Source organism: Saccharomonospora glauca K62 (assembly GCF_000243395.2).
GTDB lineage: Bacteria > Actinomycetota > Actinomycetes > Mycobacteriales > Pseudonocardiaceae > Saccharomonospora > Saccharomonospora glauca.
On sequence record NZ_CM001484.1, the window covers coordinates 1108898 to 1162015 of the forward strand.

General features: G+C 67.1%; 50 protein-coding genes, 1 tRNA gene and 3 pseudogenes (1 of these 54 running past the window's edge). 29 read left to right on the forward strand and 25 right to left on the reverse strand.

The window, feature by feature from the left end:
- On the reverse strand, positions 1-2072 hold the 5' portion of the coding sequence (gene aceE, locus SACGLDRAFT_RS05320; protein ID WP_005462431.1) for a pyruvate dehydrogenase (acetyl-transferring), homodimeric type. Its footprint begins 745 nt before the window's first position; only the first 2072 of its 2817 coding nucleotides appear in the window; it begins with the start codon at positions 2070-2072; the stop codon falls past the left edge of the window.
- 405 nt (positions 2073-2477) lie between these two features.
- Here aceE and SACGLDRAFT_RS05325 point away from each other — a divergent pair, with 405 nt between their 5' ends.
- From SACGLDRAFT_RS05325 to SACGLDRAFT_RS05340, 4 genes are all read left to right on the forward strand, one after another.
- Positions 2478-2903: a DUF3052 domain-containing protein gene (locus tag SACGLDRAFT_RS05325; RefSeq protein ID WP_005462433.1), complete on the forward strand. Its 426-nt coding sequence runs from the start codon at positions 2478-2480 to the stop codon at positions 2901-2903.
- Between the two features lie 141 nt (positions 2904-3044).
- Positions 3045-3500, forward strand: a complete 456-nt coding sequence (locus tag SACGLDRAFT_RS05330; protein ID WP_005462435.1) for a peroxiredoxin — start codon at positions 3045-3047, stop codon at positions 3498-3500.
- Positions 3501-3557: 57 nt separating this feature from the next.
- A tRNA-Val gene (locus tag SACGLDRAFT_RS05335) sits at positions 3558-3629 on the forward strand.
- Positions 3630-3808: 179 nt separating this feature from the next.
- Positions 3809-4774, forward strand: a complete 966-nt coding sequence (locus tag SACGLDRAFT_RS05340) for a neutral zinc metallopeptidase (protein WP_005462437.1) — start codon at positions 3809-3811, stop codon at positions 4772-4774.
- A 4-nt stretch (positions 4775-4778) separates the two neighbouring features.
- Here the strand turns inward: SACGLDRAFT_RS05340 and SACGLDRAFT_RS05345 are convergent, their stop codons facing one another.
- The gene (locus SACGLDRAFT_RS05345; protein WP_005462439.1) at positions 4779-5303 is read right to left on the reverse strand and encodes a 2'-5' RNA ligase family protein; all 525 of its coding nucleotides are present in this window, start codon (positions 5301-5303) and stop codon (positions 4779-4781) included.
- A gap of 104 nt (positions 5304-5407) precedes the next feature.
- Here SACGLDRAFT_RS05345 and SACGLDRAFT_RS05350 point away from each other — a divergent pair, with 104 nt between their 5' ends.
- A complete protein-coding gene (locus SACGLDRAFT_RS05350) occupies positions 5408-5989 on the forward strand; it encodes a DUF4383 domain-containing protein (RefSeq protein WP_005462441.1) in 582 nt (193 codons plus the stop codon).
- 37 nt (positions 5990-6026) lie between these two features.
- Here SACGLDRAFT_RS05350 and SACGLDRAFT_RS05355 read toward each other — a convergent pair whose 3' ends face one another.
- The gene (locus SACGLDRAFT_RS05355) at positions 6027-6791 is read right to left on the reverse strand and encodes a PP2C family protein-serine/threonine phosphatase (RefSeq protein ID WP_040918600.1); all 765 of its coding nucleotides are present in this window, start codon (positions 6789-6791) and stop codon (positions 6027-6029) included.
- 214 nt (positions 6792-7005) lie between these two features.
- Here SACGLDRAFT_RS05355 and dnaE point away from each other — a divergent pair, with 214 nt between their 5' ends.
- Positions 7006-10575 carry a DNA polymerase III subunit alpha gene (gene dnaE, locus SACGLDRAFT_RS05360; protein WP_005462445.1) on the forward strand — a complete coding sequence of 1190 codons (3570 nt, stop codon included), beginning with the start codon at positions 7006-7008 and terminating at the stop codon, positions 10573-10575.
- A gap of 25 nt (positions 10576-10600) precedes the next feature.
- Positions 10601-12058 (forward strand): MFS transporter, encoded by a 1458-nt coding sequence (locus SACGLDRAFT_RS05365; protein WP_005462447.1) that lies wholly within the window; start codon positions 10601-10603, stop codon positions 12056-12058.
- Between the two features lie 215 nt (positions 12059-12273).
- Here SACGLDRAFT_RS05365 and SACGLDRAFT_RS05370 read toward each other — a convergent pair whose 3' ends face one another.
- The 3 genes from SACGLDRAFT_RS05370 to SACGLDRAFT_RS05380 all read right to left on the reverse strand — a co-directional run bounded on the left by SACGLDRAFT_RS05370 (position 12274) and on the right by SACGLDRAFT_RS05380 (position 14726).
- Positions 12274-12927: a DedA family protein gene (locus SACGLDRAFT_RS05370; RefSeq protein WP_005462448.1), complete on the reverse strand. Its 654-nt coding sequence runs from the start codon at positions 12925-12927 to the stop codon at positions 12274-12276.
- 145 nt (positions 12928-13072) lie between these two features.
- Complete coding sequence (lipA, locus tag SACGLDRAFT_RS05375) at positions 13073-14080, reverse strand: lipoyl synthase (protein WP_005462449.1); 1008 nt, start codon at positions 14078-14080, stop codon at positions 13073-13075.
- A 97-nt stretch (positions 14081-14177) separates the two neighbouring features.
- On the reverse strand, positions 14178-14726 hold the full coding sequence (locus SACGLDRAFT_RS05380) for a hypothetical protein (RefSeq protein ID WP_005462450.1): 549 nt from the start codon (positions 14724-14726) through the stop codon (positions 14178-14180).
- A gap of 139 nt (positions 14727-14865) precedes the next feature.
- Here SACGLDRAFT_RS05380 and SACGLDRAFT_RS05385 point away from each other — a divergent pair, with 139 nt between their 5' ends.
- Both SACGLDRAFT_RS05385 and SACGLDRAFT_RS05390 read left to right on the forward strand, forming a co-directional pair.
- Entirely contained in the window at positions 14866-15495 is a 630-nt protein-coding gene (locus SACGLDRAFT_RS05385; protein WP_005462451.1) for a TetR/AcrR family transcriptional regulator, read from the forward strand.
- Positions 15496-15515: 20 nt separating this feature from the next.
- Entirely contained in the window at positions 15516-16451 is a 936-nt protein-coding gene (locus tag SACGLDRAFT_RS05390; RefSeq protein WP_005462452.1) for an LLM class F420-dependent oxidoreductase, read from the forward strand.
- A gap of 9 nt (positions 16452-16460) precedes the next feature.
- Here SACGLDRAFT_RS05390 and lipB read toward each other — a convergent pair whose 3' ends face one another.
- The 5 genes from lipB to lpdA form a co-directional block, all read right to left on the reverse strand.
- Positions 16461-17210 (reverse strand): lipoyl(octanoyl) transferase LipB, encoded by a 750-nt coding sequence (lipB, locus tag SACGLDRAFT_RS05395; RefSeq protein WP_005462453.1) that lies wholly within the window; start codon positions 17208-17210, stop codon positions 16461-16463.
- Between the two features lie 16 nt (positions 17211-17226).
- Positions 17227-17925, reverse strand: a complete 699-nt coding sequence (locus SACGLDRAFT_RS05400) for a phosphatase PAP2 family protein (RefSeq protein WP_005462454.1) — start codon at positions 17923-17925, stop codon at positions 17227-17229.
- Positions 17922-18803 (reverse strand): TIGR01777 family oxidoreductase, encoded by an 882-nt coding sequence (locus SACGLDRAFT_RS05405; protein WP_005462455.1) that lies wholly within the window; start codon positions 18801-18803, stop codon positions 17922-17924. The genes SACGLDRAFT_RS05400 and SACGLDRAFT_RS05405 overlap by 4 nt, the downstream gene beginning before the upstream one ends.
- 77 nt (positions 18804-18880) lie before the next feature.
- On the reverse strand, positions 18881-20275 hold the full coding sequence (gene sucB, locus SACGLDRAFT_RS05410) for a 2-oxoglutarate dehydrogenase, E2 component, dihydrolipoamide succinyltransferase (RefSeq protein ID WP_005462457.1): 1395 nt from the start codon (positions 20273-20275) through the stop codon (positions 18881-18883).
- An 88-nt stretch (positions 20276-20363) separates the two neighbouring features.
- Complete coding sequence (gene lpdA, locus SACGLDRAFT_RS05415) at positions 20364-21737, reverse strand: dihydrolipoyl dehydrogenase (protein ID WP_005462459.1); 1374 nt, start codon at positions 21735-21737, stop codon at positions 20364-20366.
- A 210-nt stretch (positions 21738-21947) separates the two neighbouring features.
- Between lpdA and SACGLDRAFT_RS05420 the strand changes: the two genes are divergently transcribed.
- Positions 21948-22328 (forward strand): hypothetical protein, encoded by a 381-nt coding sequence (locus SACGLDRAFT_RS05420; RefSeq protein ID WP_005462460.1) that lies wholly within the window; start codon positions 21948-21950, stop codon positions 22326-22328.
- A 25-nt stretch (positions 22329-22353) separates the two neighbouring features.
- Here SACGLDRAFT_RS05420 and SACGLDRAFT_RS05425 read toward each other — a convergent pair whose 3' ends face one another.
- Positions 22354-23349 carry an SMI1/KNR4 family protein gene (locus tag SACGLDRAFT_RS05425; RefSeq protein ID WP_005462461.1) on the reverse strand — a complete coding sequence of 332 codons (996 nt, stop codon included), beginning with the start codon at positions 23347-23349 and terminating at the stop codon, positions 22354-22356.
- Between the two features lie 22 nt (positions 23350-23371).
- The gene (locus SACGLDRAFT_RS05430; RefSeq protein WP_005462462.1) at positions 23372-24868 is read right to left on the reverse strand and encodes a leucyl aminopeptidase; all 1497 of its coding nucleotides are present in this window, start codon (positions 24866-24868) and stop codon (positions 23372-23374) included.
- 124 nt (positions 24869-24992) lie between these two features.
- On the opposite strand from SACGLDRAFT_RS05430, the gene SACGLDRAFT_RS05435 reads away from it, so the two are divergent.
- Positions 24993-25916, forward strand: coding sequence for a hypothetical protein (locus SACGLDRAFT_RS05435; protein ID WP_005462463.1), 924 nt, complete (start codon positions 24993-24995; stop codon positions 25914-25916).
- On the opposite strand, the gene SACGLDRAFT_RS05440 is transcribed toward SACGLDRAFT_RS05435, so the two are convergent.
- Complete coding sequence (locus SACGLDRAFT_RS05440) at positions 25875-26192, reverse strand: hypothetical protein (RefSeq protein ID WP_040918602.1); 318 nt, start codon at positions 26190-26192, stop codon at positions 25875-25877. The two genes, SACGLDRAFT_RS05435 and SACGLDRAFT_RS05440, sit on opposite strands and share 42 nt — an antisense overlap.
- Positions 26193-26254: 62 nt before the next feature.
- Between SACGLDRAFT_RS05440 and SACGLDRAFT_RS05445 the strand changes: the two genes are divergently transcribed.
- Entirely contained in the window at positions 26255-27358 is a 1104-nt protein-coding gene (locus tag SACGLDRAFT_RS05445; protein WP_040919616.1) for a branched-chain amino acid aminotransferase, read from the forward strand.
- A 96-nt stretch (positions 27359-27454) separates the two neighbouring features.
- Here the strand turns inward: SACGLDRAFT_RS05445 and SACGLDRAFT_RS05450 are convergent, their stop codons facing one another.
- A complete protein-coding gene (locus SACGLDRAFT_RS05450) occupies positions 27455-28447 on the reverse strand; it encodes a nicotinate-nucleotide--dimethylbenzimidazole phosphoribosyltransferase (RefSeq protein ID WP_005462469.1) in 993 nt (330 codons plus the stop codon).
- 97 nt (positions 28448-28544) lie between these two features.
- Between SACGLDRAFT_RS05450 and SACGLDRAFT_RS05455 the strand changes: the two genes are divergently transcribed.
- A complete protein-coding gene (locus SACGLDRAFT_RS05455; protein ID WP_005462472.1) occupies positions 28545-29264 on the forward strand; it encodes an IspD/TarI family cytidylyltransferase in 720 nt (239 codons plus the stop codon).
- A 46-nt stretch (positions 29265-29310) separates the two neighbouring features.
- On the opposite strand, the pseudogene SACGLDRAFT_RS05460 reads toward SACGLDRAFT_RS05455, so the two are convergent.
- Positions 29311-30162, reverse strand: a pseudogene (locus SACGLDRAFT_RS05460) (aldo/keto reductase family protein); the annotation flags it as partial.
- 62 nt (positions 30163-30224) lie between these two features.
- Between SACGLDRAFT_RS05460 and SACGLDRAFT_RS05465 the strand changes: the two are divergent.
- The 7 genes from SACGLDRAFT_RS05465 to SACGLDRAFT_RS05490 all read left to right on the forward strand — a co-directional run bounded on the left by SACGLDRAFT_RS05465 (position 30225) and on the right by SACGLDRAFT_RS05490 (position 36898).
- The gene (locus tag SACGLDRAFT_RS05465) at positions 30225-30626 is read left to right on the forward strand and encodes a hypothetical protein (RefSeq protein ID WP_005462492.1); all 402 of its coding nucleotides are present in this window, start codon (positions 30225-30227) and stop codon (positions 30624-30626) included.
- Positions 30623-30904, forward strand: a complete 282-nt coding sequence (locus tag SACGLDRAFT_RS05470) for a hypothetical protein (RefSeq protein ID WP_005462496.1) — start codon at positions 30623-30625, stop codon at positions 30902-30904. The genes SACGLDRAFT_RS05465 and SACGLDRAFT_RS05470 overlap by 4 nt, the downstream gene beginning before the upstream one ends.
- A 1292-nt stretch (positions 30905-32196) precedes the next feature.
- Positions 32197-32775, forward strand: a complete 579-nt coding sequence (locus SACGLDRAFT_RS22250) for a hypothetical protein (RefSeq protein WP_157608765.1) — start codon at positions 32197-32199, stop codon at positions 32773-32775.
- A 138-nt stretch (positions 32776-32913) separates the two neighbouring features.
- The gene (locus tag SACGLDRAFT_RS23045; RefSeq protein WP_198283528.1) at positions 32914-33669 is read left to right on the forward strand and encodes a BRO family protein; all 756 of its coding nucleotides are present in this window, start codon (positions 32914-32916) and stop codon (positions 33667-33669) included.
- A 563-nt stretch (positions 33670-34232) separates the two neighbouring features.
- Positions 34233-34400, forward strand: a complete 168-nt coding sequence (locus tag SACGLDRAFT_RS23050; RefSeq protein WP_005462501.1) for a ribbon-helix-helix protein, CopG family — start codon at positions 34233-34235, stop codon at positions 34398-34400.
- Positions 34401-35177: 777 nt separating this feature from the next.
- On the forward strand, positions 35178-35885 hold the full coding sequence (locus SACGLDRAFT_RS05485; RefSeq protein WP_005462502.1) for a hypothetical protein: 708 nt from the start codon (positions 35178-35180) through the stop codon (positions 35883-35885).
- A 656-nt stretch (positions 35886-36541) separates the two neighbouring features.
- Entirely contained in the window at positions 36542-36898 is a 357-nt protein-coding gene (locus SACGLDRAFT_RS05490) for a hypothetical protein (protein WP_051036175.1), read from the forward strand.
- A 268-nt stretch (positions 36899-37166) separates the two neighbouring features.
- Here SACGLDRAFT_RS05490 and SACGLDRAFT_RS05500 read toward each other — a convergent pair whose 3' ends face one another.
- The 6 genes and pseudogenes from SACGLDRAFT_RS05500 to SACGLDRAFT_RS05510 form a co-directional block, all read right to left on the reverse strand.
- The gene (locus SACGLDRAFT_RS05500; RefSeq protein WP_005462506.1) at positions 37167-37478 is read right to left on the reverse strand and encodes a hypothetical protein; all 312 of its coding nucleotides are present in this window, start codon (positions 37476-37478) and stop codon (positions 37167-37169) included.
- Between the two features lie 29 nt (positions 37479-37507).
- Positions 37508-38143 (reverse strand): DUF3558 domain-containing protein, encoded by a 636-nt coding sequence (locus SACGLDRAFT_RS21785; protein WP_083852935.1) that lies wholly within the window; start codon positions 38141-38143, stop codon positions 37508-37510.
- Positions 38143-38601, reverse strand: coding sequence for a type VII secretion target (locus tag SACGLDRAFT_RS05505; protein ID WP_005462507.1), 459 nt, complete (start codon positions 38599-38601; stop codon positions 38143-38145). Before SACGLDRAFT_RS05505 ends, SACGLDRAFT_RS21785 begins: the two co-directional genes overlap by 1 nt.
- A 170-nt stretch (positions 38602-38771) precedes the next feature.
- Positions 38772-40322 carry a recombinase family protein gene (locus SACGLDRAFT_RS21790; protein ID WP_005462508.1) on the reverse strand — a complete coding sequence of 517 codons (1551 nt, stop codon included), beginning with the start codon at positions 40320-40322 and terminating at the stop codon, positions 38772-38774.
- Positions 40323-40345: 23 nt separating this feature from the next.
- Positions 40346-40504 (reverse strand): annotated as a pseudogene (locus SACGLDRAFT_RS22260) (aldo/keto reductase); the annotation flags it as partial.
- Between the two features lie 236 nt (positions 40505-40740).
- Entirely contained in the window at positions 40741-41418 is a 678-nt protein-coding gene (locus tag SACGLDRAFT_RS05510; RefSeq protein WP_005462510.1) for a DUF3043 domain-containing protein, read from the reverse strand.
- Between the two features lie 136 nt (positions 41419-41554).
- Here SACGLDRAFT_RS05510 and SACGLDRAFT_RS05515 point away from each other — a divergent pair, with 136 nt between their 5' ends.
- The 3 genes from SACGLDRAFT_RS05515 (at position 41555) to SACGLDRAFT_RS05525 (ending at position 44510) form a co-directional block, all read left to right on the forward strand.
- Positions 41555-41932 (forward strand): HesB/IscA family protein, encoded by a 378-nt coding sequence (locus SACGLDRAFT_RS05515; protein WP_005462512.1) that lies wholly within the window; start codon positions 41555-41557, stop codon positions 41930-41932.
- A 165-nt stretch (positions 41933-42097) separates the two neighbouring features.
- The gene (locus tag SACGLDRAFT_RS05520; RefSeq protein ID WP_040919627.1) at positions 42098-43042 is read left to right on the forward strand and encodes a carbohydrate kinase family protein; all 945 of its coding nucleotides are present in this window, start codon (positions 42098-42100) and stop codon (positions 43040-43042) included.
- A gap of 49 nt (positions 43043-43091) precedes the next feature.
- Positions 43092-44510, forward strand: a complete 1419-nt coding sequence (locus tag SACGLDRAFT_RS05525) for an FAD-binding oxidoreductase (protein ID WP_005462514.1) — start codon at positions 43092-43094, stop codon at positions 44508-44510.
- Between the two features lie 19 nt (positions 44511-44529).
- Here the strand turns inward: SACGLDRAFT_RS05525 and asnB are convergent, their stop codons facing one another.
- Complete coding sequence (gene asnB, locus SACGLDRAFT_RS05530; RefSeq protein WP_005462515.1) at positions 44530-46458, reverse strand: asparagine synthase (glutamine-hydrolyzing); 1929 nt, start codon at positions 46456-46458, stop codon at positions 44530-44532.
- Positions 46459-46595: 137 nt separating this feature from the next.
- On the opposite strand from asnB, the gene ctaC reads away from it, so the two are divergent.
- Together ctaC and SACGLDRAFT_RS05540 are read left to right on the forward strand one after the other, a co-directional pair.
- The gene (gene ctaC, locus SACGLDRAFT_RS05535; RefSeq protein ID WP_005462516.1) at positions 46596-47543 is read left to right on the forward strand and encodes an aa3-type cytochrome oxidase subunit II; all 948 of its coding nucleotides are present in this window, start codon (positions 46596-46598) and stop codon (positions 47541-47543) included.
- Positions 47544-47594: 51 nt separating this feature from the next.
- The gene (locus SACGLDRAFT_RS05540; RefSeq protein WP_005462517.1) at positions 47595-48014 is read left to right on the forward strand and encodes a cytochrome c oxidase subunit 4; all 420 of its coding nucleotides are present in this window, start codon (positions 47595-47597) and stop codon (positions 48012-48014) included.
- A 153-nt stretch (positions 48015-48167) separates the two neighbouring features.
- Here SACGLDRAFT_RS05540 and trpD read toward each other — a convergent pair whose 3' ends face one another.
- The gene (trpD, locus tag SACGLDRAFT_RS05545; RefSeq protein ID WP_005462519.1) at positions 48168-49193 is read right to left on the reverse strand and encodes an anthranilate phosphoribosyltransferase; all 1026 of its coding nucleotides are present in this window, start codon (positions 49191-49193) and stop codon (positions 48168-48170) included.
- 171 nt (positions 49194-49364) lie between these two features.
- Positions 49365-49775, reverse strand: a complete 411-nt coding sequence (locus tag SACGLDRAFT_RS05550; protein ID WP_005462520.1) for a hypothetical protein — start codon at positions 49773-49775, stop codon at positions 49365-49367.
- A 160-nt stretch (positions 49776-49935) separates the two neighbouring features.
- Between SACGLDRAFT_RS05550 and ctaE the strand changes: the two genes are divergently transcribed.
- The 4 genes and pseudogenes from ctaE to SACGLDRAFT_RS05570 form a co-directional block, all read left to right on the forward strand.
- On the forward strand, positions 49936-50565 hold the full coding sequence (gene ctaE, locus SACGLDRAFT_RS05555; protein ID WP_005462521.1) for an aa3-type cytochrome oxidase subunit III: 630 nt from the start codon (positions 49936-49938) through the stop codon (positions 50563-50565).
- Positions 50566-50610: 45 nt separating this feature from the next.
- Positions 50611-51438: a cytochrome bc1 complex diheme cytochrome c subunit gene (gene qcrC, locus SACGLDRAFT_RS05560; protein WP_005462522.1), complete on the forward strand. Its 828-nt coding sequence runs from the start codon at positions 50611-50613 to the stop codon at positions 51436-51438.
- Positions 51439-51544: 106 nt separating this feature from the next.
- Positions 51545-52693 (forward strand): cytochrome bc1 complex Rieske iron-sulfur subunit, encoded by a 1149-nt coding sequence (gene qcrA / locus SACGLDRAFT_RS05565; RefSeq protein WP_005462523.1) that lies wholly within the window; start codon positions 51545-51547, stop codon positions 52691-52693.
- Positions 52690-53118 (forward strand): annotated as a pseudogene (locus SACGLDRAFT_RS05570) (cytochrome b); the annotation flags it as partial. The gene qcrA and the pseudogene SACGLDRAFT_RS05570, both read left to right, overlap by 4 nt.

A 53118-nucleotide genomic window follows, 5' to 3' on the forward strand; every position in this document is an offset into this window, starting at 1 on the left:
GGGTTGGTGGTCGCCAGCAGGTGCGAGTGCCCGTCCGCGTGCTGCAGGCCCTCACCGGTCAGCGTGGTCCGGCCCGCCGTCGCACCCAGCACGAAGCCGCGTGCCATCTGGTCGGCCGCCGCGTACAGCCCGTCACCGGTGCGCTGGAACCCGAACATCGAGTAGAAGATGTAGATCGGGATCATCGGCTCGCCGTGCGTGGCGTACGACGTGCCCGCGGCGGTGAACGACGCGGTGGAACCCGCCTCGTTGATGCCCTCGTGCAGGATCTGGCCCTGCTCGGACTCCTTGTAGGCCAGCATCAACTGCGCGTCCACCGACGTGTAGTTCTGGCCCTGCGGGTTGTAGATCTTCGCCGTCGGGAACATCGAGTCGAGGCCGAAGGTGCGGGCCTCGTCCGGGATGATCGGCACGATCCGATGTCCGATCTCCGGGTCCTTCGCCAGCTCGCGCACCAGCCGGACGAACGCCATCGTGGTGGCGACGTCCTGCTTGCCCGAGCCCTTGCGGATGGCCTCGTACACCTTGTCGCCCGGCAGCACGAGCGGCTTGGCGTTCGACCGGCGCTCCGGCAGGTAGCCGCCGAGGGCCTGCCTGCGGCCCTTCATGTACTGGATCTCCGGCGCGTCCTCGCCGGGGTGGTAGTACGGCGGCAGCTTCGGGTCGCGCTCCAGTTCCTTGTCGCTGATCGGGATGCGCTGGGCGTCGCGGAACAGCTTGAGGTCGTCGAGCGTCAGCTTCTTCATCTGGTGGGTGGCGTTGCGGCCCTCGAACGCCGGGCCGAGGCCGTACCCCTTGATGGTGTGGGCGAGGATCACCGTGGGCTGACCGTGGTGCTCCATCGCGGCCTTGTACGCCGCGTACACCTTGCGGTAGTCGTGCCCACCGCGCTTGAGGTTCCAGATCTGCTCGTCGGTGAGGTTCTCGACGAGGGCCTTCGTGCGCGGGTCCCGCCCGAAGAAGTGCTCCCGCACGTACGCGCCGTCGTTGGCCTTGTACGTCTGGTAGTCGCCGTCGGGCGTCTGGTTCATGAGGTTCACCAGGGCGCCGTCGCGGTCGGCGTGCAGCAGCGCGTCCCACTCGCGACCCCAGATGACCTTGATCACGTTCCAGCCCGCGCCACGGAAAAAGGCCTCCAGTTCCTGGATGATCTTGCCGTTGCCGCGGACGGGGCCGTCGAGTCGCTGCAGGTTGCAGTTGATGACGAACGTGAGGTTGTCCAGGCCCTCACCGGCGGCCACGTGGACGAGGCCGCGCGACTCGGGCTCGTCCATCTCGCCGTCGCCGAGGAACGCCCACACGTGCTGGTCGCTGGTGTCCTTGATGCCGCGCGCATGCAGGTAGCGGTTGAACCGCGCCTGGTAGATCGCGTTCATCGGGCCGAGGCCCATCGACACCGTGGGGTACTCCCAGAAGTCCGGCATCAGCCTCGGGTGCGGGTACGACGGCAGCCCGCCGCCCGCGCCGGCGTGGGAGAACTCCTGCCGGAACCCGTCGAGCTGCTCGGCGGTGAGCCTTCCCTCCAGGAAGGCCCTCGCGTAGATACCGGGGGACGCGTGACCCTGGATGAAGATCTGGTCGCCGCCACCCGAGTGGTCCTTGCCCCGGAAGAAGTGGTTGAAGCCCACCTCGTAGAGCGCGGCGGAGGAAGCGTAGGTCGAGATGTGACCACCGACGCCCACGCCCGGTCGCTGGGCCCGGTGGACCATGATCGCGGCGTTCCAGCGGATGAACGCGCGGTAGCGGCGTTCGATCTCCTCGTCACCGGGGAACCACGGCTCGTTCTCCGTGGGGATGGTGTTGACGTAGTCGGTGGTGGTGAGCGGGGGCACGCCCACGTTGCGCTCACGGGCGCGCTCCAGCATCCTCAGCAACAAATACCTCGCGCGCTGTTGACCGCCCCTCGCCAATGCGGCGTCGAAGGAGTCGAGCCATTCGGACGTCTCCTCCGGGTCGATGTCAGGCAAGTGCGCCGCCAGTCCGTCGCGGATGACGCGGACACGCGCCGGTGCTCCCTGGCCGGAGGCGCCAGCGGTGGCGCCGCGCCCGGCCTCGTCGTTCTGGGGGGCCAAGGGATCTCCTCGCCGAATTCCGAGTTACTTCGAGTTGTCGTTAGTCATCGTGGCTGTGGACACGATGTTCGTCAGCTGCTACTCTGCGGTAACATTGAGCTGTTCGTAACACCGTGTCGGCTCGTGTGGTCCTGCGGGTATGTGCCGTCGGACCGCGCTTCCCACCCTAGTTCAGATGGTGGAGGGCCGGGCTGCCCGGATTCGGAGAAATCGCGCCCGACCTGGAAGTGAACCCGCCCCGCCCGCCTCGTCGCTGACCCGACCCCGAAGGCTTCCGGTGTGGACGGTTGCGCTTCGCGCCGTTGCGGTGTTCGCTATGCCCATCCGTGTACGTAGTGCGGTCGGTCGCTCGGGGTGAATGACCGGTGGCGGACCGCGCATACCCAGTTGGAGGAGTGAGAAGTCGTGGTCGCCGCGGGAGACGCTGGCCAGAACAGCGTCGCCGAAAGGCTCGGGATCAAGCCGGACATGGTGGTCCAGGAGCTGGGCTGGGACGAGGACGTCGATGAGGAGGTCCGCGCCGCCATCGAGGCGCACATTGGTGGCGAGCTGCTCGACGAGGACGCCGACGAAGTCATCGACGTGGTGCTGCTCTGGTGGCGCGACGGCGACGGAGACCTCGGGGACGCGCTCGTGGACGCTCGGGTGCCGCTCGACGAGAACGGAGTCGTGTGGGTGCTGACGCCGAAGACCGGCCAGCCCGGTCACGTCGAGCCCAGTGAGATCGCCGAGGCGGTTCCCACGGTGGGGATGTCGCAGACCTCCAACCTCAGCATCGGCGATCGGTGGACCGCCACCAGGCTCGTGCCGAGATCGACGTCACGCCGCTGAGCCCCGACGACCCCGCCTCTTTCCTGTGTAACTTCGCGGTAGGGTTCTCTCGGCATTCGCGTCGGCGAAAGCAGGCATCGCGCCGAGCCACTGGCCGGATGTCGACCCGTAACGTCGGACAAGCGAAAGGTTGTCGTGCTCATGGCCGTCGAGGTCGGTACGGAGGCTCCGGACTTCACGCTCAACGACTACAACAAGCAGCCGGTCACGTTGTCGTCGTTCCGAGGTGACAAGCCGGTGCTGCTCGTCTTCTACCCGTTCGCTTTCAGCGGCATCTGCCAGGGCGAGTTGTGCCAGCTCCGCGACGAGTACGACCAGTACCCCGGCGTCCAGGTGCTCGGTGTCTCGGTGGACACGCCCTTCGCCCTCAAGGCGTGGGCCGAGCAGCAGGGCTACCAGTTCCCGCTGTTGTCGGACTTCTGGCCGCACGGCGAGGTGGCGAAGGCGTACGGTGTGTTCAACGAGCAGGCCGGGTTGGCCCTGCGGGGTACCTTCCTGATCGACACCGAGGGTATTGTGCGGTTCGCCGAGGTGAACCAGCCGGGTGAGCCGCGAAACCAGGAGGCGTGGAAGAAGGCGATCGCCGACCTCGGCTGACGGTTCGATCGCAATTCGAGGCCAAGGAACTCCCGGCCACCGTGCCGGGAGTTCTTCGGGCGCATAGCTCAGCGGGAGAGCACCTGCCTTACAAGCAGGGGGTCGCAGGTTCGAACCCTGCTGCGCCCACCGTCGTCCGTTCGTCGACGTGTCCGTCGGCACCGATCGACTCCGCTCCGACGCCATGCGGCCTCGCGGGACGCTCGTCGTCTCGGCGCGTGTCCGTTTCGTGACATGGCGGTATGTGCGGCCGAAACCCGAGGCCTTATCCTCGTCGCCGATATGTGACGTCAACCGTGAAGGCTGTTGTGCACACTGTCGGCGACGCGGCGGAGGACCCGGCCCGCGAGCAAGGGCCCGTCCGGCCGTACCTGGACGATCTTCCGATGGAGTTGTGGGGCGCGGACGAGACGGCCGAGCCCAGATCCGACTCCCCGCGGAGATCGTGGTGGCGCGCGGTGCTCCCGGTCGCCGTCGCCCTGGCGCTCGTCGGTGTGTTCGTGGCCGTCCTGCCGTCCCTCGACGACACCGACTCCGGCTCGCCCGGCGCGACGCTCGGGGCCGGGGAGTCGGTTCCCTCGCTGGCTTCGATCGGGGACAACCGGCTGTTGCGGAGCGGTACCGTCCTGGAAGAGGTGCGCTGCGAGCTTCCCGAACTCGGCAGCGATCCGGAACGGCTGCGTGCGTTCTACGACGCCGAGCTGCGGTGCCTGGAACGCGCCTGGAAGCCCGCACTGAGCCGAGCGGGAGTGGAGTTCGCCCCGGTCGCCGTGGACATCACCGACGACCCGGCGACCGCGTGCGGCGAGTTGCCGCCCTCCGACGAGGCCACCGGCCTGTACTGCGCCGAGGACGCCACCATTTACCTGCCGCGCGCCCGCACCCTGGAGGCGTTCGGGCTCACGCAGGAGGCCCACATCGCCACGCTGGCCCACGAGTACGGCCATCACGTGCAGCACCTCAGCGGCATCCTCGACGACGCGAACGCCCAGCTCAACCGCTATCCCGCGGGTAGCCCGTCCGACCTGGAGCTGGGCAGGCGGGTCGAGTTGCAGGCGAACTGCTTCGCCGGTGTCTTCCTCGCCAGCGCCGTGGGGCGGGGATCGATCACCGACGAGGTGGGGGACGCCGCGGTGGACGACTTCCGCAACTGGATCGACAGCGACACCCACGGCACCAGCGAGACCCAGCGTCAGTGGGCCGCCCGTGGGTTCCGGCACGGCGACGCGGGGGACTGCAACACGTGGCGCGCTCCCGGCGAGGACGTCAGGTAGGGACTCACGGCAGGACGGGCAGCGACCACATCTCGCCGGTGGCGCTGTCGATGAGCGCGGCGCTGGTGACCCGTACCGTCAACGGGAGGACCTCGTACACCGCCGCGGCCACCACGGGCAGGTCCCGTGTCGTCGATCTCGTGGCCACCGAGGAGTGCGGTAACCAGCGGTCCGGAGCGTAGTGGTGGTGCACGCGGGCACCCGTCCCGCTCACCGCCCGCACCACCGCCTGCTGGCGAGCGAGCAACTCGGCGGCAGGTGCGGGGACGAGCGAGATCCGGCCCCGGCGAAACGCCGCCATCGCGTCGAAGGTCACCTCGAACGGGCCGCCGTCGGGCAACGCCGAGACCGCGTCGTGGACGGCGTCGAGCCGCCAGTCCAGCAGGACGACGTAGGACAGGTGCGGGTGATGCCGACGGTGCGTGTGCGTCTGCAACGTCGCGACGCCCGTCGCCTCCAGTCGCGACCACAGACCGCGCAGTGCGCGTTCGGAGCGCCGGTCGAACAGCAGACAGACGCCCAGTGCCACGCCGACGACCCTACGGCGGTGCGGGCGGGTTCGCCGTTTCGCCGTCCACCACTCGGGTATTCGCGGTTTGAGCGGCGCCTGTCACACCGTAGGAGGAAGTCGTCATGACTCGTCCCAAAGAACCCGGAACTCGTCCCCGTAGACGAGGACTGCAGCCCGTCCAGTTACTGGCCGGCCTGGTCGGCCTCGTCTACCTGGCGCTCGGCATTATCGGGCTCATCATCACCGGGTTCGGGGGATTCGGGGACGCCACCCACAGCACCCTCTGGCTGTTCTCGATCAACCCATTCCACAACGTCGTCTACATCGTCATCGGCGCGCTCGGCGTGCTGATGGCACTGACGTCCAAACTGGCCCGGACCTACGGGTGGTTGGTGCTCGTGGCCTTCGGTGTCCTGGTGTTGTGGGGGCTGGCCATCACCGGGGTGTTCTCCGAGAACCCGGTGAGCGGACTGGGCAACCCGCTCGCGCTCAACACCGCGGACAACTGGCTGCACTTCGGAACCGCCCTGCTCGGTCTCGTCATCGCCGTGATGCCGGCTCGCAAGAAGATTCCCGCGACGCCGGGGCAGGAGAGAGAGTCGGCTTCCGGTGCGATGGCCGGGCGGACGTCAGACGCGGGTGCCGGGGAAACCCGTCGGCATGCCCCCGGTCGCCGGATCTGGCGTCGCGGCACCGCGCACTGACGGCGCCGCGACCCGACGGAACGAGCACGGTGTGCCGTCAGTCCTCCGGTACGACGTGGGCCACCACGCAGGTGATGTTGTCCGGGCCGCCACCCTCGTTGGCGAGGTCGATGAGCGACTGCACGGCTTCCTCCGGGGCGGCGGTCCCGGTCGCCACCTCCGTGAGCACGCGCTGGATGTCGTCGGCCCCGACGACGTCGGTGAGGCCGTCCGAACAGAGCAGGTAGACGTCGTCGACCTGCGCGGTGTGCAGGGAGATGTCCGGCTCCGCCGGCATGTTCGCCAATAGTGCGCGGACGAGCACTGAACGGCTCGGGTGGCGTTCGGCGGCCTCGGGGGTGAGGCGCCCCTGATCCACGAGGGTCTGAACCATCGTGTGGTCGCGGGTGAGCTGGGTCAGCGTGTCACCGCGGAGCTGGTAGCAGCGGGAGTCGCCGATGTGGCCGAGTGCGAACCGCGGGCAGTCCCACAACATCGTCGTGACGGTGGTGCCCATACCGGTGAGCGCGGGATCGTCGGCCACGCGTTCGGTGAGCCGGGAGGCGGCGGTCCGGACGGCTTCCGCCAGTTCCTCGCCGAGGTCCACCTCGCCCAGGTCCTCGTCTGCGAGCCGGGTGTCGAGTTCCTCGAGCACGGCGACAGCCTCGGCGCTGGCGACTTCACCTGCGGCGTGCCCGCCCATGCCGTCCGCGACGGCGAGCAGCCGGACGGTCGCGTAGGCGGAGTCCTCGTTTCCGCTGCGGTGCTTCCCGACGTCGGAGCCCGCGGCGTAGCGGAGGGTCAGGACCTGGTCGTGTGTCATGAGTGCAGTGAACCATTGCTCGGCGAGCAGCGACGCACAACAGTACGTCAACCGGCTCCGTTTTGCCGAACCGGCACACCGAGACGGGCGCTCCCCGGCCGTCGGACGGGTGTCCGCCACGCCGGGCATGCGGTGCCGGAAGGCGCCCTTCCCCGGGACTAAGCTGGGCGGCACGTCTTGCCCGTTCCTGGGTGTCTTCGGAGGTTTTGCGCCGGTGTCGAACGATTCCTTCGTCCACCTGCACGTCCACACCGAGTACTCGATGCTCGACGGTGCGGCGAAGATAGCTCCGCTTTTCGCCGAGGCGGCCCGGTTGGAGATGCCCGCGGTAGGCATGACCGACCACGGCAACATGTACGGCGCCGACGAGTTCTACCAGCAGGCGAAGAAGGCCGGCATCAAGCCGATCATCGGCATCGAGGCCTACGTCGCGCCGGAGAGCCGTTTCCACAAGAAGCCGGTGTTCTGGGGGCACACGGGCCAGCGAGGCGCCGACGAGTTCGGTGAGGGCGGCGACGTCTCCGGTGGCGGTGCCTACACGCACATGACGATGTTGGCGGAGAACGCCACGGGCCTGCGGAACCTGTTCAAGCTCTCCTCTCTGGCGAGCATGGAGGGCTACTACCGCAAGCCCCGGATGGACCGCGAGCTGATCGCGGAGAACGCCGAGGGGATCATCGCCACCACCGGCTGCCCGTCCGGCGAGGTGCAGACGCGCCTGCGGTTGGGGCAGTGGGACGAGGCGATTCGGGCCGCGTCCGACTACCGCGACATCTTCGGCCCGGACAACTTCTTCCTGGAGTTGATGGACCACGGCCTGCCCATCGAGCGCTCGGTGCGCGAGGGGCTGCTGGAGATCGGTCGGAAGCTGAACCTGCGGCCGTTGGCGACCAACGACTCCCACTACGTCACCAAGGAGCAGGCCGAGTCGCACGCGGCGCTGCTGTGCGTGCAGTCCGGCAAGACGCTGTCCGACCCGAACCGCTTCAAGTTCGACGGCGACGGCTACTACCTGAAGTCCGCCGCCGAGATGCGCGAGTACTGGGACACCGAGGTGCCCGGCGCCGCGGACAACACGCTGCTGATCGCCGAGCGCGTGCAGTCCTACGCCGAGGTCTACGCCCACAAGGACCGGATGCCGGTCTTCGAGGTGCCGGAGGGCCACACCCAGGAGTCGTGGCTCCAGCACGAGGTGATGGAAGGCCTCAAGTGGCGGTTCCCCGACGGCATTCCCGACGGGTACGTCGAGCGGGCCGAGATGGAGCTCGGCGTGATCGCCCAGAAGGGTTTCCCGGCGTACTTCCTCGTGGTCGCCGACCTGTGCAACTACGCCCGGAGCGTGGGTATCCGGGTGGGCCCCGGCCGTGGTTCGGCCGCGGGCGCGCTGGTGGCGTACGCGCTCGGTATCACCAACCTCGACCCGATCCCGCTGGGCCTGCTGTTCGAGCGGTTCCTCAACCCCGAGCGCATGTCGATGCCCGACATCGACATCGACTTCGACGACCGCAGGCGCGGCGAGATGATCCGGTACGCGACCGAGAAGTACGGGGCCGACAAGGTCGCGCAGGTCATCACGTTCGGCACCATTAAGACCAAGGCCGCCATCAAGGACGCGGCGCGCGTGCACTTCGGGCAGCCGGGGTACGCCATCGCCGACAAGATCTCCAAGGCGCTCCCGCCGCCGATCATGGCGAAGGACATCCCGCTGTCGGGCATCGTCGACCCCGAGCACGAGCGGTACCCGGAGGCGGCCGAGGTTCGGGCTCTCATCGAGAACGACCCCGAGGTCAAGACGATCTTCGACACCGCCCGCGGTCTCGAAGGCCTGATCCGCAACGCGGGTGTGCACGCGTGCGCGGTCATCATGTCCAGCGAGCCGCTGATGGACGCCATCCCGCTGTGGCAGCGGGACGACGGCGCCATCATCACCGGGTGGGACTACCCGTCGTGTGAAGCCATCGGCCTGTTGAAGATGGACTTCCTCGGCCTGCGCAACCTCACCGTCATCGGCGACGCGATCGACAACATCAGGGTCAACCGCGGGGTCGAGATCAACCTCGACACCCTCGGGGTGGACGACCCGGAGACGTACAAGCTGCTCGGTCGCGGCGACACGCTCGGGGTGTTCCAGCTCGACGGTGGTGCCATGCGGGACCTGCTGCGTCGCATGCAGCCCACCGAGTTCGCCGACATCGCCGCGGTCAACGCGCTGTACCGGCCCGGTCCGATGGCGATGAACACGCACAACAACTACGCCGACCGCAAGAACGGCCGGCAGCAGGTCACGCCGATCCACCCGGAGCTGGAGGAGCCGCTGGCGGACATCCTCTCCGAGACCTACGGCCTGATCGTCTACCAAGAGCAGATCATGCAGATCGCGCAGCGGGTCGCCGGCTACTCGATGGGCCGAGCCGACGTGTTGCGCCGGGCGATGGGCAAGAAGAAGAAGGAGGTCCTCGAGAAGGAGTTCGAGGGCTTCGAGGCCGGTATGAAGGCGAACGGGTTCTCGCAGGAGGCCATCCGGGCGCTGTGGGACACCATCCTCCCGTTCGCCGGGTACGCGTTCAACAAGTCGCACGCCGCGGGCTACGCGCTCGTCGGGTACTGGACCGCCTACCTCAAGGCCAACTACACCGCCGAGTACATGGCGGCGTTGCTCACCTCGGTCGGTGACAACAAGGACAAGTCCGCGGTCTACCTCTCGGAGTGCCGCAGGCTGGGTGTCCGGGTGCTCCCGCCGGACGTCAACGAGTCCGACCGGCGCTTCGCGGCCGTTGGGAACGACATCCGCTTCGGGCTCGGGGCCATCCGCAACGTGGGCTCCAACGTCGTGGAGTCGATCATCAGCACCCGCGAGAAGAAGGGGAAGTACTCCTCCTTCACCGACTTCCTGGACAAGTCCGAGCTCGTGGTGTGCAACAAGCGGGTCATCGAGTCGCTGATCAAGGCCGGTGCCTTCGACTCGCTCGGCGCCACCCGGTTGTCGATGATGCGGGTGCACGAGGACGCCGTCGACGCCGTCGTGCCGCTCAAACGGCAGGAGGCGATGGGGCAGTTCGACCTGTTCGGCACCGGCGGGGACGACGGGGCCGCCCCGAGCACGGCGTCGTCGCCGCTGGCGCACCTGAAGTTCGACGACGAGGAGTACCCGCGCAAGCAGAAGCTCGCCTACGAGCGGGAGATGCTCGGTCTCTACGTGTCGGCGCACCCGCTCGACGGCGCCGAGCGCATCCTGCGCAAGCACGCCAAGCGACCCATCGCGGCGATCCTGGCCGATCCCCCGAAGGAGGGTGAGATCGAGATCGCGGGGCTCATCACCTCGATGGAACGCCGGGTGAACAAGAAGGGCGAGCCCTGGGCCATCTGCACGGTCGAGGACATGGACGCCTCGCTGGAGGTGTTGTTCTTCCCGAAGTCCTACGCCCTGTTCGCCGCCGACCTGGTGGAGGACAACGCGGTCGTCGTCAAGGGACGCGTCAACTGGCGTGAGGACAAGATGTCGGTCTTCGCGGCCGGGCTGGTGCCGCTCGACCTCAGCGACGTCGCGCTCGGCGACGAGGAACCGCCGCTGATGCTGCTGGCCTCGGCCGAGAAGCTCACCAAGAGCGTGGTGACCGAGCTCAAGCAGACGTTGCAGGCACACCGGGGTGACACCCCGGTGCGGCTCAAGCTGATCGGCAACTCGTCGGAGACGGTCTTCGCCCTCTACGACTATCCCGTGACGGTCAGCTCGATGTTGATGGGCGAACTCAAGGGCATTCCGGGCATCGCGGCGAGCACGTGAGGGCCGCGCTTCCTACGGTGGAGGAGTGAGCCCGGAGACCGCCGAACCCGATCCGCGACGCTGGCGCGCGCTCGCCGTCACGTTGACCGCGGGGTTCATGTCGTTGCTCGACGTCAGCATCGTGAACGTCGCGTTGCCCTCCATCCAACGAGGACTCGGGGCCTCCACCGCGGGCGTGCAGTGGGTCGTGTCGGGTTACGCGTTGGCGTTCGGCCTCGTGCTGGTGTCGGGCGGTCGGCTCGGTGACGCGCTGGGCAGGCGGCGCATGTTCCTCATCGCGCTGTCGGCGTTCGTTCTGACGAGCGCGCTGGCGGGGGCCGCGGTCAACGAGTCGATGCTCGTGATCGCGCGGTTGTTGCAGGGCATGGCCGCCGGCATGCTCACCCCGCAGAACAGCGGGCTCATCCAGGAACTGTTCAGCGGCGCCGAGCGCGGGCGGGCGTTCGGCGCGTTCGGGACGACGGTCTCGTTGTCGACAGCGGTCGGGCCGGTGCTCGGTGGGGTGATCATCGCGCTGTTCGGCGCCGAGAGCGGGTGGCGCTGGGTGTTCTTCGTCAACGTCCCCATCGGGGTGCTGGCGTTCGTGCTGGCACTGCGGCTGCTGCCCAAGGCGCCGAAGCGGTCCGTCCCACTGAGGTCGCAGCTGGATTTCGTCGGCGTGGTCCTGCTGGGCGTCACCGTGCTCGGGGTGTTGTTCCCCCTCGTGCGGTCGGAGCAGGACGGCTGGGGAGTTCTGTGGTGGATGCCGCCGGTGGCCGTGGTGTTCGCCGTCGGGTTCGTGTGGTGGGAACGGCGGCTGGTGCGGCGTGGTGGTTCGCCGTTGCTGGACGTCCGGCTCTTCACCGCGACCCCCGGATACGCGACGGGGGCCACGATCGGCACGGTGTACTTCGCGGGCTTCGCCGGGATCTGGCTGGTCTTCGCGTTGTTCTTCCAACAGGGCCTCGGGTACACGCCGTTGGAATCGGGCCTGGTGGTGACTCCGTTCGCCCTCGGGGCGGCCGTGTCGGCGCTGCTGGCGGGCAGGCTGGTCGCGCGGCTGGGCAGGGTGTTGACGTTGACCGGGTTGTGTCTGGTGGCGGTGGGGCTCGGGGCCGTTGGGGTGATAGCCCCGCTGGTCAGCCCTCACGTGACCGGATTCGCGGTGGTGTTCCCGCTCCTGGTCGCCGGGTTCGGGGGTGGCATGGTGATCTCGCCGAACACCACGTTGACGTTGGAGCGTGTGCCCACGCGCATGGCCGGGGTCGCCGGGGGAGCGTTGCAGACCGGGCAACGCATCGGCAGCGCGATCGGCATCGCGCTGTTGGCTTCCGTGTTCCACGTCGGCATCGACTCGGCGGGCGGGTACCCCACGGGACTGCGGTGGGCGATGCTGAGCGCGGTGGCGATCGTCCTCGTCGCACTCGTGCTGGCGGTGCTCGACCTACGCAGGCGACCTCACCGGACTCCCCAGCCGAAAACGCGGACAGTACGGGTTTCTTAGCCCATTCGAGTGACTAGTGTGCTGCGCGAGGCAACTCAACTGGCGTTGAGTCATCGAATCGGTGATTCTTGTGCCTACCTTCGGCGAGACGTCTGCTCGCACGACCGGCTCGGCGACCGCGGGGGATCGATCGGGACGGCTTCGAAGGGCTCAGGTTCGGGCGGGTCCCGGGTGGAAGGGGACGGGGCCCGCCCGAACGCATGTCGAAGGACTTCCTAGTGCTGGTCGTCCGTGGACTGCTGGGACACGGAAGTGAGCGCCGCGGCGGCCTTCTTCTTCTTGTAACGGATGAGGAAGAACAGGCCGATCGCGGCGAGCACGCCCACCACGATCATGCCGCCGGTGCTGAGGAGGTCCTCGACGCGGCGGGCGGCCTCTCCCAGCGCCGCGCCCAGGCTGACGTGCAGCGTGGACCAGCAGAGGGCGCCGGAGACGACGGCGGGCAGGAACTTGCGATACGGCAGCCCCGAGGTTCCCGCGGCGGCGGGCGTGAGGGTGCGTACCACCGGCAGAAAGCGCGCGAAGAACACCGCCCACGCGCCCCGGCGCTGGAGGATGCCGGTGGCCTTGTCCCACGCGTCGGTGCCGTAGCGCTGGATCAGCTTGGTGTCCCTCAGCCGGGTCCCGTACCGGCGACCGATGGCATAACCGATCGAGTCGCCGATACCGGCGCAGACCGTGACCACCAGGACGAGCACGATGAACCGGGGTGCGGTGTTGGCCGTCGTGGCGGCGATGAGCAGACCGGATTCGCCCGGTGCGATGAAGCCCAGGCCGATGGTGCACTCAAGGAGGACCAGCAGTCCCGTCGCTCCGACGAGCGCCGGCTGCGGCAGGCTCTGCAGCCAGTTGAGTACATCGGTTACCACGAGTCATCCCCCTGAAGGTCGCTTTGTCGTCGGAGCTGGGTCGGACGAACGAGTGTCGTTGAGTACGACGACAGTAGCGACGTTCCGGTTCATCGGCTCCAGGGGATTTCCCTGATTTCCTTCTCGGTCCGCTCGTCGCCCCGCGTCAGCCCATGCGGGCGAGGACGCTGCTGGCCTCCTGCGCGGCGGGAGCCGCCTCGGCGAGGTGCTGGAGGTTCTCGGGCAGCGGCTCGCCCCGGTGTGCCTTCGTCTGGGCGAACAGCTTGCCCGCGCGGTACGACGACCGCACCAGCGGGCCCGCCATGACCCCGGCGAAGCCGAGGGCTTCCGCCGTCTTCGTGTGCTCCACGAACTCCTCGGGCTTCACCCAGCGATCCACGGGGTGGTGCCGCACCGAGGGGCGCAGGTACTGCGTGATGGTGAGGATCTCGCAGCCGGCCTCCAGCAGGTCGCGCATCGCGGGCTCGACCTCCTCCGGGGTCTCGCCCATGCCGAGGATCAGGTTCGACTTGGTGACCAGACCGGCCTCACGGGCGCGGCGGATCACCTCCAGGGACCGCTCGTAGCGGAAGCCGGGCCTGATGCGCCGGAAGATGCGCGGCACCGTCTCGATGTTGTGGGCCAGGACCTCGGGGGCCGAGGAGAACACCTCGGCGAGCTGGTCGTCGTCGGCGTTGAAGTCGGGAATGAGCAGTTCGACACCCGTTCCCGGGTTCAGCGCGTGGATCTGCCGGACCGTCTCGGCGTACAACCAGGCCCCGCCGTCGGGCAGGTCGTCACGGGCGACGCCGGTCACGGTGGAGTAGCGCAGGCCCATCGCCCTGACGCTCTCGGCGACCCGGCGCGGCTCGTCGCGGTCGAGCTCCGCGGGCTTTCCGGTGTCGATCTGACAGAAATCACACCGCCGCGTGCACTGGTCACCTCCGATGAGGAAGGTGGCCTCGCGGTCTTCCCAGCACTCGTAGATATTGGGACACCCGGCCTCCTCGCACACGGTGTGCAGGCCCTCGCGCCGGACCAGCCCCTTGAGATCGGTGTACTCGGGGCCCATGCGGGCGCGGGTCTTGATCCACGACGGCTTCTTCTCGATCGGCGTCTGGCTGTTGCGGACCTCAAGCCGCAGCAGCTTCCGACCCTCCGGCACCACAGTCACGGCCCCAGCCTACGCCCCGATCGGAAGGAAACTCGACCGTGCGGGACCGGGGTGATCCGGGTCAATCGAAGTGGCCCCACCGGGGCGGACGCGGCGCTCAGGCCGTGGGCGCGAGACGACGCAACCAGTGGCCGAGGAGGTTCACTCCGCGTGCCCGGACGGGGGTGTCCCGGTACCGCAGGAGCGCCACGAGTGTGGCGCCGACGTCGGTCACCTCGTCCTCCGGTTCGTGTGGTTCGGCCAGCCCCGAGGTCACCGCCAGGAGGCGCAGTTCCGCCTCGCGGGCTCGGCGCAGGGCGGGGAAGCGTTCGCTGTTCGCGCTCAGCACCGTGTCCAGCTCCGGGTGGTTCCTGACGGCCCTTCGCCACGCTCGCGACACGGCGTCGACGTGGTCGTGGTGCTCGTCGCTCTCGCCGCCGGGCACGGTGCTCGCGTCCTCGGGGCCCGCCACCTCGGCGCGTAGATGGCCGGTGAGGATCTGCTGCCAGCGATGCTGCAGGGCGAGCAGCAGGTCCTCCTCGGTGTCGAAGAACTCTCGGGCCCCCTCGATCCGGTCGAACGGTATCCGGGCCTCCTTGTCGCGCATGGCCGCGGCCAGTGCCTTGTCCATGATGTCGCGGCGGCGGTGGAAGTCGCTCCAGCCCATCGGCCTCGACACCCCCTTTCGGTCCGATCTCGCCTGCCGTCGTACCGTAGGTCTGCTTCATACCACCGGTATGTCCAATGATCACCATACCATCGGTATGTGATCGAACCGAGCGCGTAAGGTCGTGAGGGTGACGACAGTGAGGTCAAAAGAGCCGGTGACACCGGCCAGGTCACGAAGGGACGACTACGCGGAAGCCACGCGCAGCGCGCTGGTCGACAGCGCCGTCGCGCTGTTCACCGAGCGCGGCTACGCCGGGACGTCGCTCGACGAGATCGCCCGACGCGCCCGAGTGACGAAAGGCGCGCTCTACCACCACTTCAACGGCAAGCAAGCGATCTTCGAATCGACCTTCGACGCGGTGGAGACCGACGTCAAGGGAAGGCTGGAGAAGATCCTGAACTCGGACCGGCCGCCGTGGGAGCGTGCGCTCGCCGGACTTCGGGAGTTCATCTCCATCTGTCTCGACCCGGCCTACCAGCGGATCGCGTTGCACGAGGCCCCCGTGGTGATGGGCTGGAAGCGATGGCGCGCGGCCGAGGACCGCTACAGTCTCGGCCTGATCAAAGCCGCCTTGCAGGACCTCATCGACGCGGGCGACGTGGTGGACGTGCCCGTGGACATCACGTCCCGGCTGTTGTTCGGCGCGCTGTCCAGCGCCGCCACCGAGATCGCGAGCTCCACCGAACCCGAACGGGTGGGAGCCGAGGTGGAACAGGTCATCGTCGCGCTCCTCCAACAGGTGAGGGACGGCTCGCCCCGTTCCTGACCCCAGTTACGCTCGACCGCGTGGAACTCAGGATCTTCACGGAACCCCAGCAGGGCGCGTCGTACGACGACCTCCTCCGCGTGGCCAAGGCCAGCGAGGACGCCGGTTTCGGCGCGTTCTTCCGCTCGGACCACTACCTCAAGATGGGGTCGGTCAGCGGCCTTCCCGGCCCGACCGATGCCTGGATCACCCTTGCCGGGCTGGCGAGGGAGACCTCCCGCATCCGGCTGGGCACGCTGGTGACGGCGGCGACGTTCCGGCACCCGTCCGTGCTGGCCATCTCGGTCGCCCAGGTGGACCAGATGTCCGGCGGTCGTATCGAGTTCGGACTCGGTTCCGGGTGGTACGTCGACGAGCACACCGCGTACGGGATCGACCTGCCTCCGACGCGTGAGCTGTTCGACCGCTACAGCGAGCAGCTCGCGATCATCACCGGTCTGTGGGAGACGCCCGAAGGGCAGACGTTCTGCTTCGACGGCGAGCACTACACGCTCAAGAACGCACCCGGCCTGCCCAAGCCCGCGCAGCGTCCGCGTCCGCCGGTGATCCTCGGCGGCACGGGCAAGAAGCGGACCCCCGAACTCGCGGCGCGCTACGCCGACGAGTTCAACGTGCCATTCAACGACATCGAGACCGCCGCCGCCCAGTACGAGCGGGTGGACGCCGCCGCGGAGGCCATGGGCCGAAAGCGCGGCGACATCATCCGGTCGGCGGCGCTGGTGGTGGCCGTCGGCAAGAACGACGCCGAAGTGTCCCGCAGGGCCGACGCCATCGGCCGCGAGGTCGAGGAGCTCAAGACCAACGGCGTCGCGGGCAGCGTGTCGGAAGCCGTCGACAAGATCGGTCGGTGGCGCGAGCGCACGGGCATCACGCGCCTGTACCTGCAGGTGCTGGACCTGTCCGACCTCGACCACCTCGACCTGATCGCGTCGGAGATCATGCCGCAGGTGTCCTGAGCGGCGAGGTCAGGACTGCTGCAAGGCGAAGGTGACCCCGGCGGCCTCTGGTTGCTCCGGTCGGGGCAGCCAGCGGTCGTCGGTCACCGGCAGCTGCCCCTCCAGGGCGGCGAGCACGGCGTCGCGGACGATCGGCAGCGCTTCCTTCACGGTCACGTCGCGGCCCAGCTCCGCCGTCAGTGACGTGGTGCCCGCGTCCCGGATACCGCACGGCACGATGCGGTCGAACGCCGTGAGGTCCGGGTTGCAGTTGAGTTCGAAACCGTGCATGGTGACGCCCCGCTGCACGCGGATGCCGATGGCGGCGATCTTGCGTTCGGGGCGGGTGTCGTCGGCGGGCACCCACACACCGCTACGGCCGTCGACCCGGCCGGTGTACAGGCCGAACGCCTCGCACACGGAGATCAGCGCCTGTTCGATGCGTCGCACGTAGTGGACGACGTCGATGGGGTCGCAGAGCTTGACGATCGGATACCCGACGAGCTGACCCGGCCCGTGCCACGTGATGCGGCCACCGCGATCGACGTCGATCACGGGAGTACCGTCGGTGGGTCGGTCCTCGGGTTGGGTGCGCTTGCCCGCGGTGTAGACCGACGGGTGTTCGAGCAGCAGCATCGTGTCGGGGCCCTCGCCGTCGGCGCGGGCGGTGGCCAGCTCGCGTTGGAGGTCCCAGGCTTCGAGGTAGTCGATGGTGCCGATGTCGCGGACGTCGACGGGGTCGGTGGACGCGCGGCAGGAACGGGTCGCTTTCTGACTCACGGCGTCGAGGCTACCCCTACGGCCGCCCCGGCTCGTCCCTCGCCGTCCGCGTGCCGTGGCCGCACACGGGCGACAGGCGCAACGCCGGTGTGACGAGCAGCCCGACCCCCACGACGGCGAGGATCGCCCCGAGCGTGTCGGTGAGCCAGTGAACCCCCAGTGCCACCCGCGCCGCGCAGGTCAACAGCGTCGCCGCCACCGCGATCACGCGAACGGTCGAGACCGCCTTCGGCGCGAGCCACAGGCACAGCACCACCGCGGCGAAACCCGTGCTCGCCACCGAGGCCACGTGTCCGCTCGGGTAGCTGAAGTCGCCGTAGTCCCGAGGACGCTCGCGGTCGAAGACGGGCTTGGCCACGAGACTGGTGAGACGGCAGGCACCCAACAGCACCAGGACCCGAAAGCTCACCCCGGCCCGCCGGTCGTCGCGGCGCCACAGGAGGAACGTCGCCGCGATCAGCCCCACACCCAGCAGGATCGGCAGCGGCGGACCGAGAACGGCGCTGACCGCGTCGGCGACCGTGCCGAGAGCGCCCCGCCACCGGGTACCCACGGCGTCCCGCACCGCCGTGTCCGGGGCCACGGGGGTCTCACGGACCACGATCCCGAGGCCGACGAACGCCGTGAGAAGCAGCGTCCCGAGGAAGTACTGGATGCGCACGACACCGTGATTTCCGAGTCGGGCCGCCCGGACGCCGGGTGGCCGCACCGTCACGACGCGGACAGCGCCCGGTCGAGGTCGGTGAACACGTACGGGTAGCCGCATCGGGTGAGGACACCGGGCACCGCGCGCGGACCCGCCAGCAGCATCTCGTCGGCGGCCTCGCCGAACAGCACCCGCAACGGCGGGGCGGGTATCCGCCACGGTGTCGGACGGCGTACGGCTCGGCCCACGACCTTCGTGAACTCGGCGTTGGTCAGCGGACGGGGGACGGTGACGTTCACGGGACCGCTCACCTCGGGGTTGTCGAGGCAGAACACGATCGCCCCGACGACGTCGGGCAGGCTGATCCACGGCAGGTACTGGTCCCCGTCACCGAGCACCGCTCCCAGACCGAGGCGGAACACCGGACGAGCCAGCCGCAACAGGCCGCCCCGCCACGTGAGCACCGGAGCGATGCGCGGCAGCACGACCCGGCTACCCGAGTTCACCGCCGGCGCGCAGGCCGCCTCCCACTCGGTGCACAGTCGCGCCAGGAACCCCTCACCGGCGGGGGCCGACTCGTCCACCTCGCGGGCGCCCGTGTCGCCGTAGAAGCTGATGCCCGAGGCGTTGATCAACACCGGGACCCGGTGTTCGGCGACGGCCTCCGCCAGCACCTCGGTGGGTTCGAGCCGCGAATCGCGCAACACCTGCTTGCGTGCCGCGCTCCACCGCCCCGACGCCAGCGGGGCGCCGCACAGGTTCACGACGGCGTCGACACCGTCGAACGCGCCCTCGTCGATCAAGCCGGACGGTGGGTCCCACCGGCGCTCGTCCTCGGCCGACGGGGCACGCCGGACCAACCGCACGACGTCGTGCCCCCGTTCCCGCAACCGGGAACAAAGGGCGGAACCGATCAGCCCGCTGGAGCCGGCCACGAGAACCCGCATGAACACACCTTATGTCGCAAACGTCACGGGGGCGTCCACCGAGTCGGCGGACGCCCCCGTGTACGTGAACCCGAGGATCAGAGCCCCAGCTCGTCCTCGAAGTTGCCCTCCTCAAGACGCTGCTTGATCGTCGTGAGGAAACGTCCCGCGTCGGCACCGTCGACGAGACGGTGGTCGTAGGTCAGCGGGAGGTAGGCCATCGAGCGAATCGCGATGGTGTCGTTGCCGTCGGAGTCGGTGACCACGACCGGCCGCCGCACGACCGCGCCCGTACCGAGGATGCCCGCCTGCGGCTGCACGATGATCGGCGTGTCGAACAGCGCACCGTTGCTGCCGATGTTGGTGATCGTGAACGTGCCGCCGGTGAGCTCGTCCGGAGTCACCTTGTTGCTGCGGGCCCGCGCGGCCAGGTCCGCGATCCGGTGCGCCAGGCCCGCCAGGCTCAGCTCACCCGCGTCGTGGATAACCACCGACAGCAGACCGCGCTCGGTGTCGACGGCGACGCCGAGGTTGATCGAGCCGTGGTAGGTGATCTCCTTCGTCTCCTCGTTGTAGGAGGCGTTGATGTTCGGGTGCTGCTTCAGGGCCTCGACCGTGGCCTTGGCGAAGAACGGCAGGAACGTCAGGTTGACGCCCTCGCGCTCGCGGAACGCCGCCTTGGCGCGCTGCCGCAGCTGCGCGACCTTGGTGACGTCCACCTCGTGCACCTGCGTGAGCTGGGCCGAGACCTGCAGCGACTCCTTGGTCTTGATCGCGGTGATCTGGCGGATGCGGTTGGCCTTCTGCACCGTGCCGCGCAGCGCGGCCTTCTCCGCGTCCGACACCGGGGCCGGGGCGCTGGGACGGGCCGGCTGAGCCGCCGGAGCGGGCTGCTGCGGGGCGGGGGCCGCCGCCTGCTTCTGCTTGGCCTCGGCCGCGGCCAGCACGTCCTGCTTGCGGATCCGGCCGCCGACCCCGCTGCCCTTGATCGTGCTCAGGTCGATGCCGTGCTCGGCGGCGAGCTTGCGCACCAACGGCGTGACGTACGGGGTGCTCGCACCGTCGCGCTTGGGCTCCGCGGCGGGCTCGGCCGCCTGCGGAGCCGGAGCGGGGGCCTGCGGCGCGGGCGCGGGAGCCTGCGGAGCCGGGGCACTCGACTGCTGCGGCGCGGGCGCGGGCTCCGGTTCCGGCGCGGGCGCCGGGGCGGCCTGCGGTTCCGGCTGCGGGGCGGGAGCCTGCGGAGCCGGAGCGGCGTCGGCGGACCCGATGACGGCCAACTGCCCGCCGACCTCCACGGTCTCGTCCTCGGCGACGTTGATCTCCAGGACGGTGCCCGCGACGGGCGAGGGCACCTCGGTGTCGACCTTGTCGGTGGAGATCTCAAGCAGTGGCTCGTCGACCTCGACCCTGTCACCCTCCTGCTTCAGCCACCGGGTGACGGTGCCCTCAGTGACGCTCTCACCGAGCTCCGGCAGTGTGACGGAGTACGCCATCGTTTGCTGACTCCCTTGTGTGTGCTGGGTGTGGTCCGAGTTGCTGCGTCGGCTGTGCCGACTGCTGCTGCCGGTCGGGCAGCAGATGTCAGCCGTGCACGTGCAGCGGCTTGCCCGCCAGGGCGAGGTGCGCTTCGCCGAGAGCTTCGGTCTGGGTGGGGTGGGCGTGGATCAGCGGCGCCACGTCCTCCGGGAAGGCCTCCCAGTTGTAGATGAGCTGAGCCTCGCCGATCAGCTCGCCGACGCGGTCCCCGACCAAGTGCAGACCGACGACGGGGCCGTCGGGGGCCTTGATGAGCTTCACCGCACCGGACGTCTTGAGGATCTGGCTCTTCCCGTTGCCCGCCAGATCATAGGTGAACGTGGTGATGTCCGGACCGTACTTCTCCCTGGCCTGGGCCTCGGTGAGGCCCACCGAGGCGACCTCGGGGTGCGAGTACGTGACTCGGGGGATGCCGGACTCGTCGATCGGCTTCGGGGCAAGGCCCGCGATCTCCTCCGCGACGAAGATGCCCTGCTGGAAACCGCGGTGGGCCAGCTGGAGGCCCGGCACGATGTCACCGACGGCGTAGACGTTGGGCAGGTTGGTGCGCAACCGCTCGTCGGTGACCACGAAGCCGCGCTCCATCCGAAGGCCCGCCTCGTCGTAGCCGTGGCCCGCGGTGTTCGGGCCCCGGCCCACGGCGACCAGCAGCACGTCGGCCTCGAGGGTCTCGCCGGATTCCAGGGACACGGTGACGCCGTTTTCGTCCTGCTTCGCGCCCGTGAACTTCACGCCGGTCTTGAAGGCGATCTTGCGGCGGCGGAAGGCCCGTTCGAGCTGCTTGGAGGAGAACTCGTCCTCGGCGGGCACCAGCCGGGGCAGCGCCTCGACGATGGTGACCTCGGTGCCGAAGGAGGCCCACACGCTGGCGAACTCGACACCGATCACGCCACCGCCGAGCACGACGGCCTTCTTCGGTACGAAATCGAGCTTCAGCGCGTCGTCGCTGGTGATGATGCGCCCACCGAGTTCGAGACCGGGCAGCGTCTTGGAGTACGAGCCCGTGGCCAGCACCAGGTTCTTGCCGGTGTAGCGCGTGCCCTCGACGTCGACGGTGGTGCCGCCGACGAACGTGCCCGTGCCCTCCACGTAGTTGACCTTGTTGGCCTTCGCCAGGCCCTGCAGCCCCTTGTACAGCCGCGTGATCACCGAGTCCTTGTACTTGTGGACAGCGGCGATGTCGACGCCCTCGAACGTGGTCTTCACACCGAACTGCTCGCCGTCCCGCGCCGAGTCGGCGACCTCTGCCGCGTGGAGCAGGGCCTTGGTCGGGATGCAGCCTCGATGCAGACAGGTGCCGCCCAGCTTGTCCTTCTCGATGAGCGTGACGGAAAGACCCAGTTCGGCCGCGCGGAACGCCGCGGCGTAACCACCGGATCCGCCACCAAGGATCACCAGGTCGGCTTCAACGTCGGTCACTTCTCACTCCTCGGCAGGCAGTGTCGTACGTCGTCGTAGAGGTCGCTACGGCAGTCGGGTAGGCCGTGCGCACGGGCGCTGGCGGCGCTCATGACACCTCATCTTGTCACTTCGCTCGAACGGCGTGCGACCTAGTGCGGTTGTGATCCCATTGGCAGCGTTGCGTGATCGGGATAATGCAGGGTGCGAGGTGGAAGGAGTGTGGTCTCCGTGGGCCTGTTCGACGCTTTACGTCGTCGTAAGGGAAAAGGCGCGCCGAAGCGAGGGAAACCCGGCACCCTGCGCGGTGTGAGCCCCGCGGACCTCGACCACCTCGATCGATGGGCGGCCACCCATCGCGGAGTGGAGGCCTACGTCGAGCCGCGCACCACGGTGACCGATACCACCGTGGTGTTGGTCGCGCACGACGGTGAGTGGACGCGGCGGCGGATCGGCAGCCTGGAAACCGCTCAGAAATTCGGCCGGAAGCGCTCGATCCCGGTCTACGAGGTCGCCAAGACGGGTTATCCCAAACGGATGCGGCAGTACACGGAGCGTCAGCGGTTGCTGAGGAAGAAGGCTCAGCGGGAACGCGACACCAAGCCCGATTAGGTCCGGTTCGGGAAATCTCGGGAAGCTACAGCGACGCCTCCAGCAACCGGCGGTGCTGTTCGAGCACGGCCCGGATGTCACGGTGGACGCTGAGCCCGAACACGGGATCCTCCTCCAGCACCTCGGCTGTCGCGGGTCGCAGCCGCAGGACGGGAGGATCGGAGATCACCACGGTGCCGTCGGGCCCGGCGGGCGGGGAGAGCTCGGCGACGTGGAGCAGTCGTGGGAAGACCACGTCGGCGGGCAGCCCGTCGCACGTGGCCAAAAACGTCCGGTAGCTCTCCGGCAGGGCGATGCCGAGCCTGTGTTCCGCCTCGGCCACCTCGTCGGCGGACGCGGGCGGTGGCGCGGTGTCCGACCCGCCGCGCAGCAGCAGGATCTCGTCGATCAGCTCGGCCCACGACGATTCCGCCGCGTCCCTCGGGTACCGGGTGTGCAGGGCCGCGATCAGCGCGTCGGCGTACTCCTCGGCCCATCCGGCCGGAACGGTGAGCGCACCTCCGACCAGCAACCGGGCGAGCGGGCGGCAGCCGGCGAGCGTGGCCACGTCGGGGTCGGGGACGTCGCGGGCGAGGTGTCCCCACTCATCGATGGCGGCACGCGCCTCGGTGAGGTTTCCGGCTTCGGCATGGGCCCAGGCTCGTTCGGCCAGCCCGGCGAGAGCCGACTCGACTCCCGCGCGGCCGCGCGACCGCGCCAGGTGAGCGCGGTGGGCGTTCTCCTCGGCGTCGAGGTCGAGAGGGGAGAACTCGCCGGCCCACTCCGGAAGCTCCGCGCGCACCGACAGTGTCATCGCCCAGGCCCGCGCCGTCACCGGGTCGGGAGCCAACCGGGTGACCGGCCTGCCCGTGACACGGCGCCACTGCCGGACCAGCCGGTCGCCCGAGGCCACGGCACCCACACACGCCGACAGCAGCGCCGCGCGACCGACCTCGGCGTCCACCGCGTCGTCGGCCGCCGTGAGCACGACGCGCACGGCGGCCTCGACGAAGTCCCCGGACGGGGTGGACAGCGGTTCCACTCGGGCCGGTCGACTCGCTCGGTCAGCCGTTGGCGGCGATGTCGGCCAGCACCGCGGCGATGGTGCGAACCGGCACGCCCGTACCGCCCTTGGGGGTGTAGCCCCACGGGGAACCGTCCAGGTAGGCCGGGCCCGCGATGTCGATGTGCGCCCACGGCACGTCGTCCGCGACGAACTCCCGCAGGAAGACACCCGCGGCGAGCATGCCGCCCCACCGCTGGCCGGTGACGTTCGCGATGTCCGCGATCTTGGAGTCGAGCCCGGAGCGCAGCTCCTCCGGCAGCGGCATCGGCCAGCCGTTCTCGCCCGTGGCCTGCGAGATCTCCGCGACGCGGTCGCGGAACTCGTCCGAGCCCATGACCCCGGCCGTACGCTCGCCGAGTGCCACGACCTGCGCACCGGTCAACGTGGACGTCTCGATGAGATAGTCGGGCCCTTCCTCGCACGCCCGCGTGATGGCGTCGGCCAGGATCAGGCGACCCTCGGCGTCGGTGTTGAGCACCTCCACCGTCTTGCCGCCGTACATGGTGAGCACGTCACCGGGGCGGTACGCGGTGCCCGAGGGCATGTTCTCCGCCAGCGGGATGTGGGCCACGACCTCCAGCGGGTACTTGAGCTTCGCCGCCAGCACCACCGACGCGAGCACGGCGGCGGCGCCCGCCATGTCCGAGGTCATCTTGTCCATGCCCGCCGGGGGCTTCAGCGAGATACCGCCGGTGTCGAATGTGATGCCCTTGCCCACGAGCGCCACCTTCTTCTTCGCCTTCGCACCGCGATAGGCGACGCGCAGCAGCCGCGGCGGACGCGACGAGCCGCCCCCGACCCCGAGGATGCCGCCGAAGCCCTTGCGCTTCAGGGCCTTCTCGTCGAGGACCTCGAACTCCAGTCCGCCCTCGTTCGCCAGTTCCTTGGCGCGTTCGGCGAAGGACGCGGGGAACAGGTCGTTCGGCGGCGTGTTGACCAGGTCGCGGGCGATGGTGACCGCCTCGGCGATGGCCGTGGCCGCCTTCAACGTCGCCCGGTGCGCGCGCGTGGTGCCCTCGGACGGCGCGGCGACCTCGACGTGGGCGGGCGGGGTGTCGCCGGGCTCCGACTTGTACGCCGTGAACGTGTAGGCCCCGAGCACGGTGCCCTCGACAGCGGCCTGCAGGTCCAGCTCGGAGAGGGTGGTCAACACCCGCTTACGACCGGTCAGGGCGCGACCCGAGGCGCCGGCGGCCCGCCGGACCCGCTCCGGGGTCACGTCCTCGGCCTTGCCGAGCCCCACCGCCAGCACGAGCCCGGCGGCCACCCGGCCCAGCGTCGGGACCTTCACGATCTCCTCGCTCTTGCCCGTGGCGCCCAGCGTGGCGAGGACCTCGGTCAGCGTGCCGTCGAATGCGGAGTCCACGGCCTCGGCACCGGCTGCCAACTCCACCCCGTCGGCCCCCTGCACCGTGCCCACCACGACGACCTCGGCGCGGGTCTTGGCCAACGCTTCCTCGGAGTTCTCGGACAGGGACAGCTTCGGCACGCTCACGTCAGGCTCCTTCAGCGTCAGAACATGCGGGCGGCGCCTCCCGGTCGGGGCGACGCGCCCACCCGTCGATCTCACCCGCCATGCTATTGGCGACACCGGTACTCACGTGGAGGTAGGTCGCACGATGGCACTCGCCGCGGGACTGTTCACCGTCCTCGCCGTGGCCGCCTCGTCGGCCGGTTGGTGGGTTCTCGCCGCGTTGCCGCTGGCCGGTGTCCTCGCGTGGGCCGCGGGAGCGCCGAGCGTGCCTCGGGGCCGGGCCGGGGCCGTGTTGACCACGGCCCGGCAGTGGTGTCTGCTCGTGTTGTGCGCCACCGTCCCCGCGGCGTATCTCGTGCCGGGCGCGACCTCGGTGAGTGCGGTGAACGTCGGTTACGCGGTCGTGGCGCTCGCCGTGCCCCTCGTCGCCTCCGTTGCCGACGCGCTCGGGGCGAGCCTGCCCGAGCGCATGCCCCGCTGGGCCGTGGCGGTGGGACTCGGGCTCGCCGCCGCGTTCGCGGCCGTGTGCGTGGCGATCGCGCCCGCGACCCCGACGTGGACGTCGGCCGAGCCGCCGAGTGCGTTCGGCCCGCTCGTGGCCGTCGTGCTGGTGCTGCCCCTGTTCTCCGACCTCCGCGCGGCGCGCCTCGTGGCCGGGGTGATGACCTCGTCGGTGGTGCTGGCCGCGGCCCTCCACCAGGTCGGGCCGATCCGGTTCGGGCTGTCCCCGACGTCTCTGCGGGACGTGCTCGTCGCCGCCGACGCCTCGGCGCTCGTCACGATGCTCGTCGTGATCGCCGTGGTCGTCGGAGGTCTCGGTGCGTTGCGGTACGTGGGCCGTCTCAGGAAGACGGGGGAGCGGATCACCGGACGGACGGGCTGGAGCGGGCTCGCCGTGGGCGCCGTCGCGGCGGCCTGTGTCGCGGCGGCCGTGCTCGGCCCGGTGCTCGCCGCCCAGCTGGCCGGGGTGGTGACACTGGCCGACGTGGCACACCGGCTCGTCCGGCGGGACCGGGGGGAACGGACCTCAGGCCGCCATCCCGGCGGCGAGGAAGAACATCAGGAATGAGCCGACGGTGAGGGCTATCAGCGCCCCGGCCGACAGGTCGCGGGGCAGCATCCTGCCGTAGCGCTCCTTCCACCACACGAGCCCGAAGATCACCCCCACGATGCCGAGGAGGACGCCGAATCCCCCGGCCATGATGAAGCCGATCAGGACGACCATGCCGCTCGCGAAGGTGAGCAGCGCGGCGGCGAAGAACGCCTTCGCGTCCGAGGCGGCGCCTGCGGAGACGCTGTTGTAGTCGGGGCTGTGCTCGGGCGAGGGCTGCGGCTGTGAGGTCACGCGAACATCGTAGAGCCGCGCGGGCACTGGTGTTGTGGCCGACGGAAGATATGCTGGCGGCCATGACGACCACGATCCCTTTCCGCCACAGTCCCAGTACCCGTCCGGCCTCGGCGGAGCGGGTAGCTGAGGTACTGGCGAAGCCGGGATTCGGGGTGCACTTCACCGACCACATGGTCACGGTGAAGTGGACGAAGGGCACGGGTTGGCACGACGCCGAGCTGCGGGCGTACGAGCCGGTGTCGCTCGACCCCGCTACCGCGGTGCTGCACTACGGCCAGGCGATCTTCGAGGGGCTCAAGGCCTACCGGCAGCCCGACGGCACGGTGAAGGCGTTCCGCCCCGACGTCAACGCCGCCCGGTTCCGCCGCTCGGCGCGCAGGCTGGCGATGCCGGAGCTGCCCGACGAGCTGTTCCTCGGCTCGATCCGGGAGCTGATCGCTGCGGACGAGCGGTGGGTGCCGACGCGCCGGGGCGACTCGCTCTACCTGCGGCCCTTCCTCATTGCGACGGAGGCCGGGCTCGGTGTCAACAGCCCGTCGTCCAGCTACCTGTACCTGCTCATCGCCTCTCCCGCGGGGTCGTACTTCGCGGGTGGCGTGAAGCCGGTGAGCGTCTGGCTGTCCACCGAGTACGTGCGGGCCGCTCCCGGCGGCACGGGCGAGGCCAAGTGCGCCGGTAACTACGCGGCGTCCTTCGTGGCGCAGGCGCAGGCGGTGGAGCAGGGTTGCGACCAGGTGGTGTGGCTCGACGCGAACGAACGCCGCTACGTCGAGGAGATGGGCGGCATGAACCTGTTCTTCGTGTTCGGCTCGGGTTCGGACGCCCGCGTGGTGACGCCCGAACTGAGCGGGTCGCTGCTGCCCGGCGTCACGCGCGACTCGCTGCTACGGCTCGCCTCGGACTTCGGCTACCGGGTGGAGGAGCGCCGGATCACCACCGACGAGTGGGAGAAGGCCGCGGGCTCCGGGGAACTCACCGAGGTGTTCGCGTGCGGTACGGCCGCCGTGATCACGCCGGTCGGCCGCGTCAAGCACGCCGGTGGAGAGTTCACGATCGGTGACGGCTCACCCGGCGAGATCACCATGAAGCTGCGCGAGGAACTCACCGGTATCCAGGAGGGCACCCGTCCCGACCCCCACGGGTGGATGGTCCCGCTGAACTGACGTTTCGAATCGAGGTCCGCCGTGCCGTGACGATCGCGGCGCGGCGGACCTCGACCCTATGAATTCTGGGTCTTCTGAATTCCGGCGCTCGGCGTTTCAGCGGCGTTCGCTCGACTCCTCGCCGGACGCCGAGCGCAGCCGGGCGGCCATCGAGAGCAACGGCAGCAGGGCGGCGGTTCCCGTGCCCGCTCCCTCCGCGATACCGAAATCCACCAGCGGCGTGAGCCCGAGGTGCTCCAGTGCCAGGGCGTGGGCCTGTTCGGTCGTCCGGTGCGTCGCCAGCCACCACGAGCACGCTCCGGGGGCGAGTTCCTCGGCGAGCATGGCCGCTGCGCACACGGTGAGCCCGTCGAGCAGCACCGGGGTGCGGCGCACGGCGGCCTGCGCGAGGAATCCGGTGAGGGCGGCGAGGTCGGCGCCGCCCACCGTGCGCAGCAGTTCCAACGGCTCGGTGACCACCGGCCGCGCCCTGCGCAGGGCGTCGCGGATGGCGGCGGCCTTGCGCATCCAGGCGTTGTCGTCGATGCCCGAACCGCGACCGACGACGGCGACGGGTTCGGTACCGGTGAGTGCCGCCACCACCGTCGCCGCCGGGGTGGTGGTCCCCACACCGAGTTCGGCCGGGACGAGCAGGTCGGCTCCCTCGTCCACCTCGGCGTCGGCGATGCGCATACCCACCCGAACGGCCCGCTCGGTCTCGTCGCTCGTCAGCGCGTCCTCGGAGTCGATGGACCCCGACCCACGGCGGATCTTGAACTCCCCGGTGTCGTCGTTGTCGACGGCGACGTCGACGACCCGCACTCCGCTACCGGTCTCGCCCGCGAGAATCCCGAGCGGAGTGCCTCCGTCGCGAAGTTCCGCGACGAGTTTCCGCGTGGCTTCGGGGGAGCGGGCGGACACGCCCTTGGCGGCGATGCCGTGATCCGCGGCGAACACCACGATCCGCGTGCGACGCGGAGGAGTCGGGGAGGTACGTCCCTGGCACGCGGCGAGCCAGTCGCCGAGCGTGTCGAGCGTGCCGAAGGGGCGACGGCTCCTCGTGCGCGGCAGGTCGTCGGGACGGGAAACCTCGGCGAACTCGATGGGCACGGTGCCTACCGTACCGGGGTGTGACGCACCGGACGACGGATGTCCGGCGCGGCACGGCCGTGTGGCCGGTGTGGAAGGTCGCTCTAGGATCGGGCGGGTGGGTGAGCGCGGAGCATCGGGTGCGGCCGGTGTCGTTCTGGCCAGTGGCGCGGGGACGCGTGTGGGAGCCGCGACCAACAAGGTCTATCTGCCCGTGGCGGGCCGCAGTGTCGTGTCGTGGTCGCTGAACGCCTTCGCACGGACTCCCGGCATCGCCACCCTGGTCCTGGTGACCAGGCCGGTGGACGCGGAATTCGTTGAGGACGTGCTGCGCCACGAGGTCGACGCCGAGGTCGAGGTCGTCCACGGTGGGCGGACGCGGCAGGAGTCCGAACTCGCCGCGTTGCGTCACCTCCGCGAGCGCATCGAGACGGGCGCGATCGACACGGTGCTGCTGCACGACGGGGCGCGCCCGCTGGTGAGCACCACCCTGATCGCCGAGGTGCTGCGGGTGGCACGGGAACACGGTGGTGCGCTACCGGGACTGCGCGCCGACGACATCGTGGCGCTCGCCGACGGTACGGGCGACGCGGTGACCACGCCGGGAACGGACACGTTGGTGCGGGCCCAGACCCCACAGGGTTTCCGCGCGGCTCCGCTGCTGGCCGCCTACGAGCGGGCCGAGGCCGAGGGGTTCGTCGGAACCGACACGGCTTCGTGCATGGAGCGGTTCTCCGAGCTTCCGGTGCGCTGGGTACCGGGGGAGGAACGCAACATCAAGGTCACCTATCCGCACGACCTGGTGATCGCCGGACGGGTGCTCGCCGAGGGGGCGTGAGCCGCCGGCGGGCGTCCACTCACGACCCCTCGGACGGATCCGGTCCTCAGAGGACCGGGCTCTTGGTCAGGCCGGGATCCCGCTCCACGACGTCGCCGAGCACCTCGTCGATGGCCCGCATGAGGTCGTCGTCGAGCTTGACCCCCGAGGCCTTCACGTTCTCCTGCACCTGCTCGGGACGCGAGGCGCCGATGATGGCCGAGGCGACGTTGTCGTTCTGGAGCACCCACGCCACCGCGAGCTGCGCCATGGTGAGTCCGGCCTGCTCCGCCAGCGGCTGCAGCTTCTGCACGCGCGTGAGCACCTCGTCGCGCAGGTAGCGCTGCACCATCTGCGCGCCGCCCTTCTCGTCGGTGGCGCGGGAACCGGCGGGCAGCGGCTGGCCCGGCTTGTACTTGCCCGTGAGCACGCCCTGCGCGATGGGCGACCACACGATCTGGCTCAGACCCTCACGTTCGCAGGTCGGGACGACCTGTTCCTCGATGACCCGCCACAGCATGTTGTACTGCGGCTGGTTGGAGATGAACGGGATCTTCAGCTCCCGCGCCAGCGCGGCACCCCGTGCGATCTGCTCGGCACTCCATTCCGAGACTCCGATGTAGAGCACCTTGCCCTGCCGCACCAGGTCGGCGAACGCCGTCATGGTCTCCTCGAGCGGCACCGTGTGGTCGAAGCGGTGGGCCTGGTACAGGTCGATGTAGTCGGTGCCGAGGCGCTTCAGCGAAGCGTGGGCCGACTCCATGATGTGCTTGCGGCCGAGGCCCTTGTCGTTCGGGCCCTTGGGGCCGGTGGGCCAGAAGACCTTGGTGAAGATCTCCAGGCTTTCCCTGCGCTGACCCGCCAGACCGCGTCCGAGCACGGACTCGGCCACGGTGTTCGCGTAGACGTCGGCGGTATCCGGGTTCTACTAGTGATGTCAGCGGGATGCGCCCGCTAGAGACAGCCAAGGAGGAGACGAACATGCAGGAACACAACCTCACGGCAGCGCAGGAACACGAGTTGTCGATCCGCAAGCAGGCAGCAGCGGTTAGCCGGATCGCATCGCTTTCCTACGGGCTGGCGGAGAACCAGCCTGATGAGTGGACCCGGGGACAGCTATTCACGTGGATCGGTGAACTGGCGAAGACCGTGGATCAACACGCGTCCACGCTTCACCAGCTCGCAGACACGTACGAACTGGCGTACACCGCCAAGGAGCAGGCCCGGTGGTTTAGCAAAATGCTCGATATCACTAACCAGCTCTCCGTAACGCTCCTCACCGGAGACGGGGAAGGCCACGTCCCGGCTCTGGAAGCCGAGTACGTGGCCCTTAACGCACCGGAAGTTCTCCGCACCGTTGGTTTCAAGGAGGACCGTCGATGACCACCACAGAACGCAGAACACTCCCCGGATATCCCGCAGTGGAGATTCACTGGGATGACGAGAACATCACCGTAGCCGGTTACCCGGAAGGCCCTGATTACGTTCTTGTTATCACCGGTGACCTGCATGTGCCCTTCCCGATCGAGATTAAACGGTGGTTGGCCGATGGCTGCCGAGGAAGCGGGAAGATGACTTATGACGACTGCATCGTATACCGCATCTACGACAACTGCCCGGGGTCGACGAAGGCTCACCTGTGTCGGGCGGAGGCTGGCTAATGGATCGCTGCGTTAACGGACACCCGACAGAGGAAATTAATGGACGGGTGATCTGCCCGACGTGTAAATCCTTGTACCAGAACCGCGCAAGCCGTAATCGTCGATTGAATCAGTCCAAGCGTGCTTCCAGGCGCGCCCTCCAGATGGAGAACACTACCGGTGCCCAGAACACTCCATGAGCTATACGCAGTCCTTCCCGATGAAGCCCTAGACCTCCTAGAAAAACCCGCATCGCGGGGTACGCGGGAAATCCTTCGTAAAACCTTCATCCGCTTCGCGATTGATGCAGGGCTGACAGAGGACGAAATCCTCCTAGTTGACAAAGAGGCCGCCTGGTCACATTCTGGAAGGCTCACAGTTCGGGATCAGCTAGAAGCCCTCCGTGAACGGGTTATCAACCGCAAGTGGACCGGGCGTACGGGCGGTACGGATCGAGCCGTAGCACTCGCCCTGATTTCGTGGGCTTACGAAGTTGGCGTATGGCACCTAGACGCCAACGAGAGAGATCTAGCTATCCGGGCAGGCGTCGGTAAGACCACGGCTCATAAAGCCCTGGGACGGCTTCGGGAAGCTGGTCTGTGCTCCCCCGTGGCGGGTAGTGGAGGACCGATGAATGCCCGGACGTGGGAACTGAACCTCCAGTGGGGATCGATAGGGAACAAAGAGGACCACATTAAACCCGTAGAGGGGTCCTCCCCAGTTAATGTGGTCCCGTTTGTCCCTACGCCTGGTCACTGGCACCCTGCGTTCCTTCCGAATGCTCTCGGGCGTACCGCTGGGTTGATCTACGAGAGCATGCCCGATGACCTGACGGTGACTGTCACAGCAGACGAGGTAGCCGACAACCTAGGTTGTCACGTGAAGACCGCCCGGAGGAACCTTTCCCGCCTGGTCGATCACGGCCTATTGGTCAGCCACCCCGGTAAGCCGATCACGTACGGACACTCTGATGCAGGCACTGAACGCCTAGATGAGATTGCTGAGGAATACGGGGTAACCGACTGGGCGTCTCGGGCAGCGGATCGGGTGGTCCGGGAACGTAGAGCACACGATATCGGACTCCAGCAGTGGGCCAAGAAGAACGCTGGGCCTAGTGAAGGCAAATGGGAATGTGTCGTCAGCCCTATTCGACCTGTTCAACGGAGGTAATCACAGTTGACCTTGAAAACCTGTAGTAGATGCGGGACTGAGAAAACTAGGCGTGGTTGGCGTGGTCCTCGCAAGTGTTGGACATGTCATCTACGTCGACTTGAGAAGTGGAAGACGAATCGTATTAAGGAGGCTGTAGCCGCATGACCTGGCAGACGGACGCAGAGCTTGCCGGGACGCTCTACAAGAAGGCTAAGCCGTATACGGCGATGTTGATCGCTAGATGTGTGGAGCCGGGCACTGGGGGTCCGAGACTGGCTCAAAATGAGCCAGTTAAGACCAGTGAGCGCGAGTTCTCCGAGTTGTCAGGCGTATCCCGGAATACGGTTCAAAAGTACCTCCGTACCTGGGACGCCATGGCTACGGCTGGCCTTGTGCCTGCTCGTGACGAGTTGGAGCCCGGAGAAGACGTAGAGCTTCCCGACCAGAAGGCGTGGACGTACTACTACCGGGAGGCCAACCCCCCGAAGCCTAAGAAGGCCAAAGAGGGGAGCACGGAATCAGCCCTTGATGTCAAAGGCAGGGTCGACCTCCGTAACCGTCGAGTGCAAACGGCTCTTCAGTTGGCCAACGGCGCGAAGTCCAAGGACTACCCCGGAAACGTCGGGGCAGCCATTACCCGTCTGGCCGAGGCTCTTCAAGATATCGGGTTCGGAAGTAATCCTAATCGCGCCTTTGTGGCGGCCTGTGCTGCACTGGCTGACCTTGAATCGGAGTTTTGATGAACGAGACCAAGTACCACGTGTGGGCGCTGCTTCCCGACAAGGGGCCTAAGGCTCCGGCTGGTCTTGTGCCTTCTCGGGACGAGATGGCGCCCGTCGAGCACGCCGGAGGGAAGCCCGTTCGACAGCATCCGGCAGGTGGACGACCAGGGAGAGTTCTGGTCGGCAAGAGACCTTATGCCGCTGCTGGGCTATGAGCAGTGGCGACGGTTCGATGACGCCCTGACCCGCGCGGGGTCGGCGGCATACAACGCGGGACACCACCCTGACCAGCATTTTTGCCAGCTCCGGCAAAAAGGTATCGGGCGGCCCCAGACGGACTGCCGGCTCACCCGGTACGCCTGCTACCTGGTTGCCATGAACGGCGACCCGCGTAAGCCGGAGATCGCAGCGGCTCAGACGTACTTTCAAGGAGGGAAACTCATGACATTCACACCACGGGCACGCAAGGCAGACCGTGAAGCCATATTGGTCCACGAGGAGACTAAGAACCACAAACCAGAAACCCCACAAGAAGCCTGGTGGAGGAAGAACCCGAACCACTTCCGAACGTGGACGACTAGGACGGGATGTGTCATCGCTTTCGGCGGGATGAAGGTCTTCTACGGTCGGTGCCCCGGCACTGAGGGAGACACCTGTAATGCTCTGGTGACGACAAGGCGACGTATGAAGCCCAGCGGTATCCGTGAAGGTCGCTGGCCTGTCTACTGCGGCCCCTGCGGCCGACTACGGCGAGAGTTGGACCGGGCATCCCGCGAGCGGGATAAGAAGCGTAGTCAGCGGGAGAGGCAACGGGAGTGGTTGGAGAAGACTGTCAACGCTGGGCGACGGTCTCGGGGAGAGGAACCGTTGACGTGGGCACAGTGGCAACGAATAGTGAACGATGACAGCTAGTAATTCGTTGATTACAGTGTCCCCCCGCTACTCTCTATACGAGTGAGAGCGGGTTCAAGAGTGGCGCCACCAGAACCACCATCTACAGGCTGAGCCCGCTTGCGCTTCCGCTGCTCCCGTTGATGAGCGCTTCCCGTCAACCGGTTGTAGCGCGGGTATGGACCCCAGTCGGTTTCCTCCTCCTTGGCCGACTGGGGTTCTTCTTATGCTTCCACCGGAACGCCACCGGTGGTTGAAAAGATGATCGATCATTAACTAACACGGGTCACAGGCGGCCGTGATGGTTAGCTAAGCCGATCTTCTTAGTGGATGTCGATGGTTGGATACCCCTGCTGGTTCTCGTGAACCAGCAGGGACCACCACAGACGTATCAAGGGGGACCATAGTTCCGCTAGTTCCTCGGGGCTTGGGGCGACCGAGACCTGAAGGACTATTTGGGCGGCCTCGGATAAGCCGCCAACGGCGATGACGGTTGGGCGCCGTCAACCGGATAACCCCGTCAGCCTTCACTGGCTGGCGGGGTCTCTTTATTTGCCTTCTGACTGGATATGGAGTGTCTGACGATGTTTGAACTTGATGACGACGAACGATTTACGCAGATCTCGTTCTCTTTGCGGCCGACTTTGAAAGCCCGCGTTGACCGGTATGCCCGTCAGCAGGACATGACACGGGCACAGGTGATTAGGAAGGCGATCACGGAGTACCTCGTGTCCCGGGACGGTGACCGATGACGGCGATGACGGGCCGTGCAATCTCCCGGAGCTATTTCTGACAAATCACCTGGTCAACGGCCATTAATGCGGTCTACTCGGGCCGCCATACCGGTTCGTTGTTTTTTGTCATCGTTTCCGCAGGTCATACCTACCAAAAAACGAGGTTTCACCGTGCTTCGATCCATCCCGTGTAAGCAGTGCCGTAAGCCGTTCCAACCATCCGCCCCGAAGTTCGTTCGGTGTGGACCGTGCAGACAAGTCAACCGAACTAAAAGAGGTGCCCCTACTGACAGTCCGCCGGTGTTACCTAAGGTCCGTGATAACGATCCTGAGCGGAGGCAGTACGCATCACCTAAGGCAGATGTGGTTAAACGAGCGGTGAAGCTTGCCACGACGGCGCACAACGGGTGGCGACAGTTCAAGTCAGCCGGTGAAGCGCAGCAACATATTGATGCGCTTATGTGGTTCGCCGAGTGTGCACAGTCGGGGTTTATCCCGTCGAACGAGTGGCAACTACACCGTATCGGTTTCATTGTCGCCCGTCCCGAGGTAGCACGATGAAGCCCCCGAGGTGGCTAGTGTGCCCTGAGTGCCGAACAGCACGGGCGGGACGCACAGGTAACCACCCCGACATACCCGAGGGCTGGCGAGTCATTCAGCCCGGCGAGATCCACACACCAGACCACGAGGTCTACACAAACCTTGCCGAGTACCGGCGTGTATTCGGCATTCGGTCGGGGTCCTTTGACCCTACCGACAGCAACCGCTAACCATCACATTCGAAAGGAATATCCGATGTACGAAAACCACGAGCTCAACCCCTCCTTCACCGGATACCAGGAGTGGACTCGCGCGGACCTCATGAAGGAAATCCGTCGGCAGTGGGTAGAGGACAACGGGCTTAAGCCGAAGGAGGCCGACGAGGCCTTTATGAAGGCCGAGAGCTTCTATCTGTCCGCTAACCCTACGCTGGACGAGGTAGCCGAGAAACCCGGTGACCTCGGTGTTATCGCTATGGCCATCCTTGCCCAAACCAACGAGACGATGAAGTTGGAAAACCGGATCAGGGGTCATCTTCGGAAGAGGGCGGAGGATCTCGTCCTCGCTGCCTACGACAAGAAGAAGCACCAGGAGCAGTTGAAGAAGACCCTGGCGAAGTCTCTGAGTAACCTAGAGAAGGCTGCCGAGACTCTCGATGAGCGCCTTGTGTGGAACCCCCCGACCACTCCGGAGGACATGCGGAAGGTAGCGGATGCCGAGGAGGCAGCTCAGGCGATCAAGAACCTTTTGGACCCGCTGGAGGCGGCTGGGCTTCGTCTCCACATGCCCCGGATTCCTCGAAAAGGTCAGGTCGGAATCGTTGGCGGTGAGGTGACCTTGCCGGTTGTCTCGGAGATCCTGGCGATTGCTGCTGCTGGTACCAAGCCGGGCGAGAGGGAGCCCGGTCGGCCAAACCCCCCGTTGGTCCGAGTGAAGGCCACTGAGTGGGAGCTGAGGGGCTGACCTGCATCCAATAGGCCCCGGAGAAACCCCCGGCTTAGGGGAGCCGGGGCCTTTTCTGTATCCACTCAGGGAGGCTCAGCCTATGAATGGTTCACGGAGAATCACCCCGTGGACATCCAAGGAGAATCGAGAGAGTATGAAGCGTACACCGTGTGCCCGTGAAGGCTGTCCACGTACGGTCAGACCAGGAACACAAGGCAACTGTTGCTCGACTGCTTGTCGAGTGGTTGTCTCGTGGTTCTCCGAGTATTCGAATGAGGACACGAGTACTGATGTTTACGTTGCTCTTGTTGAGTTATCTGATGCACTCACGAGCTTTCACAAAGAACGAATGAAAGATTATCGAAAGAAAGCCAATCAGATTCGTTTGCGATCGTAGTTCGCTTCTCGTTCCTGTGATCGCTTGAGGCATTATCGCTGGTCGGGGGCTATCGGTGGGCCTAGGTCCCCTCCCCCCACATGTCCGGCCTCGCCCGGTTGTCTAGCCCGTTTACCTTCTGCATGCGAAACTTTTTCGCCATTTTTCCTCGAATACACCCGATGACCTGCGGGTTTTCAGCCACCCATGCCGATCTGAGCATGCTGAGCATCAGGAGATCCCCGTGCGCAAGTGCACTAAGTGCGGCCTTGAACTACGAACGAAAGAAGGCAACAAGATGACCAACAGATCACCACGGGCAGCCCAGTTCGAGGCCAAGGTTCACCAGGAATACCTGCTCGACCCGGACTCCTCAGCGCTCCTCGACACCATCCTCGACACGATGGACGTGATCCACGAGCTGTCTGAGGCTCAGCGAGGCCAGCCGCTGATCGCGAAGGGCAGCATGGGGCAAGCGGTGATCGCTCCGCTGGTCGCCGAACTGCGGCAGCAGAGGGCGCTTCTCAGCAGCCTCCTCAAGCGCCTGGGTCTGCCCGAGGAGGCCGCCGAAGACGACGATGAGGTGTCCCTCGCCCGATCAGAGCGGGCGAGGAAGGCGGCTAGAGCCCGCTGGGACAAGCGGAAGGGTAGCTAATGGCAGGCCCCCGCAAGAAGCCCCGACAGACTGAGCGGAAGGTCTATCCGGGCCTCTGGGATACCGACTTCCCGAGAACCATGATTTACCGGCGTGAGCTTCTCCAAGACCCGGAAGCCGACACAGACGACCTGACCTACGTCTACGTTGCCGACATGGCCAACACATATGCCGAGAGGTACGGAGGCCACCCACGGGACTACCTCCGGGCTATCCGGGCGGCCGTGGCGAACCACCACTACGGGCAGCCGCTAGAACGCTCGTAGATCTACGTCTCGTCCAGTGGGTTCCAGTCCACCTCTACAACCCCACGATCGCCGATGATCTTTAGTGGTTCGCCAGCGTAGGCATAGATGGCCTGGAGATGGAGAGTACGGATCTTGGCAGAGGTCAACACGGAGAACATGTCCTCGGGCATGTGCGGGCGCAGGGTCTCGAGCGTGTCGGCCAGTTCCGCCACCCGGTCGGGATGTGGCCGCACGCCCCACGCTTTCGCAGCCTTCCGAAAGCCTGCGATCAGAGGGTCAGTGTCAGCGTCCGGCTCATCGGCGACGATGAACCATGGTCGGCTGTCGCTCACCGGCCTACCTTTCGCCCGTAGTCAACGGCCTAAGACTGAGCTTTCAGGTTGGCAACCACCCAGCTAGCAACCTGCTGCACCGGTTCACAGGAGTCCTTGCCTTTTTCCTCTGCGTCAACTCCGAGAGTGCCCGTCACCGATATTGCATACTCATCGCTGAGACCGACCATCGTCGTACACATCGGGTCTGTGTCGCTCTTCTTGTACACGACGGCGGGGAAGCCTTCGATCGGTCCGACCTCGTTAAACACGGGCATTTGCGGTTTAGCGTTTGCGTAAGTCGCGCTAAGCCCTTCACCCGGCTCGGTTTGGAAGGTCACAGCAAACGATGCGAGCGCGTCGGTGTTGTTCCAGTCGCACCGTGGGCCGAGTCCGTCAATGTTCTGCCGCTTACCGGTGGACGCATTATCTCCAAGGGCTGCCTTGACCTGTTCCGGTGTCAGCGCTTGGCACGGGTCACCAGACAACACCGATCGGGGAAGAGGGTTGTCTACGGCTGGCGCACCACTGTGCGGAAGGTCCGAGGCTGCCTGGCTACTGGCGGCAGCAGAGGACGGAACAGAGCTAGCGGCGTCCTGTGGCTCAGCTTGGCCGTCCTCGGTAGAACAGGCCGTGGCCAGTACCGCCAGTGAACCGACCGCCAACACCGTGAGTACACGCTTCATCAGTTGAACAGCCCCCCTCCGTCGCCGCCCCCGGCGTTCTTCACGTCCGTACCGGCTTGCTCGTCGGTCTCCTTGTAGACGTTCAATGCCTTCCGTAGGTTCTTGGCAATCGCCCGCGCGTGCTCCCACTGCTGCTGAACGTTGTCAGCGCCAAGCTGGTTCGCCTGCCGGGCTACCTCAGTGAAGTGCATGCTTCCGGGGTCTTCAGCCGGTGGCTGAATGTTCACAAGGTCGCGGGCGATTTGTGCCGTCTCTTGCAGTCGCTCCACGATCCAGTCAGATTGCCGGACCAGACCTTCGGCGGTCTCTAGGTCTATCAGGAAGCCCCCGACGGGTCCGGCTGACTCGGTAACCCAGCCGTCTGCCGTCGCAGTGCCCTTGTCGCCCTTGACGGCAAACGTCAGCTTGTCCCAGATGTTGCCGCCCGTGGCTGCCGTGTCACCCGTGTTGTCTGTCATGCCCCAGTGCTCCCCATCACGTCGTAGGCCAACGGAAGCCTAGCGTAACGGCCTGCTGACACACCGGGGCAGGTTTCGGGCAGGTCGCCGCTAGCCCTGCCCGTCTGCCCGCGGAGGCCGGGGATCCGCTGGTCACCACCGGGGTCTTCACAGTAGTAAGACCCTTTTCGTCATCGTCCAAGATTCTTCAGGAAGAAATCATCCGGTAATTGTTCACGTGTCCCGTCAGGGTGTGTGCGGAATACCCCCTGTTCCTGGACGTGTGTCCAACCGGGGAGGGCCTCGCGAAACCTAGGAGGACTCATTACCGTCATGAGTGTCAGCGGGTTAGGTTTAGCAAACCCTCGAAGCCTTGTCTTCTGGATAAGGTGCCGTCGCTCGTCGGTATCCATCCGGTCCCATGCTTCCCGGTATGTTTCCCCGGTGGGCCGATCTTCCCAGTGCCCCTCAGTTGACGGCAGGGATTCCAGCTCACGTCTACGGTCGGTAAGCCTCTTCAGGCGCTCTAGGTAGCCTTCCTCATCATCGTCATATAGTCCTGAGTCGGCTTCCTTTCGAACCCGAGAGATCGCCCGATTGACCTTCTCCAGTTCATCGGCGGTGTCGGTCCCTGGAACCCAGACGGACTCTGTGACTTCGGTGTGTCCGATCTTTCCCAGGAAGTCCTCACGAAACATTTCCTCAAGCTCGTCGGCGGGAAGGCTTCGCATGGTGCATTTTCCGGACGATGTGACTACCTCCCGGCAACGCCAATAGCGGTACTCTTGCCTCTTCCGGTTAGGTCGATGCTGGACGTTCAGATAGAGCGGCGAAAGCTCTTCCCTGGTGACGTAGCACTCCCAGCAGTAAACCACGTTGAGAAGTAGCCCGGACGGATTGCTTCGCTTCCGAGGTACTTTGTTGCTGGCGAGGACCGCGTTAGCCGTCCGGTAAAGGTCGTCAGAGACCAGCGGCTCACCGAATTGCACAGGCATGCCATCCGGGCCTAGAACTAGTTTCCCGTGATGCTTTTGCTGACCTAGGATGGAAGTCCCGGAAACCATCCGCTTGATGGTTAACCCGTTCCATTGAGCAGAGCCCTTGCGGGGAGGTTTCACACCACGGTCATTGAGGTCACGGACAATCTTGTTCACTGCCCAGTTGTCCGCTACCCGCTCGAATATCTCGCGGACGATGGCCGCTTGCTCCGGGTCGGGCTCTAGGCGGTATCCGTCACCGTCGGGAGCCTTCACCGATCGGTAGCCGTAGGGGAGTGCCCCGCCATGCCAGCGGCCTAGTTCGACCAGCTTTGCTCTGCTGGCCTTCGTGCGGGCCTTGATGGCCTCTAGTTCGCCCTCTGCGACTCCGGCGAGGACTGAGGCAACCATGCGACCAGACCAGGTGTCTAAGTTGATGGACTCCCGGATGGTGGCGATAACCTTCTTGTTCTCGTTTGCCCATGCGAACAGGTCATTCAGTCCGAACAGAGTACGTCCGAGGCGGTCGAGGGCTGCCGCTACGAGGACATCCCAGCTCTCGGGCTGCTGTAGCCACTGGGACAGTTCCGGGGCCTCTAGCGGGCTCACGGCACCCGATACGTCAACGTCAGTAGCCCACCCGACTATCTGGCCGTCATGCATCTTGGCCCACCCCTCGATGGCCTCGCGCTGGCGTTCCACACTGGTGCTGGCGTCGGTGTCCCGGCTCAGGCGGATACGACCAACGATGCGAAGTTGTGACATGCACTAGAGCGTACTCAACTTGACACCTCAGCGGTGTCGAACGTGGTGATGCCCGCGTCGAGAGCGGCCTTGATGCAGGCGTGGGCCTGCTCCTCCTCCACCTGGGAGCCGTGGGTGAGCCAGTTGCCGTACGAAATTTCACTGACGGAGAGGCCACTGCGGCCGAGACGACGAAACTCCATGCCGCAAGCCTAACGTTCAGTTTCTTCGCAAAGCTAACGACTTGGTGTCACCGTGTCCGCAGTTCTCGTACGCGTGTCCGCAGTTCTCGTACGCGTGTCCGCAGGTTGCGTCATCGTGTCCGCAGGTTGTGGTCACATACCTCCGCTGTGTGACACGGGCTCGCGTACGTGAGCTGCGGACACGTGTGCACGAAGTGCGGACACACGTGCGTAGCCTGCGGACACGCCGGAGGGGGTCAGTCGACCTTGTCGCCGGGCTGCACGCGGGGCTTCGGCACCCTCAGCTTGCGCAACTGGCTCGCGCGCACGAACGCGTACCACCCGATGGAGGCGCCGCGGATGTTCTCCTTCGGGAACTTCGCGCGCACCTGCTTGGTGATGCGCCTGCCGTTGAGGAAGCCCTCGATGATCATGCCGAGCAGCATCACGGTGGTGAGCAACGTCGCGTACTGCTGCACCACGAAGATCGGGATCAGCAGGGTGATGAACACCACGATGGCCAGGGGCATGAACAGCCCCAGCACGTTGCGGCGCGAGTCGACGAGGTCCCGCACGTACGCCTTGACGGGCCCGCGGTCCCTGGGGAGCAGGTAGCGCTCGTCGCCCGCCAGCATGCGCTCGCGTCGTTCGCGGGCCGCCGCGCGCCGCTCCTCCTTGCTGATCGGATTCTGTTTCCGCAGCTCGCGGCTGCGGCGGATGGCCTCCCGCGTGGTGCGGGGCGGGGGCGCGACGGGACCGCGTCGCTTGCCCTCGGCCTCCCGGCGCTTGGGTGTGGGCCGCCCCTTGCCCGGTGTGTAGCCCTTGCGACGGGCCTCGGCCGAGGAGTCGGCATCCGATACGGCCGTGCCGGACTTGGCGGCGGTCTCGTCGGCGGTGCCGGCTTCTTTGGTGGTCGAACGACGCAGGAACCTCACCCTGCCAGGGTATTGCAGCCCACACTCAGCATGTTCATCCGGTCGGCGAATGTGACACCATGAACTGTGGGAACAGAACGGGTGTCCGGTGTGTTGGAGCGGATACCCGCCTGAACCAAGACCGTGAGGGAGAGTCATGACGACCGCTGAGCAGACCGGCAACCCTTCCGCCGACGCCGGTGAGGCCACACACGGCGTCACCCTGACCGAGGCCGCCGCCGCCAAGGCGAAGGCGCTGCTCGAACAAGAGGGCCGGGACGACATGCACCTGCGCATCGCCGTGCAGCCCGGTGGCTGTGCCGGTTTGCGCTACCAGCTCTTCTTCGACGAGCGCACCCTGGACGGCGACCTGTTCCGTGAGTTCAACGGCTTGCGGGTGGCCGTCGACCGGATGAGCGCCCCCTACGTGGACGGCGCCGAGATCGACTTCGTCGACACGATCGAGAAGCAGGGCTTCACGATCGACAACCCGAACGCCGGTGGCTCCTGCGCCTGCGGCGACTCCTTCCACTGAGTCGTCGTCGGGGCTGACCCGGCACCGACCACATCGCTCCCGGAGTCTTTCGGCCACCGTCGGAAGGCCCCGGGAGCGCCGTGTCCGGGTACGGCAGAATCCACCGTCGTGAATTCACCTGTGTCCCGCATCGCGGTCTGCGGCAGCATCGCGACCGACCACCTCATGCACTTCCCCGGTCGCTTCGCCGACCAGTTCGTCGCCGAGCAGTTACACCGGGTGTCGCTCAGCTTCCTCGCCGACGATCTCGTGGTCCGGCGCGGGGGAGTGGGAGCCAACATCGCTTTCGGCCTCGGCGTCCTCGGGGTGAACCCGGTGCTCGTCGGAGCGGTCGGCGCGGACTTCGCCGACTACGGTTCGTGGCTGCGGCGGCACGGTGTCGACACCTCCGGCGTGCACGTCTCGGAGATCGCGCACACCGCCCGTTTCGTGTGCACCACCGACGACGACCTCTGCCAGATCGCGACGTTCTACGCGGGTGCGATGGCCGAGGCCCGTGAGATCGAACTGGCTCCCGTGGCCGAGCGACTCGGCGGGCTCGACCTGGTGCTCATCAGCCCGGACGACCCCGAGGCCATGCTGCGGCACGCCGAGGAGTGCCGCCAGCGCGGCTACACCTTCGCCGCCGACCCGTCGCAGCAGCTTGCCAGGATGGACGGCGAACAGACCCGGCAATTCATCGCCGGGGCGACGTATTTGTTCAGCAACGACTACGAGTGGGAACTGCTGCTGCGCAAGACCGCCTGGACCGAGGACGACGTCCTCGCCCGCGTCGGGCTGCGGGTGACCACCAGGGGCGCCGACGGCGTCGACATCGTGGACTCCCACGGCGAGCGCGTGCACGTGCCCGCAGTGCCCGCGCGGACGACGGCCGATCCCACGGGTGTGGGTGACGCGTTCCGGGCCGGTTTCCTCGCGGGCAGGTACCACGGCCTGTCGCTGGAGCGGTCGGCGCAGCTCGGGTGCCTCGTGGCCGTGGGCGTGCTGGAGACCGTCGGCACCCAGGAGTGGACGTTCGACCTCGCCGACGCGATGCGGCGGATGCGCGAGACCTACGGCGACGAGGCCGCCGCCGAGGTCGAACGGGCCCTGACTCCCGCTCTGGTGTAACACCCGCGCCGTGCCCGCGACTTCTCCCTTCCTCAGGGGAGGAGGCACGATGTCCGCGACGTTGCACCCCTTGGACAAAGGGGACGTGCGCGCCCTGCGCGCCGCTCTCACCGGGACCGCTCTGACGCCTGAGGACCTCGGGTACGAGGACGTCAGGGCCGTGTTCAACGCCATGCTCACCGCGCGCCCGGCGGTGATCGCCCGGTGCGCGACTCCCGACGACGTCACGGCGGCGCTGGGCTTCGCGGCCGATCACGGCCTGGAGGTGGCGGTGCGCGGCGGCGGGCACAGCGTGGCCGGAGCCAGCCTGGTCGAGGGCGGTCTGGTGGTGGACCTGCGCCCGATGAACCACGTCACCGTGGACGCTGACCGGGGCACCGTCACCGTCGGGGGAGGCGCGACGTGGGCCGACCTCGACCGCGCCACCCAGCCGTACCACCTCGCCACCACGGGAGGCCGGGTATCCACCACGGGTGTCGCGGGTCTCACTCTCGGCGGCGGCTCCGGCTGGTTGGAGCGCCGCTTCGGGCTGGCGTGCGACAACCTGCTCTCGGTGGACCTCCTCACGGCGGACGGCAGACGCTTAAGCGTGGACGACGAGCACTACCCCGAGCTGTTCTGGGGCCTGCACGGCGGCGGAGGCAACTTCGGGGTGGCGACGTCGTTGACGTTCGCCCTGCATCAGCTTCCGGAGTTCTGCGTCGCGCTCCTCGTGTGGCCGGCGGAGGACGGTCGTGCCGTGGCCTCGCTCTACCGCGACCTGCTCACCGACGCTCCCGACGCCGCCGGGGGCGGGCTGCTCTACCACACGGCCGCGCCGGACGACCCCGTCCCGCCGGAGTTGGTGGACACGTTGTGCTGCGCGGTCCTGGTGACCTACACCGGGCCGGTCGAGGAGCTACGGGAGTTCGTCGCGCCACTGCTGGCTGCCGAGCCTCGGGGCGAGCTCGTCACCGAGGTTCCGTACGCGGAGTTCCAGGGCATGCTCGACGATCCGCCCGGTCAGCGGAACTACTGGTCCGACGAGAACCTTCGAAAGCTGCCCGACGAGGCACTCGACCGGTTCTGCGCGCGAGCCACGGAGATGCCCGTGCCGTCGGCGTCGCAGCAGTTGCTGTTCCCCTGGGGCGGCGCGATCGCCGGGGGACGCGACTGGCCCGGCTTCGACCGCGACGCGGCGTGGGCGGTGCATCCGTTCGGCGTGTACCTCGACCCCGCCGACGACGAACGCGTGAGGGCGTGGTCGCGTGGGCTGTGCGCCGACGTCCGTCCGTGGGGAACCGGTGACACGTATCTCAACTTCATCGGTGACGAAGGTCATGACCGGGTGGTCGCGGGCTACGGCGAGCGGAACTACCAACGTCTGGCCGAGCTCAAGGGCGAGTACGACCCGGACGACATCTTCCACCGGTGGCACGACATCCGGCCTCGACGCCGAGGACGGCCCGTCGTGGCGGACGCCGACTGACGCCCGCCACGACGTCGCGTCACAGCTTCACCGGGTACTGCGGTTCGGGCACCTCGGGCTTGATGCGGTGCTCGACGAAGATGCCGTGCCACAGCATGAACACCAGCAGCGCCCACAGCCGCCTGCTGTGGTCCAGCGTGCCGTCGCGGTGTTCCTGCAACATCGCCAGGATGGCGCGCTTGTCGAGCAGGTCGTCGGTCTTCGAGTCGCTGATGATGCCCCGCGCCCAGTCGTACATCTCGGCGCGCAGCCAGTGCCGGATCGGCACCGGGAAGCCGAGCTTGCGCCGGTTGAGCACGTGCGCGGGCACGATGCCGTCCAAGGCCCGCCGCAGCGCGAACTTGGTGGTCTCCTTGGTGATCTTCTGGTCGAGCGGGATGGTGGAGGCCACCCGGAATACTTCGGCGTCCAGGAACGGCACTCGCAGTTCCAGCGAGTTGGCCATCGTCACCTTGTCGGCCTTCACCAGGATGTCGCCCCGCAGCCAGGTGAACAAATCGACGTGCTGCATGCGCGCGACCGGGTCCCAGCCTCGGGACAGCTCGTACCAGGGGGCGGTGACGTCTCGGTGGCCGATGCCGTCGCGGAACGTCCGCAGGATGGGCCTCAACTGGTCGTCGCGGAACAGCCGGGCGTTGCCGTAGTAGCGCTCCTCCAACGACAGCGCGCCGCGGCGGAGCAGGTCCTTGCCCCGCGTGCCCTCGGGGATCAGGGTGGACGCCTTGCCGATGAGCTTGCGCACCCTACCGGGGACCTTCTCGAACGGCGCCAGCGACAGCGGCTCCCGGTAGATGGTGTAGCCGCCGAACAGCTCGTCGGAACCCTCGCCCGACAGCACGACCTTCACGTACTTGCGCGCCTCGCGTGCGATGAACCACAGCGGCACGAGGGCCGGGTCGGCCACCGGGTCGTCGAGGTACCACACGATCAGGGGCAGGGTGTCCATCATCTCCTCGGCGGAGACGGTGCGGACCACGTGTTTGACCCCGATGGCGGCGGCGGACTCGGCCGCGACGTCCACTTCGGAGTAGCCCTCGCGCTCGAAGCCGGTGGTGAACGTGATCAGGTTCGGGTTGTGCTCCTTCGCCAGCGCGGCGATGGCGGTCGAGTCGATACCGCCCGACAGGAACGAGCCCACCGTGACGTCGGCGCGCATGTGCTTGGCCACCGAGTCGCGCAGCACCTCGGCGATCTTCTCGTGCAGGGTCGCCACCCCGTAGGGGCTCGACACCGGCTGCGCCCGGAACTCGGGGGAGAAGTAGCGCTCGATCTTCAGCTCGCCGCCGGGGGAGACCGTGAAGGAGGTGCCGGACTCGATTCGGCGGATGTTCTGGTGCAGCGACTCCGGTTCGGGCACGTACTGCAGGGTCAGGTAGTGCTGCAACGCGGTGCGGTCGAGCTCCTGCGCGATGCCCAGGGTGTCGGTGAGCTCCAGCAGGCTCTTCTTCTCACTCGCGAAGGCGACGCCGTTCGGGCCCGAGGCGTAGTACAGCGGCTTGATCCCGAAGGGGTCGCGCGCGCCGAAGAGGACCTTGCGCTCGGAGTCCCAGATCAGGAACGCGAACATGCCGCGGAGCCGCCCCACGGCCGCGGTGCCGAGGTAGTGGTAGGCGGCCACGATGGCCTCGGTGTCGCCCTCTGTGGCGAACTTCGCACCGTGTTCTTTCGCCAACTCCTCGCGCAGTTCGAGGTAGTTGTAAATCTCACCGTTGAAATTGATGGTGTACCGAGTCGGGTTTTCCTCGGGTCCCCAGGTCAGTGGCTGGTGGGAGTGTTCGAGGTCGATGATCGCGAGCCGGTTGAAGCCGTAGACGATCTCGCCGTTGGCCCAGGTGTCGGTCTCGTCGGGGCCGCGATGCCGCTGGCAGCGGAGGGCCCGCCCCACGGCGTCCCGCGCGTTCGCCGCGTCGTCCTCACTGCCACAGACCAGTCCAAGCAGGCCGCACACGCCGTTTCACACACCCTTTGTCAGTCAAAGCCTGAGTCGTAATTCGCAAGTATGCCGGGGAAGGCGGTGACGCCGCTGTCCCGGGTCTCGGCTAGAGTCCCATGCGTTAGAAGGATCGGGCGAGGAGGCATCACGGAGTGGGCGTTTCTGAGCGCACCCGGGGCACACGACGAGGGAAGGCCGGCAAGCTAGCCGCGCTCGCCGCGCTCGTCGCTTTGACGGTCACCGGTTGCTCGGGCGAGGAGATTCTGCGGTTCGGCTGGCCCGAAGGGGTCACGCCGGAGGCCGAGAAGATGCGCACCTTCTGGACCTGGTCGGTCATCGCGGCGCTCGTCGTCGGCGTGATCGTGTGGGGACTCATCTTCTGGAGCGTCGCCTTCCACCGGAAGAAGAAGGGCAAGACGGAGGCCCTGCCGAGGCAGTTCCAGTACAACGTTCCGCTGGAGCTGTTCGTCGTCGTGTTGCCGGTCGTCATGGTCTGTGTGCTGTTCTTCTTCACGGCCGTCACCGAGCAGTCGGTGCTGGCCGAGGAGGACGACCCCGACGTCGTCGTGGACGTCACCGGGTTCCAGTGGAACTGGGAGTTCACCTACCCGGAGGAGGAGGCCGAGAACGGCCAGCCCGTCACCACGGTCGGAAGCTCCACCGAGATCCCGATCCTGGTGGTGCCCACCCACCGGAAGATCCAGTACAACCTGGAGTCCACGGACGTCATTCACTCGTTCTGGGTGCCGGAATTCCACTTCAAGCGTGACGTCATGCCGCACCCGGACAAGAACAACCAGGACAATTCGTTCCAGAACACCATCGACAGGGAAGGTGCCTTCGTCGGTCGGTGCGCCGAGTTGTGCGGCACCTACCACGCGATGATGAACTTCGAGGTGCGTGCGCTGTCGCCCGACAAGTTCGACCGGTACATCGAGCTGCGCAAGCAGATCAACCCGGACACGGGCCAGCCGAACACCGCCGCGGAGGCTCTGTCGATCATGCAGGGCGAAGGCTGCGACGAGCAGCTGTGCAGCCCGGTCGCGACGACCACGAGCCCGTTCGCTACCGACCGCACCGCGCGTACGGCGTCGGGCTGAGCCGGCCAGCGAGAAGTGACCCAGCGATCGAGTTAAGAAGGACACACGCTCATGAAGGTCGAAGCTCGGGTTTTCGACATCGTCGCGATCTTCGGTTTCGTCGTGGCGATCGTCTACGGTGTGCTCACCGCCCAGATGACCGACGACGGCATCGAGCCGATCGGTACGGTGGCGTTGGTGCTCTCGGGCGGTCTGGCGCTGCTGGTGGGCAGCTACTTCCGGTTCGTCGCCCGGCGTATCGAGCCGCGTCCCGAGGACCACGAGGACGCGGAGATCAGCGATGGTGCCGGTGAGCTGGGTTTCTTCAGCCCCGGTAGCTACTGGCCCGTCGGGCTCGCGGCCGCGGCGGCGTTGACCGGCTTGGCGCTGGCGTTCTGGCAGCCGTGGTTCATCATCGGCAGCATCGTGGCGGTGCTCATCACCGTCGGCGGCCTGGTGTTCGAGTATCACACCGGCCCCAGCCACCACTGACCGAAGCGATCGCCATGATCCCCGAAACGGGGTCCCGGTTCTCCGGGGCCCCGTCTTCGTGTGCGTGACGGCGTCTTCGGGCGCGGCGTCTCGGTGGGAAGCCCCTCGGATGGCGCCGTGGCCCAGGGCCAGGGGCCGGGCCACGGCCCCACGTCAACGTCGGTTGATCCAGCGGCTCAGCAGGTCGGCGGCGGCTCCGGAGTCGATGGTCCGGGCGGCCCGTTCCAGCCCCGCGCGCAGGTCCGCCGTGAGATCGTCCGAGAAGCCGGTGAAGGCCGCCAGCGCGCCCGCCGCGTTGAGCAGGACCGCGTCCCGCACCGGACCCGTCTTGCCGGCCACGAGTTCCTTGACCACCTCGGCGTTGGCGGCGGCGTCTCCGCCGCGGAGAGCGTCGGGGTCGGAGAGGGGGATGCCGAGGGCCTCGGGATCGATGGTGTCCCTACGAACCTCGCCGTTCGAGATCACCCAGGCGGTGCTGGTGGTCGCCGTGGTGATCTCGTCGAAGCCGTCGTCACCGCGTACGAGCAGGACGCTGTGGCCCCGCCGGGCGTACACCTCGGCCAGCACCGGCGCCTTGTCGAGATAGGCGCATCCGATGAGCCCGGACGACGGCTGGGCCGGGTTGGTGAGCGGTCCCAGCAGGTTGAACGCGGTGGAGACGCCCAACTCGCGCCGGGGCGGGCCGGTGTGTCGGTAGGCGGGGTGGAACACGGGCGCGAAGCAGAAGCCGATCCCGAGCTCCTCGACGCACCGTCGCACGTCGTCGGGCTCCAGGTCGATGGTCACGCCCAGCGCTTCGAGGACGTCGGCCGCGCCGGACTTCGACGAGGCGGCCCGGTTGCCGTGCTTGACCACCGGGACGCCGGACGCGGCCACCACCAACGACGTCATGGTGGAGATGTTCACGGAACCCTTGCGGTCGCCGCCGGTACCGACGATGTCGACCGTTCGCATGTCCAGGTCGATGCGCTTGGCGTGGGCGAGCATCGCCCTCGCCATGCCGGAGATCTCGGCGGGGGTCTCACCCTTCGCGCGCAATGCCACCGCGAAACCCGCGATCTGGGCGGGCGTGGCCTCGCCGGACATCACCTGGTCCATGGCCCATGCCGTGGCGTCCTCGGAGAGGTCGACGCGCTCGATGAGCTGGTTGAGGACGGTTGGCCAGGTGTATTCAGACATGTTCATCTCCGGGCGCCGAACGCGGACGGGTTTCGGCGGATCGTCATGGGTCGGCTCACAGCGGTGAGTCGTGGTGGTCGTCGTGCACGCGCGAGGTTGTCGCGCGAGAGGTCGTCGCCGACTCGCCTCGACAGCGTGGTCGTGAAGTGGCTTTCCCGGTTCCTCGGGACTTCAGCCGTTCACCACGGGCACGCGCTGGGTCCTCAGCACGTCCGCGACGGTCTCCGCCGCGGTCAGCGGGTCGAGTGGGTGAACCAGCACGGCATCGGCCTGCGACCAGGTGGCGAGCCATCGGTCGTCCCGGCGACGTACTGCCACCACGATAGGCGGACAGTCGGTGAGCTCGTGCTTGAGCTGACGAGTGAGACCAATGCCACCGGTGGGCTGCGCCTCACCGTCGAAGATGGCGAGATCGATCTCACCCGAATCCATCTCAGCGATCACGTCGGCGACCGCGGCGGCCTCGATGTAGGTGACTTTCCCCAGGTCAGCGGCCGGTCGGCGGCCCACCGCGTTGATGATCGAGTCGCGTACCTCCGCCTTGTGGCTGAAAACCAGGATCTTCTTCGCCGGCTCGCTCATCCTCGCGTCCTTTGCGCCTCGACAGATGGTGACGAGCCTCATGCTAACGGGCTTACCCCCTGGTTACCCAGCGGGTTCAGAGGACTTTGGGTAGCGTTTTCGGTCCGTGCACGACCGTCCGTAGGACCCGATCTGCGGTGCCCGGTCGAGGGGAGACATAATGCGAGCCGTGACAACGGCAGCTCCTTCCATCAGCCAGCGAGTGCATTCGCTGAACCGGCCGAACATGGTGAGTGTCGGCACGATCGTGTGGCTGTCCAGCGAGCTCATGTTCTTCGCTGGCCTGTTCGCCATGTTCTTCACGGTCAAGGCGCAGAACGACTCCGGTATCTGGCCGCCGATCAACCCGGCGACGGGTGAGCCGATCCACTTGGACATCGCGTACGCGCTGCCGTTCACGATCATCCTGGTGGCGTCGTCGTTCACCTGCCAGTTCGGTGTGTTCGCAGCCGAGCGCGGCGACGTGTTCGGGCTGCGTCGCTGGTACCTCGTCACGCTGCTCATGGGCACGATCTTCGTCCTGGGGCAGGTCGGCGAGTACATCACGCTCGTCAACGAGGGTGTGACCATTCCCTCGGGCGCCTACGGCACGGTGTTCTTCATGACCACCGGCTTCCACGGTCTTCACGTCATCGGTGGTCTGATCGCGTTCGTCTTCCTGCTGGTCCGTACGAAGCTCAGCAAGTTCACGCCGGCGCAGGCGACTTCGGCGATCGTCGTTTCCTACTACTGGCACTTCGTCGACATCGTGTGGATCGGCCTGTTCGCGGTGATCTACATCGTTCCCTGACCTCGAAGCATTCGGCCGAACTGACAGCAAGGGTTGCCGCAGAAGATGTTCTTCAAGAAGAAGCCCCGTGCCGCCGCGGAAAGGCGGGCGGGCCGTAGTACGAAGTTCCGTCGCCGGATGGCGGGCACATTGGCTCTCGGCGTGGCGTTGCTGAGCGCGGGCGGTCTGTACGCCGTCTTCGCGCCCGAGCCGCAGACGGCGCAGGCGCAGGAGGACCCCGCCCTCATCCGCAAGGGCGAGGAGGTCTACAACAACAGCTGCATCACCTGCCACGGCGAGAACCTCCAGGGTGTCGAGGGCCGTGGGCCGAGTCTGATCGGTGTCGGTGAGGCCGCGGTCTACTTCCAGACCTCCTCCGGTCGGATGCCGATGGTCCGGCAGGAAGCCCAGGCGTCGCGTAAGCCGGCGAAGCTGTCGCCGGAGCAGATCGACGCGCTCGGTGCCTACATCCAGGCCAACGGCGGGGGGCCGGAGCGTCCGGCGGAGTCGGGTGCCGAGCTGCGTGGTGCCGACCCCGCGCGAGGCGCCGAGCTGTTCCGGCTGAACTGCGCGTCGTGCCACAACTTCACGGGGCAGGGTGGCGCGCTGTCGGCGGGTAAGTACGCGCCGCCGTTGGAGCCGGCCACCGAGGAGCAGATCTACACCGCGATGCTGACCGGGCCGCAGAACATGCCGAAGTTCTCCGACCGACAGCTCTCCCCCGAGGAGAAGAAGGACATCATCGCGTACGTGAAGTCGGTGTCGGACGGCAACAACGCGCCCGGTGGTAACCCGCTCGGTGGTTTCGGGCCGGCATCGGAAGGTGTGGTTGCCTGGGTCGTCGGCATCGGCGTGCTGATCGGCGCGACCCTGTGGATCGGATCGAGGGCGTAAGGCGCATGAGCACGCCAGTCGAGCCACGGTGGCGTTCAGCGGGGAAGGCCAAGGGTGAGGGGCTTACGCCCTGCACGCGGAGGACAGCGAGGCAGGTTCAGACAGCATGAGTAGCGGTAACGGGCCGGAGCAGCGGCCGAGCGACGAGGAGCTCGCGGGCATGAGCCGTGACGAACTCGTCCGTCTCGGCGCGAAGCTGGACGGGGTCGAGATCGTCAACTACCCCGATCCGTGGCCGGTCAAGGGCACCAGGGCCGAGAAGCGGGCCCAGCGCGCGGTGGCGTTGTGGTTCGTCCTCGCCACCCTGGCGGGGCTCGCCTTCATCGCCGCCCTGATTTGGTGGCCGTCGGAGTATGTGCCGCCGGAGGACGACAGCGGGCACCTCTGGTACAGCTGGTACACCCCGGTGCTGGGCATCACGCTGGGTGTGTCGGTGCTCGCCCTGTCGATCGGCATCCTGCTCTACACGAAGCGGTTCATCCCGAATGAACTCGCCGTGCAGGAACGCAACGACAACATGGGCAAGGGCTCGGCCGAGATCGACCGGAAGACGATCGTGGCGCAGCTGGCCGACGCGGGCGAGCGCAGCACGATCGGCCGTCGGTCGATGATCAAGCGCACCGCCGGTCTCGGGGCGGGTGTCCTGGGGCTCGGCACCGTGGCCCTCCCGGTGGCGGGCTTCATCAAGAACCCGTGGGAGAACCCCAACAGCCCGGACTCGCTGGCCCACACCGGGTGGATGCCGCAGTATCCGGGTGAGATCGTCTACCTGCGCCGCAACACCGGTAACCCGGAGGAGATCTCCCTCGTGCGGCCGGAAGACCTGGACGCGGGCGGCATGGAGACCGTGTTCCCGTTCCGTGAGTCCGAGCGGGGCGACCCCCACGCGTTGTCCGCCGCGCTCAAGCGCTCCGACAACCCCGTGATGCTCATTCGGCTGCGCACCGAGGACGCCGAGCGGGTCGTCAAGCGTAAGGGCCAGGAGGACTTCAACTACGGCACCTACTACGCGTACTCGAAGATCTGCACGCACGTGGGTTGCCCGGCCTCGCTGTACGAGCAGCAGACCAACCGTCTCCTGTGCCCGTGCCACCAGTCGCAGTTCGACATGCTGCAGTACGCCAAGCCCGTCTTCGGGCCGGCGACGCGTGCGCTGCCGCAGCTGCCGATCACGGTGCACGAGGACGGGTACTTCATTGCTCGGCACGACTTCATCGAGCCGATCGGACCGGGTTTCTGGGAGCGCAAGTCATGAGCTCACTCACTACGCCGACGAAGGGCTCCGGCTTCCTGGCTAAGCAAGCCGCCCAGGCCGCGAACAACGCCGACCAGCGGTACTTCATGGCCAAGGGGCTGCGGCACCAGCTGAACAAGGTGTTCCCCACCCACTGGTCGTTCCTGCTCGGTGAGGTCGCCCTTTACAGCTTCATCATCCTGATCCTGTCGGGGATCTACCTGACGCTGTTCTTCGACCCCTCGATGGCGGAGGTCGTCTACGACGGCCCGTACCGCAACCTTCAGGGCATCGAGATGTCCAGGGCGTTCGAGTCGACCCTGGAGATCTCGTTCGAGGTTCGCGGTGGTCTGTTCGTCCGTCAGGTGCATCACTGGGCGGCGCTGATCTTCGTCGCGGCCATGTTCGTGCACATGTTCCGGGTGTTCTTCACCGGGGCGTTCCGC

Bases quoted from the DNA above. Each gene is read 5' to 3' on its own strand.
- SACGLDRAFT_RS21785 (WP_083852935.1), bottom strand. From the start codon at position 38,143: ATGAAGCGTGTACTCACGGTGTTGGCGGTCGGTTCACTGGCGGTACTG.
- qcrC (WP_005462522.1), top strand. From the start codon at position 50,611: ATGTTCTTCAAGAAGAAGCCCCGTGCCGCCGCGGAAAGGCGGGCGGGC.
- SACGLDRAFT_RS05435 (WP_005462463.1), top strand. From the start codon at position 24,993: ATGGCACTCGCCGCGGGACTGTTCACCGTCCTCGCCGTGGCCGCCTCG.
- SACGLDRAFT_RS05490 (WP_051036175.1), top strand. From the start codon at position 36,542: ATGACCAACAGATCACCACGGGCAGCCCAGTTCGAGGCCAAGGTTCAC.
- trpD (WP_005462519.1), bottom strand. From the start codon at position 49,193: ATGTCTGAATACACCTGGCCAACCGTCCTCAACCAGCTCATCGAGCGC.
- SACGLDRAFT_RS05550 (WP_005462520.1), bottom strand. From the start codon at position 49,775: ATGAGCGAGCCGGCGAAGAAGATCCTGGTTTTCAGCCACAAGGCGGAG.
- SACGLDRAFT_RS05540 (WP_005462517.1), top strand. From the start codon at position 47,595: ATGAAGGTCGAAGCTCGGGTTTTCGACATCGTCGCGATCTTCGGTTTC.
- SACGLDRAFT_RS05465 (WP_005462492.1), top strand. From the start codon at position 30,225: ATGCAGGAACACAACCTCACGGCAGCGCAGGAACACGAGTTGTCGATC.
- SACGLDRAFT_RS05380 (WP_005462450.1), bottom strand. From the start codon at position 14,726: ATGGGCTGGAGCGACTTCCACCGCCGCCGCGACATCATGGACAAGGCA.
- SACGLDRAFT_RS22250 (WP_157608765.1), top strand. From the start codon at position 32,197: ATGACCTGGCAGACGGACGCAGAGCTTGCCGGGACGCTCTACAAGAAG.
- SACGLDRAFT_RS05505 (WP_005462507.1), bottom strand. From the start codon at position 38,601: ATGACAGACAACACGGGTGACACGGCAGCCACGGGCGGCAACATCTGG.
- SACGLDRAFT_RS05515 (WP_005462512.1), top strand. From the start codon at position 41,555: ATGACGACCGCTGAGCAGACCGGCAACCCTTCCGCCGACGCCGGTGAG.
- SACGLDRAFT_RS05445 (WP_040919616.1), top strand. From the start codon at position 26,255: ATGACGACCACGATCCCTTTCCGCCACAGTCCCAGTACCCGTCCGGCC.
- SACGLDRAFT_RS21790 (WP_005462508.1), bottom strand. From the start codon at position 40,322: ATGTCACAACTTCGCATCGTTGGTCGTATCCGCCTGAGCCGGGACACC.
- SACGLDRAFT_RS05520 (WP_040919627.1), top strand. From the start codon at position 42,098: ATGCACTTCCCCGGTCGCTTCGCCGACCAGTTCGTCGCCGAGCAGTTA.
- SACGLDRAFT_RS05355 (WP_040918600.1), bottom strand. From the start codon at position 6,791: ATGACACACGACCAGGTCCTGACCCTCCGCTACGCCGCGGGCTCCGAC.
- sucB (WP_005462457.1), bottom strand. From the start codon at position 20,275: ATGGCGTACTCCGTCACACTGCCGGAGCTCGGTGAGAGCGTCACTGAG.
- SACGLDRAFT_RS23050 (WP_005462501.1), top strand. From the start codon at position 34,233: ATGTTTGAACTTGATGACGACGAACGATTTACGCAGATCTCGTTCTCT.
- SACGLDRAFT_RS05485 (WP_005462502.1), top strand. From the start codon at position 35,178: ATGTACGAAAACCACGAGCTCAACCCCTCCTTCACCGGATACCAGGAG.
- qcrA (WP_005462523.1), top strand. From the start codon at position 51,545: ATGAGTAGCGGTAACGGGCCGGAGCAGCGGCCGAGCGACGAGGAGCTC.
- ctaE (WP_005462521.1), top strand. From the start codon at position 49,936: ATGCGAGCCGTGACAACGGCAGCTCCTTCCATCAGCCAGCGAGTGCAT.
- SACGLDRAFT_RS05330 (WP_005462435.1), top strand. From the start codon at position 3,045: ATGGCCGTCGAGGTCGGTACGGAGGCTCCGGACTTCACGCTCAACGAC.
- SACGLDRAFT_RS05525 (WP_005462514.1), top strand. From the start codon at position 43,092: ATGTCCGCGACGTTGCACCCCTTGGACAAAGGGGACGTGCGCGCCCTG.
- SACGLDRAFT_RS05350 (WP_005462441.1), top strand. From the start codon at position 5,408: ATGACTCGTCCCAAAGAACCCGGAACTCGTCCCCGTAGACGAGGACTG.
- SACGLDRAFT_RS05405 (WP_005462455.1), bottom strand. From the start codon at position 18,803: ATGCGGGTTCTCGTGGCCGGCTCCAGCGGGCTGATCGGTTCCGCCCTT.
- SACGLDRAFT_RS05470 (WP_005462496.1), top strand. From the start codon at position 30,623: ATGACCACCACAGAACGCAGAACACTCCCCGGATATCCCGCAGTGGAG.